This window comes from Candidatus Marithrix sp. Canyon 246 (assembly GCF_001723685.1).
Lineage (GTDB): Bacteria > Pseudomonadota > Gammaproteobacteria > Beggiatoales > Beggiatoaceae > Marithrix.
The window spans coordinates 1-57,671 of sequence record NZ_MCBX01000017.1 but is presented as its reverse complement, the minus strand read 5'-3'; the positions used below and the strand labels follow the sequence as shown (position 1 = coordinate 57,671).

Annotated in this window: 65 protein-coding genes and 1 tRNA gene (1 of these 66 running past the window's edge); 24 read left to right on the top strand and 42 right to left on the bottom strand. The window is 33.6% G+C overall.

The annotated features are described in order from the left end of the window. From BHU68_RS10325 to BHU68_RS10305, 5 genes are all read right to left on the bottom strand, one after another. Positions 1 to 291, bottom strand: the 5' end (the start) of a protein-coding gene (locus BHU68_RS10325; protein ID WP_069471314.1) for a clostripain-related cysteine peptidase. Its footprint begins 1,977 nt before the window's first position; 291 of the gene's 2,268 nt are visible here — the first part of the coding sequence; the start codon lies at positions 289 to 291; the stop codon falls past the left edge of the window. A 51-nt stretch (positions 292 to 342) separates the two neighbouring features. After that, entirely contained in the window at positions 343 to 3,117 is a 2,775-nt protein-coding gene (locus BHU68_RS10320) for a hypothetical protein (protein WP_069471315.1), read from the bottom strand. A 45-nt stretch (positions 3,118 to 3,162) separates the two neighbouring features. Continuing rightward, positions 3,163 to 3,930: a hypothetical protein gene (locus BHU68_RS10315; protein WP_069471316.1), complete on the bottom strand. Its 768-nt coding sequence runs from the start codon at positions 3,928 to 3,930 to the stop codon at positions 3,163 to 3,165. 65 nt (positions 3,931 to 3,995) lie between these two features. Beyond that, positions 3,996 to 7,595, bottom strand: coding sequence for a two-component regulator propeller domain-containing protein (locus BHU68_RS10310; protein ID WP_069471317.1), 3,600 nt, complete (start codon positions 7,593 to 7,595; stop codon positions 3,996 to 3,998). Between the two features lie 137 nt (positions 7,596 to 7,732). After that, positions 7,733 to 9,466 carry a hypothetical protein gene (locus BHU68_RS10305; protein WP_069471318.1) on the bottom strand — a complete coding sequence of 578 codons (1,734 nt, stop codon included), beginning with the start codon at positions 9,464 to 9,466 and terminating at the stop codon, positions 7,733 to 7,735. A 256-nt stretch (positions 9,467 to 9,722) separates the two neighbouring features. Here BHU68_RS10305 and BHU68_RS10300 point away from each other — a divergent pair, with 256 nt between their 5' ends. From BHU68_RS10300 to ispH, 4 genes are all read left to right on the top strand, one after another. Then, positions 9,723 to 10,082, top strand: coding sequence for a hypothetical protein (locus BHU68_RS10300; protein WP_069471319.1), 360 nt, complete (start codon positions 9,723 to 9,725; stop codon positions 10,080 to 10,082). 219 nt (positions 10,083 to 10,301) lie between these two features. Further along, positions 10,302 to 10,556: a hypothetical protein gene (locus BHU68_RS10295; RefSeq protein WP_069471320.1), complete on the top strand. Its 255-nt coding sequence runs from the start codon at positions 10,302 to 10,304 to the stop codon at positions 10,554 to 10,556. 47 nt (positions 10,557 to 10,603) lie between these two features. Beyond that, positions 10,604 to 10,957, top strand: coding sequence for a hypothetical protein (locus BHU68_RS10290; protein WP_069471321.1), 354 nt, complete (start codon positions 10,604 to 10,606; stop codon positions 10,955 to 10,957). 122 nt (positions 10,958 to 11,079) lie between these two features. Next, a complete protein-coding gene (gene ispH, locus BHU68_RS10285) occupies positions 11,080 to 12,006 on the top strand; it encodes a 4-hydroxy-3-methylbut-2-enyl diphosphate reductase (RefSeq protein ID WP_069471322.1) in 927 nt (308 codons plus the stop codon). Between the two features lie 5 nt (positions 12,007 to 12,011). Here ispH and der read toward each other — a convergent pair whose 3' ends face one another. Together der and BHU68_RS10275 are read right to left on the bottom strand one after the other, a co-directional pair. Further along, entirely contained in the window at positions 12,012 to 13,397 is a 1,386-nt protein-coding gene (gene der, locus BHU68_RS10280; protein WP_069471323.1) for a ribosome biogenesis GTPase Der, read from the bottom strand. 3 nt (positions 13,398 to 13,400) lie between these two features. Further along, positions 13,401 to 13,844, bottom strand: coding sequence for a tetratricopeptide repeat protein (locus BHU68_RS10275; protein ID WP_171899558.1), 444 nt, complete (start codon positions 13,842 to 13,844; stop codon positions 13,401 to 13,403). Positions 13,845 to 13,902: 58 nt separating this feature from the next. Between BHU68_RS10275 and BHU68_RS18365 the strand changes: the two genes are divergently transcribed. Next, a complete protein-coding gene (locus tag BHU68_RS18365) occupies positions 13,903 to 14,061 on the top strand; it encodes a hypothetical protein (protein WP_141699494.1) in 159 nt (52 codons plus the stop codon). A 272-nt stretch (positions 14,062 to 14,333) separates the two neighbouring features. On the opposite strand, the gene BHU68_RS10270 is transcribed toward BHU68_RS18365, so the two are convergent. Next, positions 14,334 to 15,497: a nucleotidyltransferase domain-containing protein gene (locus BHU68_RS10270; RefSeq protein WP_069471325.1), complete on the bottom strand. Its 1,164-nt coding sequence runs from the start codon at positions 15,495 to 15,497 to the stop codon at positions 14,334 to 14,336. Between the two features lie 138 nt (positions 15,498 to 15,635). Here BHU68_RS10270 and BHU68_RS18070 point away from each other — a divergent pair, with 138 nt between their 5' ends. The 6 genes from BHU68_RS18070 to BHU68_RS10245 all read left to right on the top strand — a co-directional run bounded on the left by BHU68_RS18070 (position 15,636) and on the right by BHU68_RS10245 (position 21,494). Continuing rightward, positions 15,636 to 15,764 (top strand): hypothetical protein, encoded by a 129-nt coding sequence (locus BHU68_RS18070; RefSeq protein ID WP_256359166.1) that lies wholly within the window; start codon positions 15,636 to 15,638, stop codon positions 15,762 to 15,764. A gap of 63 nt (positions 15,765 to 15,827) precedes the next feature. Further along, positions 15,828 to 16,085, top strand: coding sequence for a PqqD family protein (locus BHU68_RS10265; RefSeq protein ID WP_069471326.1), 258 nt, complete (start codon positions 15,828 to 15,830; stop codon positions 16,083 to 16,085). Then, complete coding sequence (locus tag BHU68_RS10260) at positions 16,082 to 17,062, top strand: hypothetical protein (RefSeq protein ID WP_069471327.1); 981 nt, start codon at positions 16,082 to 16,084, stop codon at positions 17,060 to 17,062. Before BHU68_RS10265 ends, BHU68_RS10260 begins: the two co-directional genes overlap by 4 nt. Positions 17,063 to 17,064: 2 nt before the next feature. Beyond that, the gene (locus BHU68_RS10255) at positions 17,065 to 17,487 is read left to right on the top strand and encodes a signal peptidase I (RefSeq protein ID WP_069471328.1); all 423 of its coding nucleotides are present in this window, start codon (positions 17,065 to 17,067) and stop codon (positions 17,485 to 17,487) included. A 62-nt stretch (positions 17,488 to 17,549) separates the two neighbouring features. Beyond that, on the top strand, positions 17,550 to 19,706 hold the full coding sequence (locus BHU68_RS10250; RefSeq protein ID WP_069471329.1) for a DUF7507 domain-containing protein: 2,157 nt from the start codon (positions 17,550 to 17,552) through the stop codon (positions 19,704 to 19,706). A 282-nt stretch (positions 19,707 to 19,988) separates the two neighbouring features. Then, positions 19,989 to 21,494, top strand: coding sequence for a VWA domain-containing protein (locus BHU68_RS10245; protein WP_069472769.1), 1,506 nt, complete (start codon positions 19,989 to 19,991; stop codon positions 21,492 to 21,494). Positions 21,495 to 21,570: 76 nt separating this feature from the next. Here BHU68_RS10245 and BHU68_RS10240 read toward each other — a convergent pair whose 3' ends face one another. The 11 genes from BHU68_RS10240 to BHU68_RS10195 all read right to left on the bottom strand — a co-directional run bounded on the left by BHU68_RS10240 (position 21,571) and on the right by BHU68_RS10195 (position 30,211). Further along, positions 21,571 to 22,881 carry a leucine-rich repeat domain-containing protein gene (locus tag BHU68_RS10240; protein ID WP_069471331.1) on the bottom strand — a complete coding sequence of 437 codons (1,311 nt, stop codon included), beginning with the start codon at positions 22,879 to 22,881 and terminating at the stop codon, positions 21,571 to 21,573. Next, positions 22,881 to 24,194 carry a protein kinase domain-containing protein gene (locus tag BHU68_RS10235; protein WP_069471332.1) on the bottom strand — a complete coding sequence of 438 codons (1,314 nt, stop codon included), beginning with the start codon at positions 24,192 to 24,194 and terminating at the stop codon, positions 22,881 to 22,883. The genes BHU68_RS10240 and BHU68_RS10235 overlap by 1 nt, the downstream gene beginning before the upstream one ends. Before the next feature lie 11 nt (positions 24,195 to 24,205). After that, complete coding sequence (locus tag BHU68_RS10230) at positions 24,206 to 25,117, bottom strand: leucine-rich repeat domain-containing protein (RefSeq protein ID WP_069471333.1); 912 nt, start codon at positions 25,115 to 25,117, stop codon at positions 24,206 to 24,208. Further along, complete coding sequence (locus BHU68_RS10225) at positions 25,114 to 25,917, bottom strand: PP2C family serine/threonine-protein phosphatase (RefSeq protein ID WP_069471334.1); 804 nt, start codon at positions 25,915 to 25,917, stop codon at positions 25,114 to 25,116. Before BHU68_RS10225 ends, BHU68_RS10230 begins: the two co-directional genes overlap by 4 nt. Then, a complete protein-coding gene (locus BHU68_RS10220) occupies positions 25,907 to 26,608 on the bottom strand; it encodes a vWA domain-containing protein (RefSeq protein WP_069471335.1) in 702 nt (233 codons plus the stop codon). Before BHU68_RS10220 ends, BHU68_RS10225 begins: the two co-directional genes overlap by 11 nt. Positions 26,609 to 26,716: 108 nt before the next feature. Next, on the bottom strand, positions 26,717 to 26,884 hold the full coding sequence (locus BHU68_RS17290; protein ID WP_171899497.1) for a hypothetical protein: 168 nt from the start codon (positions 26,882 to 26,884) through the stop codon (positions 26,717 to 26,719). 452 nt (positions 26,885 to 27,336) lie between these two features. Next, a complete protein-coding gene (locus BHU68_RS10215; RefSeq protein ID WP_069471336.1) occupies positions 27,337 to 27,951 on the bottom strand; it encodes a PP2C family protein-serine/threonine phosphatase in 615 nt (204 codons plus the stop codon). Then, the gene (locus BHU68_RS10210) at positions 27,941 to 28,204 is read right to left on the bottom strand and encodes a hypothetical protein (RefSeq protein WP_069471337.1); all 264 of its coding nucleotides are present in this window, start codon (positions 28,202 to 28,204) and stop codon (positions 27,941 to 27,943) included. The genes BHU68_RS10215 and BHU68_RS10210 overlap by 11 nt, the downstream gene beginning before the upstream one ends. Before the next feature lie 2 nt (positions 28,205 to 28,206). After that, entirely contained in the window at positions 28,207 to 28,533 is a 327-nt protein-coding gene (locus BHU68_RS10205) for a hypothetical protein (RefSeq protein WP_141698823.1), read from the bottom strand. Between the two features lie 18 nt (positions 28,534 to 28,551). Then, complete coding sequence (locus tag BHU68_RS10200; RefSeq protein ID WP_069471339.1) at positions 28,552 to 29,901, bottom strand: cobyrinate a,c-diamide synthase; 1,350 nt, start codon at positions 29,899 to 29,901, stop codon at positions 28,552 to 28,554. Position 29,902: 1 nt separating this feature from the next. Next, a complete protein-coding gene (locus BHU68_RS10195; protein WP_069471340.1) occupies positions 29,903 to 30,211 on the bottom strand; it encodes a hypothetical protein in 309 nt (102 codons plus the stop codon). Positions 30,212 to 30,304: 93 nt separating this feature from the next. Here BHU68_RS10195 and BHU68_RS10190 point away from each other — a divergent pair, with 93 nt between their 5' ends. Beyond that, positions 30,305 to 30,748 carry an FHA domain-containing protein gene (locus BHU68_RS10190; protein ID WP_069471341.1) on the top strand — a complete coding sequence of 148 codons (444 nt, stop codon included), beginning with the start codon at positions 30,305 to 30,307 and terminating at the stop codon, positions 30,746 to 30,748. Here the strand turns inward: BHU68_RS10190 and BHU68_RS10185 are convergent. The 4 genes from BHU68_RS10185 to BHU68_RS10170 are packed head-to-tail and all read right to left on the bottom strand — an operon-like array spanning position 30,743 to position 32,923. Then, positions 30,743 to 31,237 carry a lytic transglycosylase domain-containing protein gene (locus BHU68_RS10185; RefSeq protein ID WP_083234186.1) on the bottom strand — a complete coding sequence of 165 codons (495 nt, stop codon included), beginning with the start codon at positions 31,235 to 31,237 and terminating at the stop codon, positions 30,743 to 30,745. The two genes, BHU68_RS10190 and BHU68_RS10185, sit on opposite strands and share 6 nt — an antisense overlap. 1 nt (position 31,238) lies before the next feature. Further along, positions 31,239 to 32,117: a phosphoribosylaminoimidazolesuccinocarboxamide synthase gene (locus BHU68_RS10180; protein ID WP_069471342.1), complete on the bottom strand. Its 879-nt coding sequence runs from the start codon at positions 32,115 to 32,117 to the stop codon at positions 31,239 to 31,241. After that, positions 32,117 to 32,584: a cysteine peptidase family C39 domain-containing protein gene (locus BHU68_RS10175; protein WP_256359167.1), complete on the bottom strand. Its 468-nt coding sequence runs from the start codon at positions 32,582 to 32,584 to the stop codon at positions 32,117 to 32,119. Before BHU68_RS10175 ends, BHU68_RS10180 begins: the two co-directional genes overlap by 1 nt. 21 nt (positions 32,585 to 32,605) lie before the next feature. Beyond that, positions 32,606 to 32,923 (bottom strand): hypothetical protein, encoded by a 318-nt coding sequence (locus tag BHU68_RS10170; RefSeq protein ID WP_069471344.1) that lies wholly within the window; start codon positions 32,921 to 32,923, stop codon positions 32,606 to 32,608. Between the two features lie 76 nt (positions 32,924 to 32,999). Between BHU68_RS10170 and BHU68_RS10165 the strand changes: the two genes are divergently transcribed. Beyond that, positions 33,000 to 33,932, top strand: coding sequence for a carbohydrate kinase family protein (locus tag BHU68_RS10165; RefSeq protein WP_069471345.1), 933 nt, complete (start codon positions 33,000 to 33,002; stop codon positions 33,930 to 33,932). 33 nt (positions 33,933 to 33,965) lie between these two features. Here the strand turns inward: BHU68_RS10165 and fur are convergent, their stop codons facing one another. Further along, positions 33,966 to 34,376, bottom strand: a complete 411-nt coding sequence (gene fur, locus BHU68_RS10160) for a ferric iron uptake transcriptional regulator (RefSeq protein ID WP_069471346.1) — start codon at positions 34,374 to 34,376, stop codon at positions 33,966 to 33,968. 29 nt (positions 34,377 to 34,405) lie between these two features. Here fur and BHU68_RS10155 point away from each other — a divergent pair, with 29 nt between their 5' ends. Beyond that, on the top strand, positions 34,406 to 34,777 hold the full coding sequence (locus BHU68_RS10155; protein WP_069471347.1) for an outer membrane protein assembly factor BamE: 372 nt from the start codon (positions 34,406 to 34,408) through the stop codon (positions 34,775 to 34,777). Between the two features lie 2 nt (positions 34,778 to 34,779). Beyond that, positions 34,780 to 35,232, top strand: coding sequence for a DUF29 domain-containing protein (locus BHU68_RS10150; RefSeq protein WP_083234188.1), 453 nt, complete (start codon positions 34,780 to 34,782; stop codon positions 35,230 to 35,232). Positions 35,233 to 35,248: 16 nt separating this feature from the next. On the opposite strand, the gene BHU68_RS10145 is transcribed toward BHU68_RS10150, so the two are convergent. From BHU68_RS10145 to BHU68_RS10115, 7 genes are all read right to left on the bottom strand, one after another. Then, positions 35,249 to 35,818 (bottom strand): PepSY domain-containing protein, encoded by a 570-nt coding sequence (locus BHU68_RS10145; RefSeq protein WP_069471348.1) that lies wholly within the window; start codon positions 35,816 to 35,818, stop codon positions 35,249 to 35,251. 7 nt (positions 35,819 to 35,825) lie between these two features. Next, complete coding sequence (locus BHU68_RS10140) at positions 35,826 to 36,206, bottom strand: FMN-binding protein (RefSeq protein WP_141698830.1); 381 nt, start codon at positions 36,204 to 36,206, stop codon at positions 35,826 to 35,828. Between the two features lie 122 nt (positions 36,207 to 36,328). Further along, positions 36,329 to 37,111 carry a hypothetical protein gene (locus BHU68_RS10135; RefSeq protein WP_083234309.1) on the bottom strand — a complete coding sequence of 261 codons (783 nt, stop codon included), beginning with the start codon at positions 37,109 to 37,111 and terminating at the stop codon, positions 36,329 to 36,331. A gap of 161 nt (positions 37,112 to 37,272) precedes the next feature. Next, complete coding sequence (locus tag BHU68_RS10130) at positions 37,273 to 38,895, bottom strand: complex I subunit 5 family protein (protein ID WP_069473107.1); 1,623 nt, start codon at positions 38,893 to 38,895, stop codon at positions 37,273 to 37,275. Beyond that, on the bottom strand, positions 38,892 to 39,212 hold the full coding sequence (locus BHU68_RS10125) for an NADH-quinone oxidoreductase subunit K (protein WP_069471351.1): 321 nt from the start codon (positions 39,210 to 39,212) through the stop codon (positions 38,892 to 38,894). The genes BHU68_RS10130 and BHU68_RS10125 overlap by 4 nt, the downstream gene beginning before the upstream one ends. A gap of 4 nt (positions 39,213 to 39,216) precedes the next feature. Continuing rightward, a complete protein-coding gene (locus BHU68_RS10120) occupies positions 39,217 to 39,876 on the bottom strand; it encodes a hypothetical protein (RefSeq protein ID WP_069471352.1) in 660 nt (219 codons plus the stop codon). Next, positions 39,877 to 40,122: a Na(+)/H(+) antiporter subunit B gene (locus BHU68_RS10115; RefSeq protein ID WP_069471353.1), complete on the bottom strand. Its 246-nt coding sequence runs from the start codon at positions 40,120 to 40,122 to the stop codon at positions 39,877 to 39,879. A 63-nt stretch (positions 40,123 to 40,185) separates the two neighbouring features. Here BHU68_RS10115 and ppa point away from each other — a divergent pair, with 63 nt between their 5' ends. From ppa to gcvPA, 5 genes are all read left to right on the top strand, one after another. Next, the gene (gene ppa, locus BHU68_RS10110) at positions 40,186 to 40,734 is read left to right on the top strand and encodes an inorganic diphosphatase (RefSeq protein ID WP_069471354.1); all 549 of its coding nucleotides are present in this window, start codon (positions 40,186 to 40,188) and stop codon (positions 40,732 to 40,734) included. A gap of 106 nt (positions 40,735 to 40,840) precedes the next feature. After that, a tRNA-Thr gene (locus BHU68_RS10105) sits at positions 40,841 to 40,916 on the top strand. A 157-nt stretch (positions 40,917 to 41,073) separates the two neighbouring features. Further along, the gene (gene gcvT, locus BHU68_RS10100) at positions 41,074 to 42,141 is read left to right on the top strand and encodes a glycine cleavage system aminomethyltransferase GcvT (RefSeq protein WP_069471355.1); all 1,068 of its coding nucleotides are present in this window, start codon (positions 41,074 to 41,076) and stop codon (positions 42,139 to 42,141) included. A gap of 15 nt (positions 42,142 to 42,156) precedes the next feature. Beyond that, positions 42,157 to 42,543, top strand: a complete 387-nt coding sequence (gene gcvH / locus BHU68_RS10095) for a glycine cleavage system protein GcvH (RefSeq protein WP_069471356.1) — start codon at positions 42,157 to 42,159, stop codon at positions 42,541 to 42,543. Beyond that, the gene (gene gcvPA, locus BHU68_RS10090) at positions 42,515 to 43,834 is read left to right on the top strand and encodes an aminomethyl-transferring glycine dehydrogenase subunit GcvPA (protein ID WP_069471357.1); all 1,320 of its coding nucleotides are present in this window, start codon (positions 42,515 to 42,517) and stop codon (positions 43,832 to 43,834) included. The genes gcvH and gcvPA overlap by 29 nt, the downstream gene beginning before the upstream one ends. Here gcvPA and BHU68_RS10085 read toward each other — a convergent pair. Beyond that, on the bottom strand, positions 43,831 to 44,193 hold the full coding sequence (locus BHU68_RS10085; protein ID WP_069471358.1) for a response regulator: 363 nt from the start codon (positions 44,191 to 44,193) through the stop codon (positions 43,831 to 43,833). The two genes, gcvPA and BHU68_RS10085, sit on opposite strands and share 4 nt — an antisense overlap. 31 nt (positions 44,194 to 44,224) lie before the next feature. Between BHU68_RS10085 and BHU68_RS10080 the strand changes: the two genes are divergently transcribed. The 4 genes from BHU68_RS10080 (at position 44,225) to mraY (ending at position 49,262) form a co-directional block, all read left to right on the top strand. After that, positions 44,225 to 45,259 (top strand): TIGR01620 family protein, encoded by a 1,035-nt coding sequence (locus tag BHU68_RS10080; protein WP_069471359.1) that lies wholly within the window; start codon positions 44,225 to 44,227, stop codon positions 45,257 to 45,259. A 153-nt stretch (positions 45,260 to 45,412) separates the two neighbouring features. Next, positions 45,413 to 46,828 carry a UDP-N-acetylmuramoyl-L-alanyl-D-glutamate--2,6-diaminopimelate ligase gene (locus BHU68_RS10075; protein ID WP_069471360.1) on the top strand — a complete coding sequence of 472 codons (1,416 nt, stop codon included), beginning with the start codon at positions 45,413 to 45,415 and terminating at the stop codon, positions 46,826 to 46,828. A 6-nt stretch (positions 46,829 to 46,834) separates the two neighbouring features. Then, positions 46,835 to 48,175, top strand: a complete 1,341-nt coding sequence (locus BHU68_RS10070) for a UDP-N-acetylmuramoyl-tripeptide--D-alanyl-D-alanine ligase (protein ID WP_069471361.1) — start codon at positions 46,835 to 46,837, stop codon at positions 48,173 to 48,175. Between the two features lies 1 nt (position 48,176). Next, the gene (mraY, locus tag BHU68_RS10065; protein WP_069471362.1) at positions 48,177 to 49,262 is read left to right on the top strand and encodes a phospho-N-acetylmuramoyl-pentapeptide-transferase; all 1,086 of its coding nucleotides are present in this window, start codon (positions 48,177 to 48,179) and stop codon (positions 49,260 to 49,262) included. A gap of 179 nt (positions 49,263 to 49,441) precedes the next feature. Here the strand turns inward: mraY and BHU68_RS10060 are convergent, their stop codons facing one another. The 10 genes from BHU68_RS10060 to smc all read right to left on the bottom strand — a co-directional run bounded on the left by BHU68_RS10060 (position 49,442) and on the right by smc (position 57,613). Next, positions 49,442 to 50,245 (bottom strand): LamG-like jellyroll fold domain-containing protein, encoded by an 804-nt coding sequence (locus tag BHU68_RS10060; RefSeq protein WP_069471363.1) that lies wholly within the window; start codon positions 50,243 to 50,245, stop codon positions 49,442 to 49,444. Next, a complete protein-coding gene (locus tag BHU68_RS10055; protein WP_083234977.1) occupies positions 50,226 to 50,555 on the bottom strand; it encodes a hypothetical protein in 330 nt (109 codons plus the stop codon). Before BHU68_RS10055 ends, BHU68_RS10060 begins: the two co-directional genes overlap by 20 nt. A 340-nt stretch (positions 50,556 to 50,895) precedes the next feature. Further along, on the bottom strand, positions 50,896 to 51,225 hold the full coding sequence (locus BHU68_RS10045; protein ID WP_069471366.1) for a DUF4282 domain-containing protein: 330 nt from the start codon (positions 51,223 to 51,225) through the stop codon (positions 50,896 to 50,898). Between the two features lie 7 nt (positions 51,226 to 51,232). Then, a complete protein-coding gene (gene zipA / locus BHU68_RS10040) occupies positions 51,233 to 51,895 on the bottom strand; it encodes a cell division protein ZipA (protein ID WP_069471367.1) in 663 nt (220 codons plus the stop codon). A 351-nt stretch (positions 51,896 to 52,246) separates the two neighbouring features. Then, positions 52,247 to 52,459: a hypothetical protein gene (locus BHU68_RS10035; protein WP_069471368.1), complete on the bottom strand. Its 213-nt coding sequence runs from the start codon at positions 52,457 to 52,459 to the stop codon at positions 52,247 to 52,249. Between the two features lie 2 nt (positions 52,460 to 52,461). Then, on the bottom strand, positions 52,462 to 52,773 hold the full coding sequence (locus BHU68_RS10030) for a hypothetical protein (RefSeq protein WP_069471369.1): 312 nt from the start codon (positions 52,771 to 52,773) through the stop codon (positions 52,462 to 52,464). A 186-nt stretch (positions 52,774 to 52,959) separates the two neighbouring features. Next, the gene (locus BHU68_RS18360; RefSeq protein WP_141699495.1) at positions 52,960 to 53,064 is read right to left on the bottom strand and encodes an SUMF1/EgtB/PvdO family nonheme iron enzyme; all 105 of its coding nucleotides are present in this window, start codon (positions 53,062 to 53,064) and stop codon (positions 52,960 to 52,962) included. 64 nt (positions 53,065 to 53,128) lie between these two features. Next, positions 53,129 to 54,136 carry a DUF4276 family protein gene (locus BHU68_RS10025; protein ID WP_069471370.1) on the bottom strand — a complete coding sequence of 336 codons (1,008 nt, stop codon included), beginning with the start codon at positions 54,134 to 54,136 and terminating at the stop codon, positions 53,129 to 53,131. Further along, entirely contained in the window at positions 54,120 to 54,350 is a 231-nt protein-coding gene (locus tag BHU68_RS10020; RefSeq protein WP_069471371.1) for an AAA family ATPase, read from the bottom strand. Before BHU68_RS10020 ends, BHU68_RS10025 begins: the two co-directional genes overlap by 17 nt. Positions 54,351 to 54,352: 2 nt before the next feature. Next, positions 54,353 to 57,613, bottom strand: coding sequence for a chromosome segregation protein SMC (smc, locus tag BHU68_RS10015; protein WP_083235051.1), 3,261 nt, complete (start codon positions 57,611 to 57,613; stop codon positions 54,353 to 54,355). Positions 57,614 to 57,671 lie beyond the last annotated feature (58 nt).

The window sequence follows — 57,671 nt, the reverse complement described above, 5'->3', positions numbered from 1 at the left end:
AACAGCTTTAGAAATAGGATCAAAACAGATGGGTTTATCAATAAATTTAGCTTTTTTGCTAAAAATAGGAGGAGTGTTGTTAAAAGGTTTAAGTTGTTTCTGTTGATCAATAAAAAACAGCTTTTGATTAATATCAACGGCTAAATAAGTATCGGCTTTAAGTGGATAATCGGAATAAAAACAAAATTTAACCTTGTCATTAACTGGAGTGATATCTATTGAGAGTAGATCGTAAACGGCAAGGAGTTTTATCGGGAATAGAAATAATAGGATAAATATTTTTTTTTTCATAATATCAGACCTGTCAGGTTTTAAAAACCTGACAGGTCTTTAACCTCGTATTTAATTATGGTACAATTGACCAACAAACCAAGTTCGAGCAGAAATCCAGCCATTACCGGAACCACCCCAGCCTTGATTCACATAAAATTTACGTTGGTATTTCCAATAAGACCAGAATAAAAGGTTTACTCTTTTACGTCGCCAAGAATATCCATAGGCAAGAGGATAATGTTTAAACCAACCTGTACCAATAATCGCAGGAACTCTACGGTTTATAATTGAATCACGGGCACGGTTACGTAAACCACCTGTAGAAATACCTAAAACATTATAATTAGTTTTTAAGGTTGCACCTGTACGCCCTTGTAGATACTTGTAAGCATCACTCATATTCCAAGGTGCTGTTGCGCCTTGACCATCCCAGCAAAAGGTACTTATATCATTACGAATTTCCCAACTTACATTTCTAATACCTTGAGTCATATTCTTGGGAGCAACAACATTATTACCGTAGCCACCATTTTCACGATATAAACCCCAACGATGTTGCCAACCAGAGCCATTAATACTTGCACGATAATCACCCCAACCAAATAACATTGCCCAAGCTGTGGCACCACAACCACTAGCACAATTAGAACTATTATTAAATTCTTTTTTTGGAATTTGACTATACAAACGTTGATCATTATGGCTACCAGCCCAAAATGTAGTCCATGGTCCCCAATTACCACGTATATTAGGTACTTTTAAAGAATCTAATTCTAAATTAATTTGTGGTAATTCAACAATTTGTTTCTTAGTTGCAACAACAAATTTAATTGGTTTAGAAATTTCGCTACTAGAATAAATCAAACTTAAATTAAATGATACTTCAGCATCACTTGGCGCATCTAACACTTTAATTTCAATTACTGAAGGAAGCTTTTGCTTACTGCGTTCTAACAATTCGACTTTTACAAATTTTGCCCCTTTTCCTTCAAGTTTAATTTCTGGAACTCGCTTATTAGGCAATATAGCTAACTGATAACTTTCTCCGGCTGATAATAATTCACCATATTGTTCAGTCAAGGAAATAAGTTCCCATTCTTTGCTAGCGTCATAACGTAAGCCTTCATTAAGTACCCTGTTAGTTTCAGCAGATTTTTCCTTATATTCTTGCCAAGATTCCCATTTTTCAAATTCAAATGCAAATTTTTGAGGACCACTAATTCTTACATCACTTTCAACTTTTGCTCCATTTTCAGATTCTGGAATTACAGCAGTAGTTTCAGATAATTCTTCCTGATTTAACCATTCTCTTTGTATTCCAATAGCTTTACGAGGGAAATCGCCTAAATCAGCTACTTGTTGACTTTCTTGATCTTCTGCTATATAAGATAAAGCATCTAGTTTATAAAAACGTGTAGCTTTTTTATCTAACTTAGTTGCTTTTGCAGTTAAATATTGCACCGGTGATTCACCAGTAAAATTCCAATGAGGAATAGGAAAATCATGATCGCCTGTGGATACTATGATAAAACCAGATGGTTTTACTGGAATATTATAATAAGCCGGTTTATGACCTAATTCCGGTAAATCAGGGCGATAAATAGGTGTAATATCATCTGATAATTGTGCCCTTGCCCAACCCGGTGCAGAATTTTCATCATTACGCACATCTTCTAGCAATTGAGCTGCTCTTAACAAAAGTTCATTTGGAATTTGATTAATAGTTCCTTTACTGGCATCATCTTCAATACCTTCACATATTAACTTGTATGTTAATTCACTTTGTGCAGGATCATTACTGTTAATTTTTAAAACAGCTTCACGTTGTCCAACATCTAAAGGTGTACATTTAATAGTGAGAGCCTTGGGTGTACTGCCATCAGCAATTGTGATATTTGTTGGTGTAATTAACTTAAATTCATCCTTATGTGTTCCTTCAATGATTGAATTTAGCAATAAATTAGCATTTCCAGTTTCTGTAATCGCAATAGTTCGTAAACCTGAAGTTTCTAGTGTCACTTTGCCAAAATTTACAGTAGAACCAGATTTAGGAAAAGATTTGAAAATTGGCGTACCATTTGGCTGACAAGCATTATCAGGTAAGGCGATACCTTTGACTTTTTTAAATTGTCCAGTAGGAATTTCCAAATCAAATGTACATTTTTTGCTATTTAACAAATACAAGCCTTTATCACTACCAGAAATAAACAGTTCTTCTGAGAATATTTCTAAATCCTGTGCTTTGCCTTTTATTCCTGTGCAAACAACTTTTAAATCATTTGTATCCATATCATATCGTAATAGATCATATGAATCTTGTTGTTGAAGCGCAGCAAAAAATATTTTGCCTTTATTCTTTAGCGTAGCAAGGCTTTCTATGGCAACTTTTACAGGCATTTTTACAGTACTAATCGCAGTATGTGGATCAATATCAATTAAGCCATCGCCTTTTGCCCAAGCCCAAAGTTTGCCATCAGGAGTAAAAGCTAAATCACCAAGATCATCAAATCCGGTGCTGCCAATTGAGAATAACTTAGCAGTTTTACCATCAACTTGATAAAGATGACCCTTTGGTTTACCAGCGGCAACATTTTTACCTGAAGCGGCATATATTAGATTAGTTTTTGGATGAATAGCCAATGCTTGAATATCATAGCCTTGATATAAAGCTTTTAAATCATTTACTTTAAGATCAAAACCAACAGTAAAAAATTGTGAATTATTAGCTTCTTGTTGATTAACAGCATAGAGTTGACATGAAGCGGGGGTAGCAATAGCATGGACATTTGTAATGGCTAAAATATTAGCCACTGCAAACAATGCAAGTAAGATTTTAATTTTCATAGGAATTAGTTTCCACCTTTTGATAGAGGGAATGGAAGTTTAAAATTATCTTAAGTAGAAATTAGCTCTAACCCATGCTGGAGCAAGACGAGATACAGGACCTCGAAAAGTTCTTCTTTGAACTTTATTTTTATATCTGGCGACCACTAAGAGACGATTACTATCACGTCCATTAAAGATAGCTCGGTAATTACCACTGGAATTTGTAAGTACATTACCCACATAAATCCAACGATTATTTCGTAAACGATAAAAATATAATCTAGCACCTTTGGCTTCCTTCCAACATTTAAAGAACCAGAAACATTTTTCACGAGACTTAACCTTACCAAACACTTCTGTGCGACCAAATCCCTTATCTGCATCCTGAATTTCAGCTAATAATTTATCTACATCGACAGTAGCAGATAGTTTATTATGATCTAAGAAAACCAGAGCAAATTCATGTTTGCCGGGAAGTCCACTCATAGGAATTTTAACTAATACTTGAAATCCATCATCTTGTTCCGTGATTTCAACAGTCTTAGCTGTGGTTAATTGTTCTAGTACTTCAGTAATGTCTTGACCATCCCACAATACTTGTTCTACATCTTGATGTAGAACACCACGAACCACTATAATTAAATGTTCTTCTGTACTAAGATAATAATCAATTTTAGGAAGACCAGTATATTTAGGATCGTCTTTTGGTTCTTCAGGAGATGGTGTAGTTGTATCTAATGGTGTTTCTTCACCTTCTGCCCAAGTAACATTTGGTATCAAGGCGAAACTGCCTATCACCATTATGGTTGCTAATAATTGTTTAAGTTTCATATCAATGACCTCTAGTATTTTTTAATTGATATTGAAAATATATGCAAATAAGAAACCCATTTTTATCATAAAATCTTAAAACATTGTTTTTTCATAACCCATAAGGGTATTGTCTCCAATACCTTTTCTTTTGCAGGAGATAAAATTCCATACAAACAATATTCTCCCTTGGCTAAGTTATCAGGTAAAGCTAAGTCAAATAAGGTAATTTTATTAGTTTGAGTTCTGTTTCCTTGCCATTGTTTCACTTGATTAATTGCTGCCGCTTTATTAGTATTTTGAATAGCTATAAAATTATTATCAGGTAGAATTAATGCAGCATATAAGTCATAACCCCAAGTTAAATTTTCTATTAATTCAGCTTTGAACTGTTCTCCGGGCTTATAGTTATTTTTTGTTAATAATAATTCTACATTTGCTTCTGCTGGTGAATTTACTCCAGCATTTACAGTTATAATTAACTCTTTATCGTTGCTGGCTATATTGCCTTGATCATCTTCTGCATAAAAGCGTATTTGATAATCACCATTATAAACTGCCGCTTGCCAATTTCTTTGCCATAAATTTGGAGTTTTCTTATTTAGTAATATACGTGGAAAGGCTAATAGTGGTGTACCGTTGCTATCCATTACTAAATTGATTTTTGGTGGAATAATTACTGCCCAAGCTTTTTTTACTTGCCCTTGTGCAAGAGCAATTTGAGCTTTTAATGTTATGGTTTTACCAGCGGCTATTGTTGTTGATGTAGTCAAACTTTCAATCGCTAAAGTAGTGTCGCCAGTAGTAAAGCTACCATTAATAAAGAGTTTGCGTAATTTATCGCCATTGTTTCCATCTTCAAATTGTGGCTCTTGTTTGAAATTGGTTTCAGTCTTAGTTGATGAGCCTACTAAGAGTTTAGTAATATTGCCTAATAATTTAGCTTGCTGAATACTGGAATATTCAAATGCTTCAAAAAAACTCATACCTCTAAGTAAGCCGCTAGCAAAAAAATAACCAAATCCTTTTTTATTCTCGCGATCAAAATAGGCTAATCCTGTTCCGGTGCTACTTATAATTGAACGTTTAGACGCGATAATTTGTTTTAATAGATTGCCAGAGTGGCAAGCATCGATGACTAAAACTATTTCATTATCAGTAGCTTTTTGATAATCGTCTAAAATTGTTTTAAACTCAGCGGCTGACATATCATTCAATCTGCTTAATTGAAATTTCGTATCTCCACCATGATCAATAAAAAATATATAAAGCGGCTGATCAAGTTTTCCGCGTTGTTTTGCCCATGCTAAAGCTTCGCGAATATCTTCAACTTTTAAAGGGCGTTCGGGTTTTGGTGCATCGACAATTCGATCATTTAAACCATCACCATTAAAATCTGCCCATGATCTTGGATTTACATAAAAAATATTTTCATTTAAAAAACCGCGCTTATTTAGTACTTTATATGTGTAATTAGCGATTGATTCAGTAGTATCCCAGAGTGTATTTTGACTATGATTACCACCACCAGCTATAATAATTGCCGCATTTTTATTTAAACAAGTTTCTTGATTGGTTTTGCAAAGAGCAAATTTGTTTCCAAAAGTCAGATGTGCTAAATCATTACCGCCTACCCATATTCCACCTAAACCATCTGTTACCAATGTATCAATGCCATTACCGGGTAAACCTGAATTTTCGGTATTAAAAATAGTAAATTTATTTTCTGTATGACGATAATAAATTAAACCATTATAAGTGCCAATCCAAATATCGCCGCGCTCATCAGTTATAAGTGATGAAATAACTTCAACAGGTATATTAGGAGTTTCCCAACTGCCATCATTTTTTCTATGAATTAAACCTTTATCTGTTCCTACCCATAAACTGTTATTATTATCTAATAATAATGAATAAATATTATTGCTGGGTAAACTAGAATTATCTGTATTAAAAATATTCCAAGTATTATCAGCGCGAAGATAGGCTAATCCACCATTGAGAGTGCCTATCCATAGCCCATTCTGATTATCAGAAACTAAAACAGAAATATTATTGGAGGCTAATTCAGAGTTCTGGGTATTAAATATTTTCCAAGTATTATCAGTATAACGATGTGCTAAGCCTCCTCTTAAAGTGCCTATCCATAAACCATCTTTAGCTAGGAGAGAAATAATTGTATTACTTGGCAAGGGTGAATTGTAAGTTTTAAAACTCTGCCAATTACCATTAACATCGCGATTAGCTAAGCCGTTTTGAAAGCTTCCTACCCACAGATCAGTATCAGTTGTTGTAATTGCAGTAATACTATTATCTGGCAATCCAGAATTATCGGTATTAAATTTTTGCCATTTGCCATTGGAATCACGATGAACTAATCCGCCTTTATTGGTACCTATCCAAATTCCGCCTTTACCATCAGCGGCACTACTCTGTACATCTATATCTGTCAAAGAATTTTGATTATAAAAACTGTTCCAACTAGCGTCTGCATTACGACGAGCTAAACCACCAGCCCATGTGCCAACCCAAATTCCACCGCGTTTATCTTTTAATAGAGCAAGCACTGCGCCTTTAGGAGAAGTTGGAGAACCATTTATTAATGGAAAGAAAAAATCAGCTTGATCTGGTAAATCGGAATTTTCGGTATTAAAAATTTCTAATTTGCCATCTTTGTCGCGATGGGTTAAACCTTTGTCACTACCTATCCAAATGCCATTATTGGTATCATGAATAATTGAATAAATAATATCATTATTAAATATGTTCCAACGCCCTTGTTTATCACGATGAGCTAAACCTGTTGCTGTTCCAACCCAAATACCACCTTTATTATCAGTTAAAATAGTGTTAGTATTGTTATCTGGTAAATTAGAATTGTTGGTATTAAATATTTCCCAACTACCATCAAGATGACGATGAGCTATGCCACCACCTACAGTAGCTATCCAAATACCATCTTTAGTGTCTCCAGTAATCTGCCTAATATTATTATGAGGTAATTTAGAATTTTCAGTATTAAAAACTTGCCAATCACCTTTGCTATTACGATAAGCTAAACCGGCATTTTCTGTTCCAAGCCAGATTCCATTTTGATAAAACAGAGACCATATTTGCTTATGTGGTGATTTAATAATTTCCCAATCACCTTTTTTATTAAGATGGGCTAAACCAGCCTGAGTTCCTACCCATAAATCACCATTATTATCAGTGACAATAGAGCGAATACGATTTTCAGGTAAACCATCTAAATTAGTCCAAATTCTTTTGATTTCACCAGTCTTAGCATCGCGCTCCTCAAGCCCTCCCCAAGTGCCAACATATAGTGTATTATTATCTGCGGATAATAAAAGTGCAGTAATCCAACTACGATTAGTAAAAACCTCCCAAACACTATTTTCTAGTGAAATGCTTGGAGTAATAACGATAATTTTAAGCGTGCCAACATTACCTTGATTATCAAAAGCAGTAACAACATCTAAACCGGGCTTATCAGGCGCGATATAAGTGCCTTTAACGATTTCACCTTTACTAGCATTCCATGTAACATCACCGCTAGCACCAGCAACAGATAATTGTATTTGTTTATTAATTTCTACTACGGGAGTAGCAGGAGTGAAGACTAAATCAGCAGCTTGTGCTGTTGAAAACAGTGAAAAGATAATGAATATCAATTGAACTTTCATGGTTTTTACCTAGTGCAAGTTTATTATGATACTGAAGCAATTGCTATTCCAAATACAATTAGTGAAACCACCCAAAGATAAATAAGCCGCTAAAACAATAGCGTCAGGAAAAAGAGTTTTATAAACCTCAACTTTAATTATAACTCCTCAATTCTCTCAGCCACCCCAATTCCATGCATCAAACAAAAATCACCAGCCTCATCAGTAAAACCACCCAAAGATAAATAAGCCGCTAAAACAATAGCGTCAGGAAAAAGAGTTTTATAAACCTCAACCTTTTCTTGAAAATCTTCAAGCTGATTTAAACCAATTTTAGTCTGAGTTTTTTTAACTTCCACCAAAACCATTCTAGCACATGAAGATTCAGCAACAATATCAAGTTCCATATTTTTACCATCTTCACGCTGAATATGAACTCTTTCTTTAACTTTTTGAATATTTAAAACCGTATTATCTTTAACATTCTTAAAAAATTTAGATAGGCTAAAACGTTTTTTATTTCTTAAAGCAGCAGCTAACATATTTTCAGCCATTTTACCAGAGAAATAATTGATCTTACCTTGTAGTTGTTTATTTTCCTTTTTTAATTCAGCAATTTTATCAGCAAACTCTTGCTTAAAATTAGGTGCAAATCCGTCTATTTGTTTTCCAAAACTCTTACGTAATATTAAATTAAGAGTTCCATCTTGCAAACCTCTAAAATCAATATTAGAAACAGCCCTATTAATCAAATCAGCTTCTTTTAAAACTATTAATTGCTTATGAATTTCATTAATTTCTAAATTTAAGCCTAATTTTTCTTTCAAATCTTCGGGTGTAAAATATTTTTCATTATGTTTACTCAAAAACAATAAAATATTTTTAGCATTTTTATCATTAACTTCATTGACAGTATGATGAATATATTCTCCCCAAGTTAAATACATTTCAGCATTTTCTTCTGAAAGTTCATAATCAACAGTATCTGCCACCCCTTTTGAGGTGGTTAAATCTTTATCTTCATAATCGCTGATAATGACACAAGAAATAAAAAATGGATCAGCCATACATAATTTATTGATTTGCATAGCTGTATCATTAGTAATCGGCTCTTCATAAAATGAAGCATATTTATATACTGCTTCTAAACCTTCATCTTCGGTTAAATAAGGAGAAAAACGGATTTGACTTAATCTTCCAGCTTCTAAATATTGACTAATAACTTTTAATAGCCAACCAGCATAAGAACCAGTTACTAGCATTGGAGCAACTTTTGATTCAGCAAGAGAATGATAACTGCCGGCTAAAGTTTCAATTGCTGCTGTTTGATACTCTTGATCTGGATATATATATTTAGTAATATTTTGAAATTCATCTAAAATCACTAAAAATTTAGTGTCAAGAACAGAAGCATAACGATGTGGTGCTTCACAAGCAGTTTTCCACATTAATCCATGACTACCTCCAACTTCTTTGTTTTCAATTAGAAAATTTACATCATCAACTATAGGTGTAATTGATTTATTTATACCAAATTCTCTTATTTGCTTCAAAGATAAATGATGTATTACCAATTTTGGGTTTCTAGTAATAAAAGAAATATATTGTGAAGCAAAAGCACGATAATAATCAATTGCCAAATCTGGATACCACATTTTATTTTCATCAAATTCAAAATAAAATGGTATAACCTCTTTATTTTCTGTCCATAATTGGTTGAAAATTCGTTGTACAAAGCTAGTTTTGCCGCTTTTCCTTCTGGCTATTATTACTCTGGATTTCGAGAGTCTTTTTGGTATGTTTTTTATCCATTTGCCGAAGTGTTTAAATTCCTTTTCTCGCCCAACTAGTAATTCTGGTTCGCCTATTTTTTCGGTTAAGGGGTATTGCATGATTTTTTAGATATATTCAAATTCATTTGAATTATAACATAAGACTAAATATTTTAGTATATATAGTAATTTGTAATAAAAAAAACAATAAGTTGATATTATTTTACGTATAAAGTATAATGTTAGTTTTTATAAGTTAAAGGCAGATTAAATGAAGATAAAAATTGCAATCATGTGTTCAACAGTGGTTTTTTCATCACCACTTTTAGTTGGCAACTAAAATTCACCAGCCGCCCCAACCTATGGAGGCAGTGCCATGTACACTATTGAGGAGATTTACAATCGCCTTAATGATGGTACAGAAGGCACTAAACGCAGTGGTGCCTTTACAGAATCAAATGCTGTGCCGGCAAGTACAGGCAAAACTTTAGATGATGTGATGAGCAGAGCCAAGTGGGCAACAGATGGAGATGCGTTCTTGGGCGTGCAGTCGTCGAACAGCTATTGGTCATCTTCCATCTCCTTGATCTTAACGGCCTACGCTTGGTACGTGGACCTCGGCTACAGCAGCGTGACCAGCAGCAACAAGGCGAACACGAACTATGTGTGGCCAGTGCAAGGCTTTGATTTTTTATTAAAATGCAACAAGATACACATGAGTGTGACCTCAACATGATGTAAAGCAAACATTGTTACATGCTCAAACACCGCCTAGGAATAAATTCAAGGTCCCTACGGGATAAAGTCACCTAAAGGTGACTAATATAAGGATTAAAAATATACATTACATTATAACTAGCTGTTTTTTTATTTACAATATCCATAGTCTGCTTTAGCAGACTTAATCCCGTAGGGACCTTGAATTTATTCCTAGGCGGTGTTTGAGCATGTAAGAATGTGTTTATTGATAGTGGTGATCCAAGGCTACGCATGGAGCGAAAATGTGGGCTGGATACATTTTAAGAATACAAATCCAGCCTATAAAGTCCAAGCTTTACCAGAAATAAATGTTAAAGCTAATAACACTGATATTGCTGATGGAGACACAGAGCCTAGCACCGATGATTATACTGATTTTGGTGATGTAGTAGTTGGTAACAATATCACAAAAACCTTCACTATCCAAAATACTAGTGTTGTTGACAATTAAATCATGTAACAATTGGTGATGGTGTAGAAATATCCGCAGATGTTGATTTGACTGCAACTTTGCCTCAAAAAGGAGAAAGTGTTGATTTATCAGCTGATCCAGTGCTAGGTGGAGAAGGTATTTTACCAGCTATAAATCGCCTGCAAGAATCTGGACAAACAGTACGTTTTAAAACTGATACACAAATAGAGGTATTAGCTCTTCCAGCGGTACAAGATATTTCAAGTTTTAAACAAAGTTTAAGTAAAATTAATTTACCAAAAGTAAATATTAGTAATGATGGTAACATTAAAGTTCCAGCAACTGAAACAATAAAAGTAACAGAAATTGCAGATAGCAATGATGTTATGATTACTTATCCTGATGGAACAGAACAAAGATTATTTGCTTTGTCTAAATAATTACTTGAACAAACCTGACAGGTTTACTCAAGGATATTATTTAAATTATACATAGTTCATAATTTGAGTTATTAGATCAGTTTAATTATAAATTTAAATAGTAAAAATTTCAATATAATCTTATGGATATTACTTTAGCTCAACCTCGTGGCTTTTGTGCCGGTGTAGTACGTGCGATAGAAATCGTTGAACGTGCTTTAGATATTTATCAACATCCTATTTATGTTTTACATGAAATAGTACATAATACTTATGTGGTCAATGATTTAAAAAAACGAGGTGCTGTATTTGTTGAAACTTTAGATGAGGTGCCACAGGGTGCAATTTGTATTTTCAGTGCACATGGTGTGGCAACAACTATTGTAAAAGATGCTAAGCAACGACAATTAGAAGTGATTGATGCAACTTGCCCTCTTGTTACCAAGGTGCATTCACAAGCACAACGTTATGCAAAAAAGGGTTTTGAAATAATTATTATTGGTCATCCGGGGCATCCTGAAGTGGAAGGAACACAGGGTAGTGTAGAAGGAATAGTACATGTGTTATCTACAGTTGAAGAAGTAAAAGATTTACAAGTAATAGATTCTGAACGAGTAGCTTATGTAACTCAAACAACTTTGAGTGTTGATGATACTCGTGATGTTATTGAAGCCTTAACAGCGCGTTTTCCTAAGATTCAGGGTCCTGATTTAAGTGATATTTGTTATGCAACTCAAAATCGACAAAATGCAGTAAGCCAATTAGCGGCTGATATTGAGGTTTTATTAGTTGTAGGCTCTAATAATAGTTCTAATTCTAATCGCTTACGTGAAGTAGGTGAAAATGCTAAGATACCATCTTATTTGATTGAAAATGCAAATGATTTGCAAGATCAATGGTTTATAAATAAACCAAAAGTAGGTGTTACTGCTGGTGCATCAGCACCAGAAATTTTGATTGAAGAAGTATTGGAACGTTTAGCTAGTTTAGAACTAAGCAATGTTACTACCATGCCCGGCAAGGCTGAAACTACTACTTTTAGTATTCCGGTGGAATTATTGAGAAAATAGTTAGATTATTTCTTTTTAACATGTTTCATTAAACGTACTTTTTTCTTACGTTGGCGCGGTGTCAAGCTAGTTTTTCGCCCAGCAAAGGGATTGTCTCCCTGTTTAAAACTTAGGTGAATTGGCGTACCTTTTAATTGCAACTGTTCTCGCAAAACATTAATTAAGTAGCGTTTATAAGTTCCTGAAAGGGAGCTAACTTGGTTGCCATGAATTATAAATAATGGTGGATTGGTTCCAGCTTGATGGATATAGCGTAATTTAATTCTTCTGCCACGTACTATTGGTGGTTCGTGTTTGCTGATAGCCGCTTCTAATATATAATTTAATTTAGATGTACTGGTTTCTTTATTAGCGGCTAGCCATGCTGAATTAATTGATTTAAATAAAGTTTGAATGCCTTTACCATGTAATGCTGAAATAAAATGAGTTGTAGCAAAATCAATAAAATGTAGTTTTCGATTTAAGTTATAACGTACTTGTTCACGCTTACTTGCGTCTAAGTCATCCCATTTATTGACTGCAATTATTAAAGCACGCCCACTATCAAGCACATTACCTAATAAGTTTGCATCTTGATCTGTCATGCCCTCATTAGCATCTAGCAACATAACTACTACATTCGCAGATTCAATAGCTTGTAATGCTTTAATTACACTGAACTTTTCAATGGTTTCATGAACTTTAGCTCGTCGTCTGACACCAGCAGTATCAATTAAAGTGTATGATTTACCTTCGCGTTCAAAGGGTATAAAAATACTATCACGAGTTGTTCCCGGTTTATCAAAAGCAATAACGCGCTCATAACCTAAAATACGATTAACTAGGGTAGATTTACCGACATTAGGGCGACCAAGAATTGCAACTTTTATGCGATTATCCTTATCTATTTCTATCTTTTCACTATCAGGAAAACTAGCTAACACTGGTTCCATAAGTTCATAAATGCCAGATCTATGAGCGGCAGAAATCGTATATGTTTCTAAACCTAAACCCAGAAATTCAGCACTGATAATTTCAGCCTGTATGCCTTCGGATTTATTTATTACTAAATAAACAGGAATATTAAACTTACGTATTTGTTGAGCCAGCTTTTCATCCACTGGAGTTAATCCAGCACGCCCATCAACAACAAAAAAGATAGCGTCAGATTCTTCTATGGCTAATAAGGCTTGTTGTGTAATATGACTGACAATCACATCATCATCAATACCTATACCACCAGTATCTATCACCCAATAATCGCGATCACCCACAGATCCTCGACCAAATTTTCGATCACGAGTTAAACCAGATTCATCGGCTACTAAGGCATCACGAGTTTTAGTTAAAGCATTGAAAAATGTAGATTTACCAACATTTGGTCTGCCAATAATGCTAATTGTAGGAAGCATAAATTAAAATCCAGCCTTAGCAAACCAGCGTTTAGCTTCATCTAAATCAACTTCAACTCCAAGCCCTTCTTGATACATATTACCTAAAGTTGCTTGTGCGCCTGCTAAACCTTGCTCAGAGGCTAATTTAAACCAATGAATAGCTTTAGCATAATCTTGCTCAGCACATTCACCTTCCATATACATAAAACCTAAACCATGTTGAGCTAAATCAAGACCATTCTCAGCGGCATCTTTCATCCAGTTGAAGGCTTTTTCTTTATTAGCCACCATACCTAAGCCATTTTGAGAAATGATAGCAAGACGATACATTGCTTCTGTATTACCTTTTTCTGTCAATGGAAAAAGTAATTCATAAGCGCGAACAAATTGTTTGCTTTCAAAGGCTGAGATACCACTTGTTAAAGTCATAGTATCTTCAGCTGATATATTATTTTCAGTTGTCATGATTGTTATTTTATCACAATAAAATAAATTTAACTAGTATAATAGTAAAAAAAATCCTATCGTACTTTTAAAAGGTGCAAGGCAAGTTGGTAAGTCAACTCTTGCGATGAGTTTAAGTAAAAATTATATTGTACTTGATGATGTTTCTACTAGAATCAGTGCTAAAGATGATCCCAATAGATTTATAGAAAATTTAGAAACGCCTAGGAGAATTTAGAGATATAGATAGCTTTTTTATATTTGTAAATGTGATTGCTTCAAGAAGTACAACTTTGCTAAATAAATCAGAGATTGCAAAACAAATTGGAATTAGAGTTGAAACATTTGTCATTTTGCACAGATGAAACCCAAATTTTTCATTACAGAACCAACAATAAAAAACACTCAAAAAAAGATATATTTGGAATAGTTTTTTATATGGGTGAAAATTTATTGTATTTTGAAAAAAACTGCATAGCTGTGCCTATCTTGTATTTTTATTAAGTTCATTCAATTTCTCATCCAATTCAAAATAAGAGTAATTTTATTATTTTTTAAATTACATTCTTGCATTTTTTTATCACCATGAATAATACCAATATATCGTACAAATAGGTATTTCATACGTATTGGATAATAAAAATAAACTCGCCATGAGTTGGTGGGTAAGTTATAGAGAGCCGCTAGGCTTTTCGGTGAGAGCAATGTTCTATTTATTATTATGGATAATTTTTCTCGTAGTGGTTTATTAATCATCCATAGTGTGGCTAGATTGATTGAAGATAGTTGATAATTGATATTGAAACTGATAATTTCTTTGGTGATTGTTACTAATTCTAAATTAAAATCTTTGGGTTTAAATTCATTCAAGACTTTGTCTGGCACCTCTGCTGCTAGACAATCTTTTGCTATATATAGTGCTAAGTAAACTACCTTTTCAGCTTTCCATTCAGAAGCGCGTTTAAATAATAGATTCCAATCAATTTCATAATAAGCAATCGTTTTTTGAATATCATACAAAAATCGCATACTACCAAAGTTATTTGCATAGGCTGCATGAGAACAGGCATGAAATAATAAATCTTCTGGGGATAAACATTGAGCTTTAATATTGCCAATTGTGCAAGGCTGTGCTGCTTGCCATAGCATTTCTGGATTGATTTTAAATGGAGTATCTGGTGTGAAATGAAAATTCCAATGAAGATCAATATTAAACGCACCTTGTTTTTTAAAATCAGTTAAATTTTGTTTATATCCTAATTGTAACAGCAGATTCTGAGTTTTAGATAAATCGGCGGATTTTACCATTAAATCCATATCACCAATGAATCTAAGTGCATCAGATTCATAAACTGTTTTTGCTAAATATGCTCCTTTTAAGACTATAACTTCAATTTCATTCTCGTGTAACTGCTTTATTATTTCAGATAATTCTTGATAATAACTAAAATTTCTTAAAAGATTTGTATAATAAGCCTTACTTAAAGCCGCTAAAATATCTTTAGGAATATTATCTAAATTCTTAACGCGCTTATAAAGTAAAGCAGCAATACCATGTTTTATAGCTGAACGTAATAATACATCCCATTCCATATATGATAAGTTTTTGAATTCTTGTGCGTTATTGAGTAATAAACCTGTTAATTTTTTAGCTAGCATTATTTGATCAGCCATATTTATGAAATTTTATCAAAAAACTAAGCAAGTCATATGCCATTATTTATTAAGCAATTTTTTAGCAAGTGCGCCTTATTTTTCGGTATAATATTTGCATTTTCAGATATTTTACATTAACAATCTAAGGTGATAAAGATGAAAATACAAGAAAACAATCAGGATCAAATAAAAGAAGTTAAAGCAAGCTATGAAAAACCTGAAATAACTACTTATACTGAAGAAGATATTATGAGTCAGTATAAAGTGGTTGGTTTTTCCTTCTAAGCTAGTATTTACTTACCATTCGCAACAGTTATTAAGCGAATGGTAAATCATAATGGAGAAAAAATGTTTCTAAAAAAAGACAAAATAGTCATCAGGGATATGGGTGATGAAGCTGTGCTTTATAACCCCCAAACTAAAGCGATACACGTTCTCAATAAAACATCTTCTATGGTCTGGGAATATTGCGATGGTAAACATAGTCTTGAAATGATTGAGAACAAAATAATGGGTAAATTTAATGTTTCCAATGTTCAAGATGTAAAAGATGATATCAGAGAAACTATCAATCAGTTCAGTCAACTAGGATTGGTTGAACAATGAAAAAATTAAAAGACAATGCGATATATTCAGATAATTATTGCTTGTTTGGTATTAATTTTACAGTTAAATTTGACTCTTCTTTAGCACGTGAACATTACTATAATAGTAATAGGCACTTTAAAACTGATGTATCAAAGGAAAATTGCGATACTTATTATGTTATTTCTGGTAGTCAACCTCTAGTAATTGTAGAAAGTGAAACAATAAGCAATTTGCAGGATATTTTCTTAACAGGTAGCAATCAACGTCGGTTTAAGTTAGAGAAACATAATTCTGATTACACTGTTACTGATAGTTTTTTATCTGACAAGTCAACGATGATTTTGAAAGATAAAACTTGTGTAATTTTAGATACTGAGCTGTGGAATTCCTATGCAGAACACATAATATTCAATTCCATTCTGTTTCAGATTCGAAATCATTATCTTCTTCACGCTGGTGTAGTTTCTTGGAAAGATCAGGGAATAGTGATTTGTGGTGCATCGAACATGGGGAAAAGTACGCTAACTTTAAAATTGGTTGAAAGTGGCTTTAAATTCCTCTCTGATGAGGTTGCTTCTATTGATTTATCTAGTTGTGAACTATCACCATTTCCCCGATCTTTAGGATTTAGGCAAGATACACTGGCGAAATTTCCAGCATTGAAAGCTTTAAATGAAACAGATAGTACAAAATCTTTAAATGGTGAGAACAAATGGAGTGTGGATATAGAAGATATTTATCCCAATTCTTTAGGAGGTAAATGTCAGATTCGTTATTTGATTTTTCTCAATGGATTCTCAAAATATCCTAAACTAACACCAATCTCTAAATCTGATGTTCTATTTGAATCTTTAAAATATTCACGTACCGGTGAAGAAAATTCCTTTAAGCACTTTATGGCTATGTCAAATGTAGTCCAAAAGGCAGAGTGTTATAAATTTAATCTTGGAAATAGCGAGGAAAATGTAAAGGTATTGACAGAGTTGCTGGATTGATTGTGAATATTAAAAACTCTATAGCCAATACTATCTTTGATCTTTGGCAGGAAAATGATAAAGAAAGTCAACTGAAACTTTCCGGTCATAGTATGACTCCTGTTATAAAAAATGGTGACTGGCTGACGCTCAAACATAATAGCAATGATATAAGAGTAGGTTCTATTATTGCATACAGGAGAGAGCGAAAAATTATAGTCCATCGTGTGATAAAAATACAAAATGATTCTCTAATTACTAAAGGAGATTTTAATTGTTATCTTGATGAAGTAGTTGATATTAAAAGCGTCATTGGCAAAGTTATAGCTGTGAAAAACAGAAGGCTAGATACAAAAGTTTGGTATGTAATAGGTTATATTATCGCTAGCACTCCCTTTATTTTTACTCATATTTATAGATTAATACGTAATATAAAATCATTATAAAACATGGTGATATAATTGCATGATTAGCACATACACATTAATCATTTAATTAGGTATTAAATATGAAAAAAAAATTCAATATGATGTCGTTAGCAGTTATGTCTGCGCTGGGCATATCAGCCGCTTTCATGTCAACTGCAAATGCAGCGAACGAGCCCACCTATGCTAGTGCTACTGTTGATGGTTATACTAGTGAGTGGAATCTTACTACTGATCTCTTCTCCAAGATGTGTGAAGCTGGACGTATAGATCATAGCACTGGTAATTGTACCAAAGATCACTTATCTAATCTATATCTGCGCTACGATTGCAGCACCAATACCATGTACGCATTGGTATTGCGGGAAGGTAATTACTGGCCTGAGAAAGAAGCTGATGAGTCATGGATCAAAGCCTATCAACTTGGGCAAAATCCTGTAGCTGGTGGGGATCCTATTCCTAGCGGTTCACAGTTTTCATGGGTAGCACCGAATGGAATTGAAGGTGTTGATCTTATTGGTTATGAAGTTTCATTTCCACTAATTCCTGATCCCTACGACATAGAAGCGCACATAAACATTGATTCTGATCGGACTTCATCAACAGGTAAAAAAAATGATCCGCTTGAGCTATCACTACAGTGTAATCCAGTATCTAATATTGACATAGAGACACACACTAACGATATTGATGCTGATGATCCAACAGGTCCGGTTATCGCAGTTGGTAATGGGGTAAATTGGAGCTACATTGTTACAAATAATGGTTATACTGATCTCACTGGTATTGCGGTGACGGATGATGTTGTTGGTAGCATCAGTTGCCCTAAAACTTCTTTAGTTGTTGGTGAGTCTATGATATGTACCGCAACTGGTACAGCAACAGCCAACCAGTATGCTAATGTAGGTTCTGTTACTGCTACTGATCCTGATGGTGATTCAGTTAATGATACTGATCCCAGCCACTACTTCGGTGGTGTATCCAACATTGATATCGAGTACTTAACTAAATCAGGACCGGGTGTAAATGATTATGCAGATGCAGATGGTCCAAGTGGACCAATTATCTTAACTGGTGAAACAGTTACGTGGAAATACGAGGTCACTAACATCGGTAATGTAGCTCTACAAAATATTGTGGTAACAGATAATATTCTGGGTACCATAAGTTGCCCTAGCACATCTCTAGCTGTTGGTGCGTCCATGATATGTACCGCTACAGGCACCGCTACAGCCTATCAGTACTCTAATACTGCTTCAGTAACTGCTGACTATTCCGGCACTCCAGTAAGTGATACTGATAAGAGCCACTACTATGGTGCTGATCCAAGTATCGATCTTGAGAAGTTCACTAATGGTGAAGATGCTGATACTATTACAGGTCCAATGATAACAGCGGATGATCCTGTATTCTGGATGTACAGAGTAGAAAATACTGGTAATACTGATCTTACCAATGTTCAGGTGACTGATAGTGTAATCGCTTCAGCCAATATTGATTGCGGTGAAGCTAATAATGATAATGTCATCTCTATCCTGCATATGGGTGAAACTAAAACTTGTAAAGCCAATGGCATATCTACAGCTGGTCAGTACGATAATCTTGGTACAGCCACTACAACCTATACTGATGATTTAGCTAACCAAAGAGCAGTATCTGACACAGATTACAGTCACTACTTGGGAGATGCTAGACCATATTGTGCAATTACAGCAGTAGGTACCAATGCTAACGGTGATAAGTACATAGAAGTAACTACTAGTGATACTGATAGTGGTATTTCTGAAATTCTAGTTACCAGAGAGGAAAATGTTAATATAACTGGACACACTGGTTTTACAGTAGGTATCACTGTTCCTATACTAATCACTGCTACAAAGGTTGATCAAAACTTAAGTTCAGTTGTTGAATTTCAGATTACTGATTTAGTTGGAAATGTAACTGTATGCGATCCAGTTATCAGTGTAGTAGCCAGAACAAATGGTAAGCCCGTTACCCAGACATTTACTGATATTCCTGAAATTGAAAGTAAGATAACTGTTACAAACGGTGCCCCCGGTCTTAAGGAAATTCAGATTAACGTAAATGGTCAGATATTTGTATTTGATAATTTAGCAGATAATCAAGTAATATTCCAAGACGTTGCAGCTTATATGAATCTATATAATAACAATACAATTAGCTTAACAGCTCTAGGTAAGCCTGATGGTAGCGCACTTGTATTGATTGCAGATATGTAATCAATCTGATACTAGATGCCTCTTTGAGTTCTTCTTAAAGGGGCATCTGCTTTTCTAAGAACCCTATAAATTCCTTCTTTTGCTGATGACGCTAACAATATATATAATATGGAGATATTATTGCATAATAATCACTAGTGCTTTGTCAACTTTAAACTGTCGGGTTTTAGACCTGTCAGGTCTTGGAACTTATAACAAGGTTTAGTTTATTGACAGTGTACTAGGAACTAAAACACAAGTTTTCAAGTATTTTGAAAAATTAAAACTTATGCTTTAGTAGTTATGAAACTTAATAAAATTATACTAGGTAACAATATGAATATAAAATTTGTAATTGCGGCTGTTTTTGTGATGTTTGCTGGCATTTTCACAGCAGCCCATGCAGTAGTAAATCCTCCAGCTGATATAGTTTTTATTATTGACGAATCTGGAAGTATGCAGAATGATATCGATCAAGTTCGAATAAATGTCAATTTTATAGCAGATCAATTAGAACTATCTTTGGATTCCCGGTATGCACTCGTTGAATTTGGAGGAGGTTCTGGTCCAAATCCCGGACTTACTACAAATCTTACCGATGCAGCAGGCTTAAGTACCGCTTTAGCTACACTTGTAGCTAGTGGAGGTTATGAACCGGGTGTCGAAGCTACCATTTTTGCCCATGACAATGTCAGTTTCCGCACTGGATCTGCTTATGGATGCTATGTTTTGATTACTGATGAAGATTCAGATGGTGGTAATTTGACTACTGCTGTTACTAAGTTGCAGGCACAGAATGCTTTATGGTTGGGGATCGTCAACCCCCCATTTGGTGGTAATACAGCAACAACGTATGGATCTAACCCCGGTAGTCTTTCTGAAGCAACAGGTGGGACTATTTTTAAAATTATTGACTTTAAAGCAAGTCCTCAAGCTGTGTTGAACAAGCTGATTCCTTTATGCATTAGGAAAGAGATTGTTGTCACTCCTAAGAAAGCTGCAAATCCACTGGGAACAAGTCATACAGTTACTGCATTAGTAAGAGACATTCTTCTAAAAATTCCTATTGCTGGGGTAACAGTAACTTTCAAAGTAATCTCAGGCCCTAACAAGGATGACACTGCTACTGCTGTTACTGATAGCAATGGTGAAGCAAGCTTCACATATCTTGGAGATAACGGGGCTGGGACAGATATAATTCAAGGCAGCTTTACTAATGCTATACAAAAGGTCAAGACAGATATAGCTGAAAAAGTGTGGGATAGCACACCTCCTACATGTTACATCTTGGAACATGTTAGTGGTCCACCAACAACATATATTGATATATTCACTCAGGATAATGATAGTGGTCTTGCATCAATAAATATCTTGCAAGATGACAATGCTACAGTGACTATACCACTTTTCCAATATGGTACAACTGATTCTGTGATAGTTCACGCTGATAAAGATGATGAGAGTCAGTCTGCTCAAGTTCTGTTAGAAGTAAAAGACAGAGTTGGAAACTCAATTCATTGTGACCCAATTCTAACTTTAGAAGTCAGAGAAAGTGGTAAGCCAGTTAGCAACACCTTTACTGCCATTCCTGAAGTAGAAAGTAAGATAAATATTAAAAATGGTAATCCCGGTCTTAAGAAGCTTGAGATTATTGTCAACGGTAATAAGTATAATGTCACTGGTTTAAAGGACAATGAGGAAAGATTCCTAGACATTTCAGAATATATGTTCGAAGGAAATGATAATACAATTACTTTAACAGCCAAGGGCAAACCCGGAACTAGTGCCGCTATCATAATTTCAGATTAAATCATTTATTATGATACTTAGCTGCCCTTAAACTCTCAGACCTGTCAGGTTTTTAAAACCTGACAGGTCTTTTAGTTTATGCAAACCATTGATCCCAAATACTCGGAATTGGTTTGGCATAGATATGACATTGAGGTGCTGCTTTTCTAAATCTGGTGATTTCTGCTTTTTTTATCCTAGTTTCTTCGCAATCTAATACTTGTAAATAATTTAATTCTCGTAGTGGTTTTAAAGTTTTGATTTTGGTTTGTTTGCAATATAGTTGTTGCAAGTTATATATATTTCTTAACGGTTCTAAATTAGAAATTAAGGTATTATTGCAATTTAAATAATGTAATTTGGTTAAATTTTGTAATGGTTCTAAGCTTGAAATTTTTGTGTTTACACAATTTAAACGTTGTAAATTCTTTAAATTTTTTAGATCTACTAACTTAGTTATCTTAGTGTTATAACAATCTAATCTTTGTAAATTTACTAACTTGCTAATTGCTTTTAAACTCTTTATAGGATTATAATAACAAAATAATTCTCGTAAGTCATTTAATTTACTTAATGGTTCTAAATCAGTTATTTCATTATAACTACAATCTAATTCACGCAAATCATCTAAATCTTTTATTGATCTTAAACTAGTAATATTGTTTTTCCAACAACTTAAATATTGTAATTTTTTTAAGTCTTTAAGAGCTATTAAATTATCAATTTTATTATTTCCACAAAATAATTTTCGTAAATGTTTTAATGATTTTAACGGTTCTAAACTGCTTATTTGATTATCTTGTAAAGCTAATTGTTGTAAATTTTTCAAACGGCTTAGCGGCTCCAAACAGCTAATGTTATTAGCACGACAATTTAATGCACGTAAATTTATTATTCTTAATAATTCAATATCTTTTGGTGTACGCTTAATACCAATTGCTTTAATAAAAATCTGTTTCCATTTATCATCTAAACTATTCCACCATTTTCTATCTTCTGAAATAAGATCTTCGTATTCTTGTACAGATGGTACAATTGTACATTTTGGATTAATAAATTCTTTAGGTTTTTCTAATTTTGGAGGAGTGCTAACGGCTTTAGAAATGACACCTAAAGCTAAAGCCCAAGAATCTACCGCCCAATCAGCAAATTCTTGTGCTACACCAAGATTATTGTATAAACGCTGTTTTAATTTTACCAATAAAATTTCAATTGGTTGTGTTGCAGAGCTATTAATTAAATCTGCCACAACTCTTTCTCTAATGGCACTGATTAACAGATTGATTTCACGCTTATATTCAGGACATAAATCTTTTAATATAGCTTTAAATTTTTTTTGATCCTGATATATAACATTACCATATTGTGTAATGATATATTTTAGCATGTCACGAGGAATATCATTCATTACAATCTAATTTCTCCAGTGGTTTTACCAAAATTTATTTTTATACCTAAAGCTATTTTTACATTTTGCCCTATTTCTACTTTGCTGGTTAGATTATTTACTGTTGTAACATGCCATGTTTCTGAGGAAAGATTTTTTAGCCCCCATACATCAGGTAAATCAGGATGTTGATTCACTGTGGCAATAGCTTTAGAAAACTCATAATTTTTATCTGGATCAATATGATGATTGAAAAGCTTAGTATCATAATTTAACATAATAATATTATTATTAATACGAATATGTGGTGGAATATTTAATAGCTTTTGACATGACCAACAAAGTTTGCCTTTTTTATGATCCATCATGTCTGTTTCATAGAAATTTTCTGCCCCACAATCTCCACAATAAATAATTGAATCTCGCAAAGCTATCATTGCATGACACCATTCACTTTCACGTATCCTACCTTGTTTAGGATCATAGATACCATTAGTAAAAGCTTTTGTAAAAATATTACGTAGTTGAGCTGAATAAAGATTCCAATAAATAATAGCATTATCATGATAACCTAATATCGGAATATTAGATTTATCATGAGGATCAAATATAAAAACTGGTTCTGTTCCATACAATTTATTCATCGCAGGCAAATCAAAGCACTTGATTTTAGCTTCTTTTTTGCCTTCTAATGGATGATGTATCATAAATATATAAAACAATAATACTGCTAATGAAAATAAATCTGTTTCTGTACTTGGTTTTGCTTCTCCTCGTACTACCTCTGGTGCCATAAAGCGGGGGGTACCTAATATTCCTCCATTAGCATCACCATCAAGGGTAACATTATCATTATCACAAATTAACACCTTTCCAGTATCAGGATCAAAAAAGACATTACCAAAAGAAATATCTCGATAACAGAAACCCTTAGCATGAAGTTGCAAAAAACTATGAGCTAATTCTAAGCCAACAGTAGCCAAGATACGAAATGAAGGATCAATACGCCGCTTCATTAAATCATTAATACTTTTATAACGCGCTCCTCGTAATGGCATTACATAACCAAAACCTTTAATTTGAGAAGCTGTAGCTAAACTGAGGGGCCATAAAAATTTTTCATTAGGTGCGCCGCTGTTAATTAACATTTCCAGCGCGTGATATTGTTCTTCGGTAGCTTGTTCAGGAAAATACCATTTTAGAGCTACAAGTTTACCGTTTAAATTGGCTTGATAAACTTCTCCCTGTCCACCCCCACCAATGTATTTTTCAACTTCGCAATATAGATTGGTATCTAATTGTATGATTTGTTTTGGACTTAGTAATTGGTTCATTTTTTTATCCGTTACAAATAACCAAAATTATGAATCACTTCACAGTTTGGCATCAGGCTTTTAAATGTTTTTATTTGTAGTTGAGTAATTTGAGTCTCTTTGCAGTTTAAATATTCTAAATTTTCAAGTTTTAATAAAGGTTCTAAACTAATAATTGGATTGTTCCAACAAGATAATGATCTTAAATTACTTAAATTTTCTAGTGGTGTTAAATCAGTAATTTGATTTTCTGCACAATATAAAGACTCTAACTGTTGTAAATTTGACAGTGCTTCTAAATTTTGAATTTCATTACCCCAGCAAGATAAAGATTGTAAATTATTTAATGGGGCTAAACCATGTAAATCATTGGAACTAGTCAAACTGCAATCTAATTTTTTTAAATTTTTTAAAAATTTTAAAGCTTTGAAGTTACTTAGCAATGGATGATAACGACAATCTAATTCAGTTAAACTGATAATATGATTAATTTGTTGTTCGTGTGGTTGATATTGAATACCAACAGCATTCATTAAAATAGTTTTCCATTCAGAGTCTAATTGTCGCCACCATTCTAAATCAGCAGCAATAAAACTTTTAGTTAAAGATATATTTTGTATAGAATTATTTGGAGACGAAATGATTTCTAATATTAAAGCCCAAGATTCGACTGCCCAAGCTGCAAATTCTGGTGCAATACCTAAATTATCATATAAACGTTGTGTGAATTTAACTAATACTATATCTATTGAGTCTTTATTTGAGAGTTTTAATAAGTCTGTAACAATGTTTTCCTGTAATACGCTGATTAACAAATTAATTTCACGTTTATATTGGGGGCATAAATCACGTAATAAGGCTTCACATTTTTTAATGTCATTACAGATATTAATACCGTAGTTGGTAACAATAATTTTTAAATTATTACGAACAATATTATTCATTTTATTATTCCTATAGTGATGTCATCACCACTACCGCTTTTTGAGGCTTCTGTGAGCCACTGTTCTAAATTTTTTGTCACAAAAGAGGAACCTTCCTTTTTTATTAATTGTGTAATATCTGAGGCTACTTTTAAAAAGTTTGCATCATCAGGAAAAGAGTTAGCATATCCATCAGTAGCTAATAAAATTAATTGCGGTGATTTATTTGTAATGACTTGAAAAGTAAGACTAAAATCACGCCAGGCATCTTTAATGCATAAGGATGTAGTTTCATTAGCAAATAAGCGTTCATCTCTTAAAATTGGTTGTTCTATAATATTGTTTTCCCAAACTGTTAAAATATTTCCATCACCTAGTTGCCAGTAGATAATAAAATCCTCTGTTACCAATACAATTAATAAGGTTGCACCGTAAGCAATTGTAGTTTTGCCTTCTAAGATTTTTAATTCAGCTTCAGAAAAGGGATTGTTACGAATATCTGCATCTACAGCGGCTAGCCATTTTTGAACAATAAATTTAGGTAGCTGTTCATTAGCTAATCTTTTTATAAAAGATAAATTATAGTTATAAGATTTAATAGATTTAACAAATTTTTTGATAGTTTCAGTCGCAATTTTAACTGCAAAAGATGAACCTTGATCACTTCTAAAACTCTTTTTGCTGCCATGCCCGTCAGAAATTGCTAAAATAACAGCGTCTGAAATATAACATCTGATAGAATCTTGATTGGGTATATTATGACGCTTATGTGTTGCACCGCGAACACTAGCCGCCATCATTAAGCATTGATTACCAGACATCCGTTGCTGAAGAAGGCTCATTTTCTGGCAGTTTTGGAATTGGCACATTCATACCTGAAGAATTCATATAATTAACTTGACTAGATGGTGATGATGCTGATTTTAAAATTACAGTTGATACCCATTTTATATATTTAACTAATTGATCTGCATTATTTGCTTGTAAGGGTTTTATATTTGTATTGTCAATAAATCGTTGTAAAATTTCTTGATCAGCATCTTCTCCAACTGCAATTGCGATACGAACTGATTTTTTACCCCACGGTAAAGCCATTAATGTTTTTAAACCATTATTAATATCATCAGTAGGCAAGCCATCAGAAATTAAGACTAATACTGGAGGTAAAGCCCTATCGCTCATAGGTGGTATTTTTAATTGTTCTGATAATAAGCTTAAAGCTTCACCCATATCAGTTAAACCGCCGCTAGTTAAATCAACCCATTGAAATTTGTCAATTGGAGTGGGTTGAGAAATATGCCATGATGCACCATCAGCAAATTTAATAGCACGTACTAATATTTCAGCATTAGGATTTTCATTGGCAATTGCTTGCATATGTGGAATAGCTTCACGAATTGCATTATTTAAGGCTTGAATTTTACCATCAATATTCATAGAGCCAGAACAATCTGCAAGTAAAATAAAATGCAGCGGGCGAGTAGCAAGCTCACCACCGGGACGTTTATTCATTATTTATTGTTCCCAATTTAATTATAATATTGTATGGGATACAATATATATGCCATGTAGGAAATGCTTGGATGCTATTTACTATGATTAGTGTTTGGGGCATCTAGTCTATGCGGGAAGGCGGCTTAAACTTCCAATAGCCTGTTGGTTTTTAGCTTGACGCGCTAAATTTAAACATTGTTTCAATTTTTCTAGGGCGGTTGGATAGTCAGCGCGGTTATAGGCTTTGTAAACTTCATTAAGTTCCTTAAAGATAATAAAAGTAATAATATACATTATTCTTGTTTATATTGCAATTTCAAAAGTTTAGATACTTCATATATATGATACCATAGAATTTTTCTTTAATTAACTGATGTTACGCACCTCAATTCGTATCAATTTTATCAGTTGCCCCTGAAAGGGGCAGACATACAAGGCCCCTCCTAATGGTCTCTCCTATCGTCGAGAGGAGGGCAACACCCTAGGATTGATTTGTTTAGAATTTTAGCCCTGAAGGGGCGATACATAATACGTGAGTTTTGAAAATTTCTTAAAATTATCCCGTAATTATAACCATCCACATCATACCAATGTATTAAATAGGCATTTTTAATCTTCTGTGTAAACTGTATATTAATTATTTTAATTAAGGGTTCCAAAATTTTAATAGTGTCTGCTGCGACACTAATTCTTGTTGTCTTTTTAATTTTAATCTCCCAGCCAAGTGATTATTTTGTTATTAATTACTACGGATTTACTACTACAACTGAAACATCATCCATAAAACTACCATTTGGTAACTTAACCAAATCAAATAGGCGTAAAACACTCTCTTTGGGATGATTATATTGAATAATTTGACTAATTTTACTCAAACTAGTGTACTTAAATAAACCATCGGAACCCAATATAAGAGTTCCATCAACAGTAATTGGACCAAATGGTATCGGAATAGCTGCACCTGAACCTAATAAAGGTTTGCGATACTGATGCTCAGTCAAGCAGCAGTATTTATTTGAGATAATATAAGCTTCAGAATCGCCCACACTAGCACCAACTATGCAATTATTATTGGTATTAAACGCTGCTATTATTCCAGTAGTTTCGCCAGCTATTGGATGCTGATAAAGCAAATCATCTATTTCCGCTAACACTCGATACCAGTAGGTGTGATCCATTATATATCTAGTTTCAGTTGAAATTTTCTGAAGAACAGATTGAAGAAAATAATCAGCAGCTTCAGAAGATCCAGTCATGCCACCAGCACCATCAGCAACTACAGCAACTAAAAAATCATATTTTTGATAAACAGCAGCACGATCATCTAATCCTACAGTATTAGCGAAATAATCAAAAACCATTTAAATTATTAGACTGTTCAAATTGCTGTAAAATATATGGACAACTATACTGTTCTGATAGATCAGTTAGCGCAGATTTAAAATCATCTGTTTTATCTTCAGCTACAGCTATCAATCGAGGTAATTCTTCCACATCATCAAGTAATTCTGCCAATAACTTATGATCAACTTTTTCATGAGCCATGCTTCTAGCATGAACCATAAGTGCTTGTAAAGCATAAAGAGCATTATTTAATTTTTCTTTTTTAATCATACTTATTCTCCGATTGAATCTAAATCAACATCTCTAATTTTTAATCCTCTATTACCTAACTGAACTATAATAGGCGGTGGAATAGAACCAGATTTTATTTTGTTTAATGTTTCCATAAATCTATCCATTTTCCTTTGATGACTAACATCAATACTATTTTTATAAGGCGATCTGAGTAAATCAAGTGATAATTCTGTAGTTTCTATAATCTTACTTTCTTTATCCAGAATATGAGCTATGATAGTTGTATATCCTACCAGATAAGACGCTTTTGCTCGTCTAAGTCCATCTATAATTTCAAAAGTTTTTTCCAAGTAATAACCTACCATTTCAACGTAGTTTAATAACTAATTATTACGCACAAACTCCACAAATCTCCCTGCCCAGCGATTATTTTTCACATCCCGCAAGTGAACATAACTAGCAACAGTATTTTTATAAACAATCCCATCATTATAACCATCTAATCCATGCCCACGTATTACTTCATAGGCATATTTTAGATTTTCTGGTACATTTATTGGTTTAGAATAATGAAATTCATGAGCATAAAATTCTGTTTCTTTACCTTGTTGCCATAATCCATTTCCAGTTTCGCGTAAATGCACATAGCCACGCCCCACTGGGCGTTGTTGCATTATGGTATCAAAAGGCAATGCTCCTACCATTTCACAAGTTTTATCGTGCCATGTTAATCGACGTGCTAAATACATCAAACCTCCACATTCAGCATAAACCGGCATTTCTGTTTCTACAGCTTCATAAATGTCTTGTTTTAAACTCCTATTATTAGCTAACATTTGCATTTGTTCTTCAGGAAAACCTCCGCCAATAAATAATCCATCAATTGCTGGCAAATGTGAATCTTGTAAAGCGTCAATAAATACTAATTCGGCACCAGCGGCTTCTAACGCCTCTAAATCGCCTTGATAATAAAACCCAAAAGCAGCATCACGAATAATACCTATTTTAATATCTGGTTTGATTGTTGTTATTGAAACTGGATTTTTAGCCTCAACAGGTGCGACAATCTCCAGTAATTTATCTAAATCTACTTGTTCTTCAATCGCTTGTGCTATGGTTTGAATTTTTAATTGAGCTTTTTGATCTTCATTACTAGGCATTAAACCCAAATGTCGTTCTTTAATCTGCAAATTTTTATTACGCCTAACTGCGCCAATAACTGGCACATCAGTATAATATTCAACAGCCGCTCGTAATTTATTTTCATGACGCTCTCCGCCAACTTGATTAAAAATCACACCAGCAATAGAAATGTCTTTATCAAACATTTTATAGCCCAAAATCAGAGGAGCAACACCGCGCGTAATACCCTGAGTATCAATAACCAAAATAACTGGCGCATCAACCAAATGTGCTAAAGCGGCATTGCTATTACTACCATCTAAATCCATTCCATCATATAAACCCTTATTGCCTTCAATAATAGATAAATTAGCAGTTTGACTATAATGACTAAAACTGTGTTTAATTTCATCTGAAGTCATAGTATAAAAATCTAAATTATGACAAGGGCGTTTAGTCGCTTGACTTAACCATAAAGGATCAATATAATCTGGACCTTTTTTAAAGGCTTGAATTATAAACTTACGTGCAGTTAAAGCAGCACATAAACCTATACTAATTGTGGTTTTACCAGAAGATTTATGAGCGGCAGATATGAGGATATTGGACATATTAAAATTGTTTTATATAAGCATGTAATACAAAATGTTTTACAGCATTGCGTTGTGCTAAGGCTTTTCTTTGATTAAAAAATGGACCCATAGTCACAATAATTAAACCATTATAATAATTACTGTTTATAATTTTGACATTACTATGTCCATATCTTCTTAATTTATAACGCAGGGCATAAGCAGATTTATAACCTTGTTTAGTTTCTGAATAACGCCCTAAAACAACATACCATTTTTGATAGGCAGCTTGCGTATCTTGAACATTTACAATCAAGATTAATAATAATACAGAGGTAAGGAATTTCATAATTTACTGTTGAGGAAGGATTAACAATATGGAAGCAAATTCATGGTTTAAATAAACTTCCAAAGCAAGTAAATTATTATATCAAATCATATTATGTTTATATTATCTAATTACTATATAGAAATAGGTATTTTATTGTTAATCTTAACAATAACTATTGTTTATATAACAAAATATTTTGAATCAGGTAAATTTGTCAGAAAAGCAGCAAAGAATTCTATTACTAAAGATGGTTGGCTAATATCAGGTGCTGATATTAAATTGACAATTAGTGATGTTCAACTAAATGCGGCTAGATTAGGTATAACTATTGGTAGTTCTGCGAAATTAAGTGAATTACTAGTTCATGATAATAGTGTTTCGCATCGTCACGCCAGAATTTCTTATATTAAAAATGATTTATATATAGAAGATTTAAATTCATTTAATGGTTTATGGAGAAATAATCAAGCCTTAAAACCGTTTGAAAAATTACAAGTGCAATCAGGTGAAACATTGGTATTGGGTGAAATACCAATGTCATTTAAACGCTTATAGAGTTTTACTTCGATTCCAACTTGCCATAATTCGTCTCACATAACGTTGTGTTTCGCGTATGCGAGGCACTCTACCTAATCGCGCAACCCGCGTTGGACCACTGTTATATGCGGCTAAAGCTAGTTTTACATCTTTAAATCGCCTTAATAATTTACTAAAATAATAAGCACCACAATAAAGGTTAAAATATGGATCTAATAGAGCTTCGCGTTCTAAACCACATTCACCCATACCAGTAGCAGGCATTATTTGAGTTAATCCTCTAGCTCCTGCTGGAGAAATCGCATAAGGATTCCAAGCAGACTCTTGTTTTATTAAAGCATAAAAAAGTCGATGATCAATACCATAATCAGTGGCGGCTTGACGAGCTAATACCTGTAAATAACTACGTGATTTACTATGAGACGTAGGTGTTACTTCTTTTAGAGCTGGGTTAGCACATCCGATCAAAGTACTTGATATTATTAATAATACTACATAATGTTTCATTTTATATTAAACGTTGTTGTGCCTCCCGATATTTTGCCGCTGTTTTTTCAATAATATTTGAAGGTAACAGCGGTGCGGGTGGCTGTTTATTCCAATCCAAAGTTTCTAAATAATCACGTACAAATTGTTTATCAAAACTGGGTGGACTAATACCCACTTGATACTGATCTACTGGCCAGAAACGTGATGAATCTGGTGTCAAAACTTCATCAATTAAAACTAATTGATTATTTTCATCTAAACCAAATTCAAATTTGGTATCGGCAATAATTATGCCGCGTGTTAGAGCGTAATCACGAGCGCGATGATAAATTTCCAGACTCATATCACGGACTTGTTCTGCTAATTCTGTAGTTATTAGCTTACAAGTATCTGAAAAGCTAATATTTTCATCATGTTCACCAAGGTCAGCTTTACTTGAAGGAGTATAAATTGCTGTAGATAATTTATCGGCTAATTGTAAGCCCTTTGGTAACATAATACCAGAAATACCACCACTATGTTTGTAGTCTTTCCATCCTGATCCAACTAAATACCCTCGAACAATGGCTTCGATTGGTAATGGTTTTAATTTTTTAACAATTATTGCCTGTTGTTTAACAGCCTGATATTCATCTACTGATAAAATATCAGCTAATTTGATATTAGAACTGCTACGATGATTAGCAATTAAAGTTTCAGTAAAATCAAACCAAAAATTTGAGACTGCGGTTAAAACAGCCCCTTTATCAGGAATTGGATTAGCTAAAATTACATCAAATGCAGATAAACGATCAGTGGCAACAATTAACATATGCTGATCATCAACCGCATAAATATCACGGACTTTACCACGTTTAATTAAAGCAAGACTCTGTAATTCAGAGTTAAAAATAGGCATTAATTGTTTGTTCTCATAATTCTAATAGCATAAATTTTACTTTTATATAGAGATAATCGTTTGAGTGATTTTCCATCACCTAAAGGATCTTTAACTAAATAATCTGATCCAGCTTTGCCAACAATTAACACCCAATGATAAATAATTCCATAAAGTAAGATTTTAGCTATAACTGGTTGTTTAGCTTTGAGTGCATTATCAATTACACTAGTATTTGATCCATTTAAAATGTCAAAATAAATGCGCCCATTAGTTATTTTTGAGATCGCATTCCATTTTAACCAGCCTCTGTTGGTATAACCATTATTGGCTTTTAATAAATCATTTAATAAATTAGGTGGTATATCTATACCATGATGTGCGAGTGACATACTGACACAACAGACAGTGCAGCCAACTGCTGCTAAAGTTTGTTGACTACCACCAATTCGGTCATTTTTCCAACGTGAATCATTTTGTAAATAAATTGGAAAAATTGATAATGAATTTCATTGTACTTCTTCATCATCATCTTCTACAACTTCTTCATCATCATCATCTTCTATTTCATCCTTAGTTTCAGCTTCAGCCTCAATTTCATCTTTATTTAATTCAGGTTCTTCAGATTCTTCAGGTTCTTTTTCATCAGGAGTATCAATCTCTTCGACTAAAAACTCTTCTTGAGAATCTTTAATTTGATCAATAGATAAAACCTTTTCTTCTGATGGATCCAAAGTTTCTGATTTAGAATCATCTTCTCCATTACAAGAAGCTAATCCTAATAATATACTTAGAAGAATAGTTAGTTTTAGATTTTTATATTTCATTATAATTACCTTGTTTTAAAATGGTATGATAGTTGTTTACTATAGTTATTTTAATTTTAATAAAAAGAGGGTTAAGATGTCAGCCTTAATTTGTGGCTCATTTGCATTTGATACCATAATGGTATTTAAAGATAAGTTTAAACATCATATTTTGCCAGATCAAGTTCATATTCTCAACGTATCATTTTTGGTACCCGATTTACGTCGTGAATTTGGCGGTTGTGCTGGTAATATTGCTTATAATCTTAAACTGTTAGGCGGTGATGCTTTACCAATGGCTACAGTTGGTAAAGATTTTACACTTTATGCTGAATGGATGGATAAATGCGGTATTTCACGTAAGCATATGACAACTATAAATGATAATTATACTGCACAAGCATTTATTACCACAGACATGGATGATAATCAAATAACCGCATTTCATCCCGGTGCAATGAATGTTTCTCACCACAATAAAGTATCCCAAGCTGAAGCTGTAACTATTGGTATAGTTTCTCCAGATGGGCGTGATGGAATGTTAGAACATGCGCAACAATTTGTAGATGCGAATATTCCTTTTATTTTTGATCCCGGGCAAGGTATGCCTATGTTTGATGGTAATGATTTAAAATTATTTATCAAACAAGCCAGTTGGGTGATTGTTAATGATTATGAATGGCAATTAATGCAAGAACGTACTGGTTTAACACCAGAACAAGCTGCAAAACAAGTACAAGCTTTAATTATCACTAAAGGTGCTGAAGGTGCTATAATTTATACTTCTGATACCATTTATGAAATTCCTGCCGCTAAAATCACTGAAGCAAAAGACCCTACAGGTTGTGGCGATGCTTTTCGCGGTGGTTTGTTATATGGGTTAATGAATGATTTTGATTGGAAAACGACAGGGCGAATTGCATCATTGATGGGCGCAAAGAAAGTGGAACATCATGGTACTCAAAATCACACATTTAGCTTAGATGATTTTAAACAAAGCTTTAAAGAAAATTTTGCTTATAATTTTTAGGTTAAGCTAAACCTGACAGGTTTTAAAAACCTGTCAGGTTTTACAGTCATGGCATACACCATATATATATAAACAATGATCAGTGATCTCAAATTTATGTTTTTTAGCAATAGCTGTTTGTCTTTTTTCAATCTCAGCATCAACAAATTCTATAATTTTACCACATTTAATACATAATAAATGGTCATGATGTTTACCATCATTTAATTCAAATACAGAAATACTGTTTTCAAAATGATGACGAACCACTAAACCAGCACTTTCAAATTGTGTCAAGACACGATAAACTGTAGCTAAGCCAACATCCTCCCCTGCGTCTAGTAAAGATTTATAAATATCCTCTGCACTCATGTGACGTTGAGTATTATTCTCTAATAATCCGAGAATTCTTAGTCGCGGCAAAGTGGCTTTTAATCCAACATTTTTAAGGTTTTTATTTACCATAATTTTATTTTAATTGATTTAATATATTTATGATACCAAAATTTTTTATTGTATATGTACTAAGCATTAGTTTATTAAGTTGTAGTTTACACAGAATAGATATTCAACAAGGAAATTTAGTTACCCAAGACATGCTGGATCAATTACAACTAAAGATGCCAGCACATAAAGTACGGTTTATAATGGGTACACCATTAGTAATGGATACATTCCATCAAAACAGATGGGATTATATATATATAATACAGCCAGCTTATAAGAAAGCTCAACAACGTCATATAACTTTATTGTTTGATGAGAATCAAAAATTAAAAAAAATAGAAGGCAATGTGAAAATAGGCAAGCGTAAATTGCCAAAACCATCACTGCCTGATGAATTTGATGAAGAACCTATTTTATAATCATGGAAATTACAGCTGAATATGATAAAGATTTTTATGCGTGGCTGATGAAAAACGCCATGTTAATTCGTAACAAACAATTCACAAAAATAGATAGTGAATATATTGCAGAGGAATTGGAATCTATGGGTAAACGTGAAAAAAGGGAATTGCTCAGTCGTTTAACTGTACTAATTTCCCATCTTTTAAAATGGAAATTTCAATCTATAAGAAGATCAAGAAGTTGGAAAAACACTATTTTAATTCAACGAATTGATATTAAAGAACTTATTGAAGAAAGCCCTAGTTTACGTTATGAAATTGAAAATAAAATGATGATTGCTTATGAAAAAGCAAAATTAAGCGCGGAAAGCGAAACTGGTATAAATAAGAACAAATTCCCCAAACAATGTCCATTTTCACTTGAAGAAATGCTGAAAGTAGAATTTTTTCCTGAAAGTAGTGATGTTAATTGAATTTTAAGTTGCTATTTTACCGACGCTTACGCTTTAACCACATAAACAACCCAGTAGCTGCTAAAATTAATATTAAAATTGCAACTAAATCCATAACATATACGCCCCAAATACCAAATAAACGACCACTATGTAAATCTAATAATAGCCGTTCAAGTGGTATTATTTGTTCACTTACTTGTGCGATTAGTGCTTGTTCTAAGTTTGAGGGTGGGGATTGAGGCTTAATCCATTGTAATTTAGAATTATCTGCTACTTTTTCCCAAGTCATAAAGTCATCATCTGGTTTATATAAGCCAGATGGTGTTTGTGCAATTAGTTGTTTATCTGTTGTCAATCCTAACAAGCCTATACCAATTGGTAAACCTTCTGTTGCTGTTAAAGCTTCGATTATTTCAGCTTCTGCTGTGATTAATAAAATTTGTTGTTCTATTAAGATCGCGATAAATCCTTGTGGTAGATTTACCGCACCTGCTAATTTATCATAATTACCCTGAATAAGCTGTTTATTTAGATACAATTGATTAGCAATGGAACTAATCCAAATCTTATCAGTTACAGGATAAGCGGCAGATAGCGATGCCAACGGTGTATCAAAAGCTTTTTCCTTGTTGTTGTTGATGTAAATATAGACTGAGTTTAGCCAATTTTTTCAAGGCTCTTACTGATAAAGTCGCGCCCCTAATTCCATCAATATGAGAAAAATTGTTTAATGAATTACCTTTAAACTGATTAGTAAAAAAAGGATAACGTACTTCCCAGCCGCGAGTTTCGCGAAAAATTAATACCTTAAAGCGTTCAATTCGCCCTTTATTAATCACAATTCCAGTAGTTATCGGTTTCTCTTTACCAATCTCTTCTAAAATCCAAGCTGTACGTTGATTGCGTTTCCAATAACGAATCCGCAACCGATTAAGTTTATGCCCCAAAATTTTGCGAATTTCTAAGCGTCGCGCACGAGTTAGCCAAATCATACGAGCTTTAGGTGGCTGATAATTAAAGACTTCATTTAAAAAAGCACTAGGTTGCTGATATACGCCTTTAGTTATAACCCCAATACTAAATAAACATATTATTATTGCAAGAATAATTTTAATTAATAAAATTGATAACCTATACCAATATTAAATCCATCAAACTCATTTTTGCCATCAGGCGTATTTTGCATTTGATAGTCAAATTTTAATATCACACCAAAATCAATTTGTTGATATTCAGTATCTTCATTATTACCAGAGCTATTATCCCAAATATTATATCGAGCAAAAACACCAAATTTTTCAGTAAATTTATAAGATGGCTCAATATAATATCCAAATTGTTCATCTTGCCCAGTAGATTTTGGACCATCACCATCAATATCCCATTGTGCATATAAAGCTCTGATTGTAAATCCTTGGATGCTATAAATAGCATGTGCTTCCCACCAAGTGCTAGGAATAATATATTTTTCTACTGGGTTACGTTCTGTACCATAAAAAGTAGGTGGTTCATGAGTTTCATTAACAATACCTATAGGTAATAAAAATAAACCAGCTCGCGCGGTTAATCGCTGATTGATGTCTAAATCAATATATGCCTGTTCCAATTCAACTTCACCGGGTTTACCATCACCAGATAAGGAATGTTCAACTTCAAGTTCAGAGAAAAAACGAATTTTATCACTAAATTCATGACCAAAAAATAGTACAAACCTATGAAAATCAATTTCCTTTTTATCGCTACCACCGACTTTACTATTATCCAAATTATTATAATGCTGCTGTTGACGCTCTATAGTTTCCTGCAATTGTTCTTTAGTTACAGCTTGAACAGAAGCAACTACTCCAAAAGACATAGTAAATAAACTTATTTTAAGCAAATTTTTATATTGCAGCATAATAATCCTAATGAAAATGAGAACTACTATTATTACGGTTCTATTTTATATAAACAAATAAAAAATGATTATGATGTAATAAGGTTGGTTTAATTGGAAATTATCATGAATTGTAAAAATAATCGAACCTAACAGGTTTTAAAAACCTGTCAGCTTTAATCTTAATTACGATTAATCTCCCCAAAAGGAGATTCCATTGCTAATACACGCGATATTTCACCCTCAAATACTCCCATACCTACAGTAAGTATAGACAATAATAATGGAATCAATATCATTGAAAGCCCTAAGTTACCTTCATGTTTAACAGGATCATCTAGTTTTGTAAACAAGATCATTAGCACTTTGAATATATAACTAGCTGTTAGTAATGTTCCTATTATAATAACTATAAGCCACCACCATTGCCCACTTTGCCAGATCGGATTAACTAATATCGATGGTAAAACAATTAGACACAATCCAGCAATACTGAATGTTATTAACGTCAGTGGAGAAATTCGCCCCACTCCTTGCATTGCATGTATAAAATCTGAATTGACAATATATAATATATGCCCAGCTACCATAAATAGTGCCGCTAATATAAAAGCATGAGAAATACTTAAATAAATACCAGCCTGCCAAGCATCAAAACTCCAACTATCAGTAATTCCATTAGCTAGAGGAAATATTAACAATACATAAGCTGCTTGTGCAACTGTAGCATAGGCTAATAATCGTATTAATTGCCGTTGTTGTAAGGCTTGCCATGATGCCCAAATAATAATTACCGCCGCTATTAAACCTACTAACTGTGATACTAAACCTAAAATTTCATTTGGAAATACTTCAAACCATACACGTAACAAAATATAAAATGCTGCTTTTATTACCAGAGCAACTAATAAAATTGCCACAGGTATTGGAGCATTGGCAATAGTAGATGTCAACCAAAAGGGTAGAATTCCTGATTTAATAGTCAATGCTATGAAAATCAAAAATATAGCCATCCATATAGTTGCTCCAGATCTTAATTCTAAAGCTAATGATTGAATATCCAAACTTCCAACAACACCATATAAAAAAGCAATAGCTAATAAATAAACCATTGAAGCAAATACCGCAATGAACAAATAACGCATAGCCGCATTCAATGCCAATACAGTATTGTTTAATACAATCATAGGTACTGATGCTAAGGTTAATATTTCTAAAGTCACATAAAAACTAAATAAATTTGAAGATAGAAATAAAGCATTTAGCCCGCTCCAAAGTAATAACCATAATGGCCAAAACAAGAAATTAGCTTGACCTTTTGGAAAAGCTTGTGGATCACGTTTAGTAGTTACAGTGACTGTTTCTACATAATTACTAGGTAATGATTCTGTTGCTTCTATAATAACTATTTGATTTTCTTTGTTATTTTTAGTTTGTCCAAGTGCTTTAGTATTTTTATCAGGAATTGGAACAGACCAATTTGTTTGTTCTTGAAACCATGAAAAATATTTGAAAGCATAAAGGCTGACAAAAACGCTTATTATAAACGTCATTATTAACATTGCTATACTTAAACCATCTACATATAATTCAACTCCCAAAGGAATACTCCAATTTGCAATTGGATAAGATTGCACTCCATTTGTCCATACTTGTAGAAATAATTTCCAGAGGCTGATTGACATAGCAATAATGACTAGTGGAACCAAAACTCGTTCACTATAGCGTCCAAAAATAAAAATCAAAATTGCTCCAATCAGCGGCAACATAATCATAGATGTTACCCATAATGGACTATCCATCATAAAGGTTCTCCCGTCTCATTCTCATCTTCCAATAAATATAATTGTCCAGTAATTTGATAAATACGTCGCGCTAACATTAAAGCTAATGCTGTCAAACTCACCATAATTACAATAGCTACTAAAATAAATCCATGTGGTATAGCATCTACCGCTGGCTGAGAACGTGAAGAAATTGAAATTAATAGTAAAAATACGCTACTAGCCATAAAATTTAAAGCCATAATTTTGCGTAAAAGATCAGTGTCAAGAATTAACGCATATACACCAATGGTGAATACACCCATACTAACTAAAGGTAAAAAAACAAAATCTGCCATGTTATTAATTATTCATATTTGGTCTAGCCATAAAAAATATTAATAAACTAAATGCTATTAATATTATGATAGATAGTTCTGTTAATAATATTAAGCTATTAGAGAATTCATAGCCAGCAGCGGTTACACTAAACGCAATAGTCGCAAATACCAATAAGCCGCTACTTAAAACTAAGCGTACAAATATACAATTTTTGATTTGTGGTTTTGTAGCCTGCTTTAAACGTATGAATAAAGCAATACCAGCTAAAACTGCTCCGATATGAAATGCAATGATTGCTAATTCAGCACCTCTCCACAGAATATAAGCTATAGTTACAACAAAAATAACTAACAATATCAATCGTGGAAAATCCTGCATTAAAGGAGTATCATAATCATACTCTGTCTTTTCTATAATCGGTGTACTATAAAAAATAGTCCATATACCTACAATGGCTATAAATAAACAGCTAATTGATAATAAAATATCATAACTACGAAAATGAACTATAATCGCACTTAGCGAATTAGTCATATTAGTAGTAGCCAATTGCTCGTGCATTACTTCTGTTAAATTTATTGTAGGAGCATCTGGCATAAATAAAACAGCAGAAGCTAAGCCAAGTTCCAATATAGACAGTAACAATATAATAAAAATGAGTTTTACAGAATAAATAGACATTTATAAAGATTCTCTTATATCACGTAAAATATCCAAGAATAATACCCCAGTAAAACCAACGCCAATCGCTAAATAAGCTATAGCGACATCAGGTGCTGAAAAACGTATCCATGTCAATGCCATTAATAATCCATATACTATAAATAATATAACTGCTCTAAATAAATCACGAATCGTAAGTGTTTGCCACGCAATCCACAATAAGGATAATGCTAAAATACCATCAAATAATGATTCAAAATTCATTTTGAACTCCAAATGATAAACGTAGTATTATAGTATATTTTACTTAGATAGGAATAAGATACTTTGAATTTAGATAGAGTTTCATCAGGAGAGAATGTACCTGATAATATTAATGTTATTATTGAAATCCCTTCTCATAGTGACCCTGTAAAATACGAGGTTGATAAAGATACTGGAGCTATGTTTGTGGATAGATTCATGAATACAGCTATGTATTATCCATGTAATTATGGTTATATTCCACATACATTATCAGAAGATGGTGATCCAGCAGATGTGTTAGTTGTAACACCCATACCGCTTATTAGTGGCTCAGTTATTCGTTGTCGCCCAGTTGGGGTATTAAATATGACTGATGAATCAGGTGGAGATGCTAAAATATTAGCTGTGCCTATCACTAAACTTTGTGGTTTGTATAAAAATACAAATAGTATTAATGATTTACCAGAAATGTTATTAAAACAAATTTCTCATTTCTTTGAACATTACAAAGATTTAGAAGATAATAAATGGGTAAAAATTGATGGTTGGGCTGATGTTGATGCAGCTAAACAAGAAATTAATGACTCAGTAAAACGTTTTAATCAACTAAAAGAAAAACCAAATTTTTAAAAAAAACTCTTGCATTTTTTTTTCTATTCGATTATTATACTCACCGATCTCCATTGGTTCTTTCGATAAAAGGGGTCAGCGTTTGCAAACGTTCCCCTTGCTTTTTGCCGGTATAGCTCAGTTGGTAGAGCACCTGATTTGTAATCAGGATGTCACGGGTTCGACTCCTGTTACCGGCTCCATAAATTTTTTCATGACATTCCTCCTTTGTAGTCTAGTCATAATGCTTCATCTGACAGATGAGGCATTTTTTTTATCCCTCAATATTACTTCCATAAACATCTTCAACATTTTCAACACCATGTTATAATAACAAAGCAATTTACTCAGGATTATTACATGGGCAAAAAAACTTATTTATACAATAACCATTTAAAATTAAATGCTAAAATCGTCGATTTTGGCGGCTGGGATATGCCTTTAAATTATTGTTCTCAAGTCACTGAACATCATCAAGTTCGTAAATCTGCGGGTATGTTTGATGTTTCACATATGACTGTAGTTGATTTGGAAGGAGAAAAAGCGCGTGATTTGTTAGCTTATTTGTTAGCGAATGATATTGCACGCTTGAAAAATATCGGTAAAGCCCTCTATAGTTGCATGTTGAATGAAAATGGTGGTGTCATTGATGACTTAATTGTTTATTTGGTATCAGATACTCAATTCCGTGTAGTTGTTAATGCTGCTACAACGGAAAAAGATGTGGCTTGGATTACAAAACATGCTACAGATTTTAAAGTTGATGTCAAACAACGTGATGATTTAGCCATGATTGCGGTACAAGGACCTCTTGCACGCGAAAAAGTAAGGTCTTTATTACCAATAGATGTACAAGAACTTGCACCTTTTTATGCAACTTGGAATGATGAATTCTTTGTTGGGCGTACTGGCTACACTGGTGAAGATGGTTTTGAAATCATATTACCCGGAGAAAAAGCACCTGAATTATGGGAAGCATTATTAGCCGCTGATGTCGCGCCAATTGGTTTAGCTGCTCGCGATACTTTAAGACTCGAAGCTGGTATGAATCTATATGGAATTGATATGGATGAGAATTATTCTCCTTTAGAATCTGGTTTAAGTTGGACAGTGGCTTTTAAGCCTGAAAATCGAGATTTTATTGGGCGCAAAGCTTTAGAAACAAGCGCAGATCATGACATTATGATCGCCTTAGTATTAGAACAGAAAGGCGGAGTATTACGTGGGCATCAAACTGTTACCGTTGAAGGCGGTGGTATTGGACAAATAACCAGTGGCACTTTTTCACCTACTATTGGAAAGTCTATAGCTTTTGCACGTGTACCAGCAGGCAAATATGAACAAGTTCTGGTGACAATACGTAATAAACAATTAGTGGCAAAAGTAGTTAAACCACCATTTGTTAGAAATGGTAAAATTTTTGTTTAATTTATAGTAAATATTATGAACAATATACCTCAAGAATTAAAATATACCAAAACTCATGAATGGGTACGTGTTGAAGATGATGATACAGTAACAGTAGGTATTACTGATCATGCTCAAGAGCGTTTAGGCGATATAGTTTTTATTGAATTACCAGAATTGAATAATCAAGTCACTGCTGGAACAGAAGTTGTAGTAATTGAATCAGTTAAGGCTGCTGGAGATGTATATAGCCCATTATCAGGTGAAATCATTGCAATTAATCAATCATTAAATGATTCCCCAGAATTAGCTAATAGTAGCCCATATGAAGAAGCTTGGTTATTTAAAATCAAATCAAGTGAAGTTTTAGACAATTTAATGAACGCTGAACAATATGCCATACATACCTCACACGAAGAATGACATTACAAGTATGCTCGATGCTATTGGTGCCAATAGCATTGAGGATTTATTTGATGAAATTCCAGCGGATTTACGTTGTGGCAATTTAGAAAAAATTCCAACTGCATTAACAGAAATGGAAGTTGCACAATTAATGCAGCAACGCGCTACTCCAACACCAACTTGTTTTGTTGGTGCTGGTGCTTATGAGCATCATATTCCAGCCGCTGTTTGGGAAATCACTACACGTGGTGAATTTTATTCAGCTTATACACCTTATCAAGCTGAAGCCAGCCAAGGTACTTTGCAATTATTATATGAATTTCAAAGTATGATGGTTAATTTAACCGCTATGGAAGTTTCTAATGCGTCTTTATATGATGGAGCATCTGGATTAGCAGAAGCGGTTTTAATGGCGGTGCGGCTGAAAAAGGCAAAGGCAAAACAGATTTTAATGCCAACAACGGTAAATCCTGTTTATAGGCAAGTTGTCAATACCATTGTGAAAAATCAAGGTATTTCTATGATTGAAATACCTTATGATCCTAAAACTGGCACTATTAATCTGGATATTAACACATCTGATGCAGCGGCTTTAGTGATTCCACAACCCAATTTTTTTGGTGGCTTAGAAGCAGTAGATGAATTAACTGATTGGGCGCATAAACAAGGTTTATTAGTAATAGCAGTGGTAAATCCATTAGCAATTGCTACATTATCCCCCCCCGGTGAATGGGGTACTAAAGGTGCCGATATTGCCTGTGGCGAAGGGCAAGCTTTAGGTATTCCTTTATCGGGAGGCGGACCATATTTTGGGTTTATGTGTTGCAAAAAAGCTTATGTACGTCAAATGCCCGGGCGCATTGTTGGGCGCACAGTTGATTTAGAAGGTAAAACTGGTTATACTTTAACTCTACAAGCTCGTGAACAACATATTCGTCGCTCTAAAGCAACTTCTAATATCTGTACTAATCAAGGCTTAATGGTAACAGCAGCTACCATTCATACCGCAATATTAGGAACTGAAGGTTTAGAACGAGTAGCTTTAAAATGTCACACTAATACCAGTGAATTAGTAGAAAAACTATCAAATATTAACGGAATAAGTCGTGTTTTTAATGCACCATTTTTTCATGAATGTGTATTAAAGTTAAACAAACCCGTAGATGATGTTTTAAACCAATTATTAAAAAATAATATTTTAGGTGGATATAAGCTAACAGACAATACCTTATTAGTATGTGCTACCGAAATGCGTACTGAAACAGAAATAGATAACTATGTTGAAATATTAGACAACATAATGAATTAAACTAATTTATCAATTTCATCAATAATTTCTTTTGGGGTATAAGGTTTTTGTACTAAACCTTTACCCCCTGTCATTTTAGCCCAGATACGATCTGCCTTTTGACCCTTGCAAGTCACAAAAATAATAGGAATATCTTTAGTCTGATCATTCTCATTTAATACCCTACATGCTTGATAACCATCCATTTTTTGCATTATAACATCCATAAAAATTAAATCTGGAAGTTCAGCAGTTGCCTTTTCAATTGCTTCTTTGCCTGAAGAAGCCGTAACAACTTCATAACCAGCTTCAGTTATGATATTCTCTATATTAGTTAGATCTACTTTTGAGTCATCAACAGCAAGAATTTTATTAATCATTATTTTTTTCCTTTATGTACACTATATTATTATGAATACAGCAATTTATTTTGATTTAGATACAGTAGAAATTATCCCTGAAGATAAAGCCAAAGTTACTTTAGATTATACTCCACCAGTTATTTTACCTGATGATATTCAGTTAGAAACTGATCAATCACATGAAGATACAATCACTACTACTCCAATCGTTCCAAAACATTCTGCTTGGTTATGGTTAGCAACCTCATTAAGTGGATTATTAGCTTTAATGCTATTAGTGGATAGCTATAATTTTATCATAGAACAGTATAATAATAGTTTTATATTAGGTACAGTATTTTCCTTTTTAATAGTTATTATATGTGGAACTAGTTTAGCATTAACTGGGCAAGCTATTCAAAAAATACGTAGATTACGCACTGTTTCAAATTTACAACAAGAAGGGCAACAAATTATTACAAATAATGCTTATGGTAATGCTAAAAGCTATTTAAATAATATAGCATTATTTTATAACGAAGATTTAAGTTTTAGAAATCGTTTAGATCGTTTTAATATTAGTATTAATGACAGCCATCATGATAGAGAAATGTGTGCATTGTTTTCTAATAAAGTTATGCACGATATAGATCAACAAGCATATCAAATAGTTACCAAAGGTTCTAAAGAAACAGCATTATTGGTTATGATCAGTCAGATTGCATTATTAGATATCATTTTAACTTTGTGGCGTAATGTGCGTATTATTAGAGAAATTGCTACACTTTATGGTGGTAAACCCGGATTTTTCGGCTCAATGAGCTTAATGTTTACAGTTATACAAAATCTTATTTACGCTGATGTAAGTGAAACAGTTGCCGATGGAACTGCTGAAATTTTAGGCGGTTCAGTATTATCAGTAATGTCAACTCAAATCGCACAAGGCTTAGGTGCAGGTATATTAACAGCACGACTTGGTATTCATGCAATGAATGCTTGTCGCCCACTACCCTTTATGGAAGACGAAAAACCACGCTTAAAAGAAATACGTCGCGAAGTTATGTCTTCACTTAAAGGGGCATTTGAAACTAAAACTAAATCCTAACTTATCTCGTTAGCTTGCGCTGACTGCGTATCCCACGCTCCAGCATTCATCGTTATACATAAGTTTTTATGTACAAAATATCATGTTATTTAAATTATTTATAGAGTTATGTATAAGATAGTGCGCTCCAATGTCAAGTAAACGAGAAAAAATATGATGTTATTAAGTAATTTATTAAAGATTGATTTACCCAATGAGTTAGATTGTAATATTAGCGGTTTAACTTTAGATAGTCGCGCAGTAGGCAACGGTGATGTGTTTTTTGCGCTGGCTGGCACGCAACAGCATGGGGAAGTTTATATTCCGTCTAGTTTAGAAAAAGGTGCTAGTGCAATTTTAACAGAAGCACCTGTTGCTGGCATTGAGCAATTAGATGGTGGTATTCCTTGTATCAGTATTCCTAATTTGTCTGAGCAAGTTGGAGCAATTGCTGCATGTTTTTATAATTATCCGTCTGATAATATGCAGGTGATTGGCGTGACTGGCACTAATGGTAAAACTTCTATTACACATGCAATCGCTCATTTATTACAAACTCAAAATACAGACTGTGGTTTATTAGGTACTTTGGGTTATGGAATTTATGGTAATTTGAAAACCGCTAGTCATACCACTCCTGATGCAATTCGTTTGCAAGCTTTATTTGCTGAACTTCAAGCGTCAACAGTTGCTATGGAGGTTTCATCTCATGCTTTGGTGCAAGGCAGGGTTAATGCAATTAATTTTGATACTGCGGTATTTACTAATTTAAGTCGCGATCATTTGGATTATCATAAAACTATGCAGGCTTATGGTGAAGCTAAGTTACGATTATTTACCATGCCTAATTTAAAAACTGCTATTATAAATAGTGATGATATTTTTGGGCAACAGATTTTAAGTAATTTATCAAGCACCGTAACACCATTGACTTACAGTCTGCATGATAAATCCGCTGATCTATATGCCAAAATAGAACGTTATGATAATAATGGTTCGGTTTTTACAATCCAAGGCGAACAATGTTATTTTCCTTGGTTTGGAGAATTTAATATTAGTAATATTTTAGCTGTGTTAGCAGTATTACTAAATATGGGTTATTCTTTATCTGAATTATTGAAAAAAATCAAAAACTTACCAGCAGTAGCCGGTCGTATGGAACGATTTGGCAGCTCAGATCAAGCCACCATAATTATTGACTATTCACACACTCCTGATGCCTTAAAACAAGCTTTATTAACCTTAAAACAACATAATACCGGCAGATTATGGTGTGTATTTGGTTGTGGTGGTGATCGTGATAAAGGTAAACGCCCAATTATGGGTGAAATTGCACAAACTTATGCTGATAAAGTTATCATCACAGATGATAATCCACGTCATGAAACTTCTCAAAGCATTATTGATGATATATTACAAGGTTGCCCAAAACCTGAAGCAGTTATAGCTAATCGAAAACAGGCTATTGAATATGCTCTACAACAGGCAACTGTGGATGATATTGTTTTAATTGCTGGTAAAGGGCATGAAGATTATCAAGAAATTGGTGATCAGCGTTTGCCATTTAGTGATAGAGAATTAGTAAAATAAATTATTATGATAGAACTTTATTTAAGTGAAGTTGCGCCCGTTTTAAATGCAACTTTATTAGGAGATGATGTTAAATTTACCGGTTGTAACACTGATACGCGCAAGATTACACCGGGAAGTATCTATGTTGCCTTACGCGGTGAAAATTTTGATGGGCATAAATTTGTATCAGTGGCTGAAAAAAATGGAGCCAGCGCGGTTATTGTTGAACAAGCAGTAGCAGATTGTAATTTACCCTGCTTGTGTGTGGATGATACCCGCAAAGCTTTAGGTTCTTTAGCGAAATTTTGGTTAGAACAATTTAAATTACCATTAGTTGCAATTACTGGCAGTAATGGTAAAACTACGACTAAAGAAATGCTACGCGCTATTTTTGCAGAAAATGTTTTAGCTAATCAGGGTAATTTCAATAATGATATTGGAGTACCCTTGACATTATTTAATTTAAACGCGACACATCAACAAGCAGTTATTGAGATGGGTGCCAATCATGCTGGTGAAATTGGCTATTTAACTCAATTAGCACCACCAAATGTAGCTACTATTACCCAATGCGCTCCAGCTCACTTGGAAGGTTTTAAAACTATTAAAGGTGTAGCACTAGCTAAAGGAGAAATTTTTTCTAATTTACAAGCTGATGGTATTGCGGTTATTAACAATGATGATGATTATGCTGAACTTTGGCGTGATTTAGCGGCACCACATACTATTAGTACTTTTGCTATAAAAAATGATGCTGATGTGAAAGCAACCCAGATACAATTAAATGCCGCTAGCAGTGATTTCAACTTAAAAACACCAACCGGTGATATAACAATTCATTTACCCCTACCCGGGCAACATAATATTATGAACGCCTTAGCCGCTAGTGCATGTGCTTTAGCTAGTGGTTGCTCCTTAAACACTATCAAAAATGGTTTAGAAACCATGCAATCAGTAAAAGGGCGTTTACAATTATGTAAAGGCATTAATGATTCTACAATTATTAATGACACTTATAATGCTAATCCAACTTCCTTAAATGCTGCTTTAATGGTATTACAGCAAAGTAATGCGCCACGGATCTTAGTGTTAGGTGATATGAATGAACTGGGTAGTCAAAGTGTCGAATTCCATCAACAAGCTGGAAAACAAGCGCGAGAATTTGGAGTTGAATCATTATTAACAATTGGCGAATTAAGTAAAAATGCAGCCGATAGTTTTGGTGAAGGGGCTAAGCATTTTGAACAACATGCTGATTTAAATAAATATTTACAAAAAATATCAACAAATGCAACAATATTAGTTAAAGGATCACGTGGAATGAAAATGGAAACAATAGTAAACGCCTTACAGGAGAAAATATAATATGTTGCTTTGGTTAAGTGAATACCTAAGTTCTTTTTATAGCGGTTTTAATGTCTTTCAATACCTAACCTTAAGGGCTATTTTAGCTACTATTACCGCATTATTTATATCATTAATAGTTGGTCCACTATTAATTAATAGCTTAAGACTGTTAAAAATTGGACAAAGTGTACGCGATGATGGACCACAAAGCCATTTAAAAAAAAGCGGTACACCAACAATGGGTGGGGCACTTATTTTAATCTCTATCGCCTTTAGTACTTTATTATGGGGTGACTTATCAAATCGTTTTGTATGGGTAGTGCTAATTGTCACCCTATTATTTGGTGTTATAGGTTGGATTGATGACTATAGAAAAGTAGCTTTAGGTAATTCTAAAGGTTTATCTGCAAAAGCCAAATATTTTTGGCAATCAGTATTTGGTTTTGGAGCCGCTGTATTTTTATTAATGAATGCTCAATCACCGACTGAAACCCAATTAGTAATACCATTTGTTAAAGATGCGGTAATTCAGTTATCACCGTGGATGTTTATATTATTAACTTATTTTGTGATTGTAGGTACCAGTAATGCCGTAAACCTTACAGATGGTTTAGATGGCTTAGCAATTGTACCAACAGTTTTAGTAGCAGGTGCGTTCGCATTATTTGCTTATACGACTGGACATATTAATTTTGCTAAATATTTAGGTATTCCTTACATTGCTGGTGTTGGAGAAGTAATGATATTTTGTGGAGCTATAGTAGGAGCAGGGCTAGGATTTCTATGGTTTAATACATACCCAGCTCAAGTATTTATGGGAGATGTAGGAGCATTAGCATTAGGAGCAGCATTAGGTATATTAGCGGTAGTAGTTAGACAAGAATTAATATTACTAATTATGGGAGGAGTATTTGTAATGGAAACAGTATCAGTGATGTTGCAAGTAGCCTCATTCAAATTAACGGGGCGACGAATATTTCGTATGGCACCAATACACCATCACTTTGAACTAAAAGGATGGCCCGAGCCGCGCGTCATTGTACGCTTTTGGATTATTACAATAATATTGGTATTGATTGGATTGGCTAGCTTGAAAATTCGTTAGATTATTGAAGACCTGACAGGTTTTTAAAACCTGTCAGGTCTGATAGTTTTAATACTGTTTAATTTGATTAGCAGTACCAATTCAATGTATCTGGCAAAATTCCAGTATCTGTAGACGTTAAATTGTCGGTTATCACCGACCCTACAAGGCTGAGACCGTCGTCGTAATTAGTTAAATTTTTACCATTTTACAACAGTCGGTGTGTTCGTAATCGAAGCATCATGACCATTACCTGTTTTATCTGCTAATGGATTAGAACCCTCAAAGTCATATTTTGCAACAATTCCTGTTGTTACTTCACCACCATTTTGAATTTTATTCACCTCTTCAGAACTTAATGCTCGATTATAAAATAAAATATTATCTAATTTACCATCTAAAGCAAAGTCACCAGTAACACGATTACCATTTAACGAGCCATCATAATGATTTCCTGCACGCCATTTTGCTGTATTGGCAATCCCACCTATATTTCCAATATAATTATCTGCTACTTCATTGCCATCTATATAAATTTTTGCGGTAGTACCATCAAAAGATGCATAAATATTATAATCAAGTTTGTCTTTATTAAGGGTTTTAAAATCAAATATTACTTCTTTATCTCTTCTTTGAGCCTTATTAAATAAAAAATGTAATTTGCCATCAAGCTCATATAACATTGATGAAAAATGCCCACTACCTGATGGTTGTCCCATATAATTACCTATAATAAATTGATAACCTCGCTGACTATTTTTCCAAGCGTCTTCTAAATTAGGATTATCATTTGAAAAGCTATCGAAATGGATATTAAAAGAAACTGTAAAATTATCTGTTGGATTAATAGCAATTCCTTCTAATTCCCCAATTTCTAATCTATCTGCAACAGATTTTTGTCCTTTTGTTGCACCATCAAACTCTAAAGCATGATTACTCTGTTTGGTAACACTAAAAATCAAACCCTCACTCTCATTACCAGCATCATCTTTCAAACCCATCATCACCACTATCAACACCATTTACAAAAACAATTGTTCCTACTTTCCCATTAACTTCAACTTCTACAGTGTCATCTTTAGTTGTTGTTGGAGTTGTTGTTAAAGTGGGTTTTTGAATTGGTTCTACTGAACTTTCACAACTATCAGTTTTTGTCATATTATCAACATGAAAGATTGGATAATCTACATGCCTCTGCTTCATATTTACATCTTTGTAATATATGGACTCACCTTCAACTCCATCACCAAACTTAGCAATAGTAGTAACTTCAAAACAAGGAATTTTGACTGATCTGGTTTTATGATCATGCAAAATATAGCCGCTAGCATCATCTCCATCAAATGTGTTCTTGAAATTTTTTCTTGCAATTGAGCATCAAAGATTCCTTTGTTATCAGTTTCTTTACCAGTGAACTCATCTATCATCAGCCACAGCATTGCCGCTTAATACGGCAAATAAAGTCATAATTTTTATTGATGTTAATATTGAAAAACATTTGAAAGGATATTTGAAATGGCCTGTTTGTGATAGTATGGGCCATTCATTGGAATTCAAGCCATTACTGAAAATGATATAATCATTGAGTTTTAGCTAGTACTTTGTCGGGTTTTAGACCTGTCAGGTTTTAAAAACCTGACAGGTCTAATAGTTTTCAATGCCCTGTCAGTTCCATAAGAGCCTCTCTCATTTGTAAATAGGCAATAATAAATTCAAACATCATGCGCCACATAACTTCCATACAGATGAAAAACACAATAAATAGAATATATAACAATATTCTATCTTTTGTTCTTGTGATCTTAATGAATGTGGTTTTACTTAAATCGTAAATATTAGACGCTAACGAGTATTTACGTTTTATCCACAATGCCAACAACCAGCTTCCAATTGGAACACCTAGTGCTCCAATATAGTAACAAATCACCAAAACATAGGGGCTTATAAAAAATCTGAAGTTTAGGAAGTCAATAAAAGTTTGCATATTTTAATTAAGAAAATTTCTGCAACATAGCCAAGCTAGTATCGCGTTGTTCAAATTTGTCAATTTTATCACGCAAAGCAAAAATCATTTTATTATTCAACGGTTTGTTTGTTTTATCTTCTATATAGCCATTTAATTTGTCAGCAATTTTTTCGGCATTTTTTAGCATTAAGTCAAAACCTATTCGCCCTCCAAATGGTCCGGGTAGTCGCATGAATAAGGCTAAGCCCGGTGTTGTTGTTTCTGCTATTTTGTCTGGGTGTAATGTGCCGGGTTCTACCATGTTCGCTATGCTAAATATAGAGTCTTTGCTTTTCATTTCTCCTATTCCATAGTGGTGGAAAATGTTCATTTCTCCATATTTTAAGCCTAATTGTTCTAATATCATTACAATATCTTTGCCTAAAAAACCTGATTCTCCTTGGGCTATTATATATAGTACTATTATTAATTCAGTGTCTTTATGTTTTGTCTCTTCTGGTGTTTGATTAAAATCATCCATAAAGGATGAATTAAATAATGGATCCTTATCATCTTGATAATTGTTATCAATATATAAATCATCTTCTGGATTGTCTTCTGGTTTAGATTGATAGCGTTTTGCTATTAATAGCAATATTACGCCAATAATAAAAATCACTATTCCTGCAATTAACCATATGTCGTTCATAAATTATATGTGATACTCCTGCTTCTTACATTGTTATAAGTTAATAATTGATGTTACGCACTAATATTTTGTTATTACCAAACATCGCATCAAAATATACTGAGTTGCTTAATAATAGATAAACGAAACTAAGTAACGCAACGAAGTAACTAAGTAATTAAAATTTTTAACCTTATTAGTTTATCCACGTAATTAGTTGTACTCATATTACATTTGCTTTATTAGTTCCCATTATGCTAATAATTTCTGAATTTCAGACAGGATTATTTTTTGTTCTGGTTCAGTAATTTCATCAGAATCTGTTGTAACAGGTATCATCTGCCGGAGAATGAGTATTAATAATAATTTGTCTTAGCGGCATGTCTTGTAATTAGATCCATCAGAACCAATGAAGTCTTTAGCTAGTATTGAACTTGGTTTTCTTAGTTCTACAGGATTTAATTGGAGCATTTTCCAGTGTCTCATTTCTTTTCGCATGGCAAAAGCATGAGGAAATACTGTTTGTTCAACTTCATTAGCACCGGCTATAATAACAAAAGGAGAAAGTTCAATTTTAGTAATCATATTTAAGTCTTCACCATATCCATAGCCGCTTCAATATCAACTGGCACTATACGTGATACTCCTGCTTCTTGCATTGTTATACCTATTAGTTGTTCTGCAATTTCCATTGTTATCTTGTTATGAGAAATAAATATAAATTCACTAAAACGCCCTACATTACTATCATCTAACGGTGCGTCAACTTCGTCAAGCAGGCAAAATGGAGCTGGATTAAGTTCAAATATCGCAAATACCAAGGCTATTGCGGTTAAGGCTTTTTCACCTCCTGATAGTAAGTGTATATGGGTATTACGTTTGCCGGGTGGGCGTGCCATTAATGCTACACCAGATTGTAGAATGTCGTAACCAAAATAGTTTTGTAAAAATTCATTTATTTTATCAATGGTTTAGCAACGCACTTGATTTGCCTGAGATTCCATATGGGTTTGTTCTAATTTAGCACGCATTATATCCAACTAATAATATAGGTGATAACTATGAATAAAACTATGTTAATTTTATTAAACAAAGTGCCGAAACTCACCAACTGTCACCTCATGTCTCCCAATCGCAAAACGTTTTATAAATATTCTATGCACTGGCTTTTCATCATTGTCACCATATATAGAATCCTGTTGTCGGAATGAGACAGCTTGTGGAAGTTAAGTGCGTAACATCAGCTAATAATATTTATCTTATATAATTTAACTTTATTAAAGTATTAGTTAAATTTGTTTTGAATTTTATATAAGAAGGTAATTTTTCTAAAATATCAAGACGCACTTGTTGCCCTAAAGGTGAATATAGTGAGCTAATCTGAACCCTTCGTTTATTAGTTGGTAAATCTTTAAAAGCAATTCTAATAATTTCTTGAATTTTAGATTTTGGATCGGCAATTTTTTCAACCTGTTTTAATGGGAAACTTAAACCTAATTTTTGATTGTTTTTTTGGGTTCCTAATTCTTCCTTGAGTGCCTCTTTGTCAGCAAGCATCCACGCTTCTGTCATTTGCACAGGTACAATAGCTAGCAAATCTTTACAAAATTCTTCTTCTGTTTTATCAAGTTTTTGTTCTGGTTCAGTAATTTCATCAGAATCTGTTGTAACAGGTATCATCTTTGTAAATCTTAACGCTTGTTTTTTGTGTGGATCTACTTTAGAAAAAAGTGTTGCATATAGTATGTTACAGTCAAGTTCCTTATTTTTTATCAAGTAGCTTAATAATGCCGGAGAATGAGTATTAATAATAACCTTTGAAATATCTTTAATTATATATGAATCATCTGCCTTCATTCTAGCTAAAGCCGCTGGCAAATTAGATCCATCAGAACCAATGAAGTCTTTAGCTAGTATTGAACTTGGTTTTCTTAGTTCTACAGGATTTAATTGCAGCATTTTCCAGTGTCTCATTTCTTTTCGCATGGCAAAAGCATGAGGAAATTCTGTATTGCTGACACCACTTAATACTGTTTGTTCAACCTCATTAGCACGACTGGAGTTTCCAATTCTTGTACCATCTTGCCGTAGATAGATGCTTGCAAACTCAGTATTGATAAATGCGATGTTAGATTCGATAGCTAACAACTCTTCTTTAGTAATATATAATTTATCCAATCCCCTTTTATCTTTATAACGATATATTTCTAATGTATATTTTAAGCGGGTATATTTTAATTTTTTTTTACTTATAATTTTCATCTGGATATTGAGTAAATAATTCACGCGCTTCACCCCGTTGCTCTTGAAAAGCAGATTTAATATCGGTTTCTGCTAAACGGGATAATAAAAGAATCGCGTCAAACAGATTACTTTTTCCTGATCCATTAGCACCGGCTATAATAACAAAAGGAGAAAGTTCAATTTTCAAATTACTAAAGGTTTTAAATCCATCAATTTCAATTTTAGTAATCATATTTAAGTCTTCACCATATCCATAGCCGCTTCAATATCAACTGGCACTATACGTGATACTCCTGCTTCTTGCATGGTTATACCTATTAGTTGTTCTGCAATTTCCATTGTTATCTTGTTATGAGAAATAAATATAAATTGTACTCGTTCTGACATCATTTTTACTAATTCACTAAAACGCCCTACATTACTATCATCTAACGGTGCGTCAACTTCGTCAAGCAAACAAAATGGAGCTGGATTGAGTTCAAATATCGCAAATACCAAGGCTATTGCGGTTAAGGCTTTTTCACCCCCTGATAGTAAGTGTATATGAGTATTACGTTTGCCGGGTGGGCGTGCCATTAATGCTACACCAGATTGTAGAATGTCGTCACCAGTTAATTGCAAGCTCGCTTCTCCACCACCAAATAGTTTTGGAAACATAGTTTGTAAAAAATCATTAACTTGATCAAGGGTTTGTTTAAAGCGAATTCTGGTTTCTTTGTCAATGGTTTTGATTGCATCATTTAAAGATTTCACAGCTTTATTTATATCATCAGCTTGAGAATCTAAATATGTTTTGCGTTCTAATTGTTCATCATATTCTTCTAATGCAGCTAAATTAACCGCGCTTAAACCCTTTATTTTTTCAATTACATCTTCCAATTTTTGTTCCCAAACTTGCTCATTAGCGTCTTCTGGTAATTCACCTAGTAATGCTACTGCACTAAATTCGGTTTCATTTAATTGTTCTTCTAAAGTTTGGCAGCGCACTTTATTTGCCTGAGATTCCATACGGGTTTGTTCTAATTTAGCACGCAATTCATTACATTTTTGTTCTAAGCGTTTACGTTCACCATCATAATCACCTAGTGCTGCTTCTAAATGAGCCACTGTTTGTTTGGCTTGAAGTAGATTTTCTTCGATTTCGGTGCGTTTAGTTTGAGCTGTTGTTAATTCAGCATCTAAATTTTCTAATGGTGCCGCTTGTTTTTCTATATTATATTTTATATCTTGACGCTGATGAGTTAATTGTTCTAATTGTGTGGTTAAGCGTTTTATTGCTTGTTGTAGGCGAATATGATCAGTGCGTAATGCCTCTAATCGCACATCAACTGTATGCCTTTCATCTTTAGCAGTTTGCCAAGTTTCATTACTTTGCAACACCATTTCTTGCAATAAATCGCGCTGTTGAGTTAATTGTTCTCGTTCATCAGCAAATTTATCCATTGCCTCAAGCGCGGCATGTAACTTATCACTAGTGCTTTGCAAATTTTCATTGTCTTGTTCAAGTTGTGAACCTAGTTCAGCGCGTTCATTAGCAATACGTAGTAATTGGCTTTTAATGTGTTCAAGTCGCGCTTGTTTACCCGCTTGTTGCGATTCTAATTCTGATAATTGTTGGCGAATTTTAGTGACATCTTGTTGTGCTTGTTCACGTTGATGTTCATGTTCTTGCCAAATTAAATTTTGTTGTTCTAGGTTTTCAGATAGAATTGTTACCTTGTCATTTAATTGATCTAATTGGCTTATAATATCTTTTATTTCTTGTGTACGCGCTAAAACTCCAACATTTTCATCCATCGCTTGTTGACTATATAGCCAGTTTTTACCCAACCATATGCCTTGTGGAGTAATAACTGATTCATGATCAGCTAATTTTTTACGTAATTTTAAAGCGGCTTTAATATTATTAGCTACCAAGACTCCAGCAAATAGACTATTTAAATTCCAAGGTGCTTGAACTTTATCAATTAAAACATTTAATAAGGATTTGGTGGTGTCAGTATTAGATTTAACAGTTTCAAAAGCGGCTAAATTTCCCGGTGGTGGATTTTCTAAGTCTAAATCATTCAAGTTTGACACACACAAAGCTTGTAAACGTTCGCCTAAAACTACCTCAACTGCTCGTTCCCAACCCGATTCTACTTGCAAAGATGCCGCTAAACGTGGTGAATCGTCTAAACCTTGAGTTTGTAACTTAGCTAAACTGGCTTCTTGTAAGGTTTCTAAGGATGCTAAACGTCCATTTAGTTTATGGATTTGTAATTGATGTTGATCTAATTCTGTTGATTGCTCTTGAATAGTTTCTCGTAAATCCAACACCGTTTCTTGATGATTAGTTAATAAAGCTTCGGCTTCTAATAACACAGTATTTAGCTTAGCAATTTCAACCTCAATATCATTAACTGCCTGTTCTAAATCCTTGATATTTATCTCTTTGGCTTCTTCATTGATACGAAATAGCCGCTGCTTATTTTCTTCAATGCGCAACTCCAAATTTTGCATACCAGCGCGTTCAACTTGAGCCGTTTGAGTTGGCTCAGCGGCACGTTGATTAAACTGATCCCAATTTAATTGCCAATCTTGTAACTGTTCATCAGCCTCGCGCAAAGCTTGTACGGTTAAAGTTTCAGCCTCTTGCTTCACAGTTAAATCAGCCTCAGTTGTTGCTATTTGAGTTTCTAATTCAGTGATTTGCTTTTGATCAGATTGCAAAGTCTGCTCAGTTTCAGCCCATTTAATTTCAAGTTGTTCTAAATCATCTTCTAATTGCTTATGACGCTGATTAGTATGCTCAATAGTTTGCTCAAGGCGATTAATTTCAGATTCAATATCATAAAAATTAGTTTGTACATCAGCTAAAGTATTTTGAGCAATAGTTTGAGCCTCACGTTGCTGCTTATGAGTAGCATCAAAATTCTCCAAACTGGCTAAATCAGTATCTAAAATTTCACCTTGTTCATCAAGATACACTTGTTGTTCTTGCACAGTAGTATCCAAACTATGCCAACGTATAGCCAATAATTGAGCCTTTAATAACTGCTCAGATTGTTGAAGCTGCTGAAATTTTTCTGCCTGCTTAGCTTGACGCTTTAATTTATTTAACTGCTTAGTTAATTCACCACGAATATCATCAATTCTACCAAGATTTTCACGAGTCTTATCAAGCCGCTGCTCAGTTTCCTTACGCCGTTCCTTATATTTAGAAATAGCCGCTGCCTCCTCCAAAAACACCCGCAACTCATCAGGTTTAGCCTCAATCAAGCGCGAAATCATTCCCTGCTCAATAACGGCATAACTCCTTGGACCCAAGCCAGTTCCCAAGAACAAATCAGTAATATCCTTACGCCGACAACGAACATTATTAAGAAAATAAACAGACTGCCCACTACGAGACAACTGGCGTTTAACAGCGATTTCAGAATGATCAGGAAACTGAGCAGCGGCTTGATAAGACTCGTGAAAATCTTGGTAGAATTGATGATATTCGTGGTGAATTAACTAAGCAGTTAAATAAATTAAAGCGTCAAGCTAAGCAGGCAGAAAAATTTCAGCA

Coding starts and splice junctions, on each gene's coding strand:
- BHU68_RS10320 (WP_069471315.1), bottom strand. CDS start 3,117: ATGAAAATTAAAATCTTACTTGCATTGTTTGCAGTGGCTAATATTTTA.
- BHU68_RS10315 (WP_069471316.1), bottom strand. CDS start 3,930: ATGAAACTTAAACAATTATTAGCAACCATAATGGTGATAGGCAGTTTC.
- BHU68_RS10310 (WP_069471317.1), bottom strand. CDS start 7,595: ATGAAAGTTCAATTGATATTCATTATCTTTTCACTGTTTTCAACAGCA.
- BHU68_RS10305 (WP_069471318.1), bottom strand. CDS start 9,466: ATGCAATACCCCTTAACCGAAAAAATAGGCGAACCAGAATTACTAGTT.
- BHU68_RS10300 (WP_069471319.1), top strand. CDS start 9,723: ATGTACACTATTGAGGAGATTTACAATCGCCTTAATGATGGTACAGAA.
- BHU68_RS10295 (WP_069471320.1), top strand. CDS start 10,302: ATGTGTTTATTGATAGTGGTGATCCAAGGCTACGCATGGAGCGAAAAT.
- ispH (WP_069471322.1), top strand. CDS start 11,080: ATGGATATTACTTTAGCTCAACCTCGTGGCTTTTGTGCCGGTGTAGTA.
- der (WP_069471323.1), bottom strand. CDS start 13,397: ATGCTTCCTACAATTAGCATTATTGGCAGACCAAATGTTGGTAAATCT.
- BHU68_RS10275 (WP_171899558.1), bottom strand. CDS start 13,844: ATGACAACTGAAAATAATATATCAGCTGAAGATACTATGACTTTAACA.
- BHU68_RS10270 (WP_069471325.1), bottom strand. CDS start 15,497: ATGGCTGATCAAATAATGCTAGCTAAAAAATTAACAGGTTTATTACTC.
- BHU68_RS18070 (WP_256359166.1), top strand. CDS start 15,636: ATGAAAATACAAGAAAACAATCAGGATCAAATAAAAGAAGTTAAAGCA.
- BHU68_RS10265 (WP_069471326.1), top strand. CDS start 15,828: ATGTTTCTAAAAAAAGACAAAATAGTCATCAGGGATATGGGTGATGAA.
- BHU68_RS10260 (WP_069471327.1), top strand. CDS start 16,082: ATGAAAAAATTAAAAGACAATGCGATATATTCAGATAATTATTGCTTG.
- BHU68_RS10250 (WP_069471329.1), top strand. CDS start 17,550: ATGAAAAAAAAATTCAATATGATGTCGTTAGCAGTTATGTCTGCGCTG.
- BHU68_RS10245 (WP_069472769.1), top strand. CDS start 19,989: ATGAAACTTAATAAAATTATACTAGGTAACAATATGAATATAAAATTT.
- BHU68_RS10240 (WP_069471331.1), bottom strand. CDS start 22,881: ATGAATGATATTCCTCGTGACATGCTAAAATATATCATTACACAATAT.
- BHU68_RS10235 (WP_069471332.1), bottom strand. CDS start 24,194: ATGAACCAATTACTAAGTCCAAAACAAATCATACAATTAGATACCAAT.
- BHU68_RS10230 (WP_069471333.1), bottom strand. CDS start 25,117: ATGAATAATATTGTTCGTAATAATTTAAAAATTATTGTTACCAACTAC.
- BHU68_RS10225 (WP_069471334.1), bottom strand. CDS start 25,917: ATGTCTGGTAATCAATGCTTAATGATGGCGGCTAGTGTTCGCGGTGCA.
- BHU68_RS10220 (WP_069471335.1), bottom strand. CDS start 26,608: ATGAATAAACGTCCCGGTGGTGAGCTTGCTACTCGCCCGCTGCATTTT.
- BHU68_RS17290 (WP_171899497.1), bottom strand. CDS start 26,884: ATGTATATTATTACTTTTATTATCTTTAAGGAACTTAATGAAGTTTAC.
- BHU68_RS10215 (WP_069471336.1), bottom strand. CDS start 27,951: ATGGTTTTTGATTATTTCGCTAATACTGTAGGATTAGATGATCGTGCT.
- BHU68_RS10210 (WP_069471337.1), bottom strand. CDS start 28,204: ATGATTAAAAAAGAAAAATTAAATAATGCTCTTTATGCTTTACAAGCA.
- BHU68_RS10205 (WP_141698823.1), bottom strand. CDS start 28,533: ATGGTAGGTTATTACTTGGAAAAAACTTTTGAAATTATAGATGGACTT.
- BHU68_RS10200 (WP_069471339.1), bottom strand. CDS start 29,901: ATGTCCAATATCCTCATATCTGCCGCTCATAAATCTTCTGGTAAAACC.
- BHU68_RS10195 (WP_069471340.1), bottom strand. CDS start 30,211: ATGAAATTCCTTACCTCTGTATTATTATTAATCTTGATTGTAAATGTT.
- BHU68_RS10190 (WP_069471341.1), top strand. CDS start 30,305: ATGTTTATATTATCTAATTACTATATAGAAATAGGTATTTTATTGTTA.
- BHU68_RS10185 (WP_083234186.1), bottom strand. CDS start 31,237: ATGAAACATTATGTAGTATTATTAATAATATCAAGTACTTTGATCGGA.
- BHU68_RS10180 (WP_069471342.1), bottom strand. CDS start 32,117: ATGCCTATTTTTAACTCTGAATTACAGAGTCTTGCTTTAATTAAACGT.
- BHU68_RS10170 (WP_069471344.1), bottom strand. CDS start 32,923: ATGAAATATAAAAATCTAAAACTAACTATTCTTCTAAGTATATTATTA.
- BHU68_RS10165 (WP_069471345.1), top strand. CDS start 33,000: ATGTCAGCCTTAATTTGTGGCTCATTTGCATTTGATACCATAATGGTA.
- fur (WP_069471346.1), bottom strand. CDS start 34,376: ATGGTAAATAAAAACCTTAAAAATGTTGGATTAAAAGCCACTTTGCCG.
- BHU68_RS10155 (WP_069471347.1), top strand. CDS start 34,406: ATGATACCAAAATTTTTTATTGTATATGTACTAAGCATTAGTTTATTA.
- BHU68_RS10150 (WP_083234188.1), top strand. CDS start 34,780: ATGGAAATTACAGCTGAATATGATAAAGATTTTTATGCGTGGCTGATG.
- BHU68_RS10140 (WP_141698830.1), bottom strand. CDS start 36,206: ATGATTTGGCTAACTCGTGCGCGACGCTTAGAAATTCGCAAAATTTTG.
- BHU68_RS10135 (WP_083234309.1), bottom strand. CDS start 37,111: ATGCTGCAATATAAAAATTTGCTTAAAATAAGTTTATTTACTATGTCT.
- BHU68_RS10130 (WP_069473107.1), bottom strand. CDS start 38,895: ATGATGGATAGTCCATTATGGGTAACATCTATGATTATGTTGCCGCTG.
- BHU68_RS10125 (WP_069471351.1), bottom strand. CDS start 39,212: ATGGCAGATTTTGTTTTTTTACCTTTAGTTAGTATGGGTGTATTCACC.
- BHU68_RS10120 (WP_069471352.1), bottom strand. CDS start 39,876: ATGTCTATTTATTCTGTAAAACTCATTTTTATTATATTGTTACTGTCT.
- BHU68_RS10115 (WP_069471353.1), bottom strand. CDS start 40,122: ATGAATTTTGAATCATTATTTGATGGTATTTTAGCATTATCCTTATTG.
- gcvT (WP_069471355.1), top strand. CDS start 41,074: ATGGGCAAAAAAACTTATTTATACAATAACCATTTAAAATTAAATGCT.
- gcvH (WP_069471356.1), top strand. CDS start 42,157: ATGAACAATATACCTCAAGAATTAAAATATACCAAAACTCATGAATGG.
- gcvPA (WP_069471357.1), top strand. CDS start 42,515: ATGCCATACATACCTCACACGAAGAATGACATTACAAGTATGCTCGAT.
- BHU68_RS10085 (WP_069471358.1), bottom strand. CDS start 44,193: ATGATTAATAAAATTCTTGCTGTTGATGACTCAAAAGTAGATCTAACT.
- BHU68_RS10080 (WP_069471359.1), top strand. CDS start 44,225: ATGAATACAGCAATTTATTTTGATTTAGATACAGTAGAAATTATCCCT.
- BHU68_RS10075 (WP_069471360.1), top strand. CDS start 45,413: ATGATGTTATTAAGTAATTTATTAAAGATTGATTTACCCAATGAGTTA.
- BHU68_RS10070 (WP_069471361.1), top strand. CDS start 46,835: ATGATAGAACTTTATTTAAGTGAAGTTGCGCCCGTTTTAAATGCAACT.
- mraY (WP_069471362.1), top strand. CDS start 48,177: ATGTTGCTTTGGTTAAGTGAATACCTAAGTTCTTTTTATAGCGGTTTT.
- BHU68_RS10060 (WP_069471363.1), bottom strand. CDS start 50,245: ATGATGGGTTTGAAAGATGATGCTGGTAATGAGAGTGAGGGTTTGATT.
- BHU68_RS10045 (WP_069471366.1), bottom strand. CDS start 51,225: ATGCAAACTTTTATTGACTTCCTAAACTTCAGATTTTTTATAAGCCCC.
- zipA (WP_069471367.1), bottom strand. CDS start 51,895: ATGAACGACATATGGTTAATTGCAGGAATAGTGATTTTTATTATTGGC.
- BHU68_RS10035 (WP_069471368.1), bottom strand. CDS start 52,459: ATGATTACTAAAATTGAACTTTCTCCTTTTGTTATTATAGCCGGTGCT.
- BHU68_RS10030 (WP_069471369.1), bottom strand. CDS start 52,773: ATGGCACGCCCACCCGGCAAACGTAATACCCATATACACTTACTATCA.
- BHU68_RS10025 (WP_069471370.1), bottom strand. CDS start 54,136: ATGAAAATTATAAGTAAAAAAAAATTAAAATATACCCGCTTAAAATAT.
- BHU68_RS10020 (WP_069471371.1), bottom strand. CDS start 54,350: ATGATTACTAAAATTGAAATTGATGGATTTAAAACCTTTAGTAATTTG.